This is a genomic window from Archangium violaceum Cb vi76, assembly GCF_000733295.1.
Taxonomy (GTDB): Bacteria; Myxococcota; Myxococcia; order Myxococcales; family Myxococcaceae; genus Archangium; species Archangium violaceum.
This window is the reverse complement of record NZ_JPMI01000201.1, coordinates 1-56,849: the sequence shown is the minus strand read 5'-3', so window position 1 is coordinate 56,849 and position 56,849 is coordinate 1. Positions and strand designations below refer to the sequence as shown.

Sequence of the window (56,849 nt, the reverse complement as noted above, 5' to 3'; positions counted from 1 at the left end):
GAACGCACCCGTCTCAAAAATCAAGAATCCATTTGGACCCCAAACGCCCCACCCCTGGTGGAACGTTCCAAGGCCCGAAAACACCAAAAGGTTTTCACGCCTGATACGACCTGTAAAGGCGAGACATGGAAAATGTCCGCCTTCCAGCAGCTCGCCCGGCCGCCCCTAGGCCTGGGCGGTGGGCGCCCTCTTCCGGTTCTCCGGCTTGTCCAGCCTTCCCCGGGGGCGGCGCACCAGGCGCAGGCCCGTCCAGGTGCTGTCGATGATGCAGATCTTGTTGTCCACCATGCCGATGTCGAGCGCGGCCTGGCGGATGAAGTCCTCGGAGAGGGACGTCTTGATGCCCTCGCCGCTGGGCCAGCACACCCAGATGCCCCCGGTGAGCGCCATGGCGCGCGAGAGGGCCGGCAGGCGCTGGACGAGCTCGTGCGCGTCCTGGGTGAAGAAGAGGATGACGTCCAGGCCCGTCTGGGCGGTGATGAGGAACTCCACGCCCTCGGGCAGCGGGTTGAGCCGCTGGACGAACCCCCGCGGGGGGTTGATGACGGAAACCTTGCTGCCGGATTTGATGCCCAGCATGGCCGGCAGAGATGCCAGCGCATAGGGAGTCATGAGCTGCGCTCCACGGTGAAGGTGCTGAACTCCCCACGCGCCTCGGAATCAGCGCGCTCCACTTCCGTTACCCGGGCCTGCGTCGGACCGCGATGGCACCAGGTGACAAACGACTCGATGGCCTCCGGCGCTCCCTCCACGACGGCCTCCACGGACCCGTCGGAGAGGTTGCGCACCCATCCCGTCAGTCCGAGACGCAAGGCCTCGGTGCGGGCGCTCTCCCTGTAGAACACCCCTTGCACCTTGCCTCGAATCCGGAGGCCTGCTCGCCGCCTGTCCATGGTGGCTGCCCTTCTACCCTCTGGCGTCGGACTGCAAAAGCTGGAGGAACGCCTGCTCGTCCAGGATTCTTACCCCGAGTTCCTGCGCCTTCTTCAGCTTGCTACCGGCGTCCTCGCCCGCCACCACCATGTCAGTCTTGCGCGAGACACTTCCCGACACCTTGCCCCCCCGGCGCTCGATTTCCTCCTTGGCCTGGTCGCGGCTCATCCCGCTCATGCCGCCGGTGAGGACCACCGTCTTGCCGGAGAAGACGCCGCCCTTGACCACCTGGGGCGCGGCGGGCGTGATGCCCGTGGCCAGCAGCGCCTCGATGGCCTCGCGGTTCTGCGGCTCGCGGAAGAAGGAATAGATGACCTGGGCCATGGTGGGACCCACGTCCTTGACGCGGGAGATATCCTCCAGGCTGGCCTCGAAGAGCTGGCGCACGTCGGGGAAGGCCTCGGCGAGCGTCTTGGCGGTGGCCTCGCCCACGTGGCGGATGCCGAGCGCGTAGAGGAAGCGGGCCTGGGTCGTCTGCTTGGAGCGCTCGATGTTGGCGAGCAGGTTGTCCGCGCTCTTCTCCCCCATGCGCTCCAGCTCGAGCAGCCGGCCCCTGGTGAGGTGGTAGAGGTCCGCGAAGCTCTTCACCAGCCCCGTCTCCACCAGCTGCGCGGCCAGCTTCTCGCCCAGGCCGTCCACGTCCATGGCCGTGCGTGAGGCGAAGTGGCGCACCTTCTCCACCAACTGCGCGGGGCAGGTGGCGCCCGTGCAGCGGATGATGGTGCCCTCGTCATCCCGGACGGCCGCCGCGTGGCAGACGGGGCACCCGGTGGGGAAGACGAAGGGCTGGGCGCCCTCGGGCCGCTTGGACTCCACCACCTTCACGATCTCGGGGATGACGTCGCCGGCGCGGCGGATGAAGACGGTGTCGCCCTTGCGCACGTCCTTGCGGCGCAGCTCGTCCTCGTTGTGCAGGGTGGCGCGGCTGACGGTGACGCCGCCCACCTTCACCGGCTTGAGGTGCGCCACCGGCGTGAGCGCGCCCGTGCGGCCCACGTACACCTGGATGTCCTCCACCAGGGTCGCCTCCTCCTCGGGCGGGAACTTGTAGGCCACCGCCCAGCGCGGGCTCTTCGAAATCTGTCCCAGCCGCTGGCGCAGGTCCTCCTCGTCCACCTTCACCACCATGCCGTCCACCTCGAAGGGCAGGGCATGGCGGCCCTCGACGGAGGCGCGGTACTGCTCGCGCACCCCCTCCACGCTCGGCACGTGCACGTACCGGTTCACCGGCAACCCGAGTGACTTGAGGTACTCGAGCTTCTCCGCGTGCGTGCGGAAGGCCGGTACACCCTCGCCAGGCACGCACTCGTACAGATAGACGGAGAGCGGGCGCGCGGCGGTGATGCGCGGATCCAACTGGCGCAGGCTGCCAGCGGCGGCGTTGCGCGGGTTGGCGAAGAGCGGCTCGCCCTCCTGCTCACGTGCGTCGTTGAGCTTCTTGAAGTCTTTCTTGGAAATGAAGACTTCGCCACGCACCTCGAGCGAGCCGGGCACCTTCACCCCGTTCTGGGGCAGCAGCTCCATGGGCAGGTTGCGGATGGTGCGCAGGTTGGCGCTCACGTCCTCGCCCTCGGTGCCGTCACCGCGCGTGGCGCCCCGGACGAAGCGGCCCTGCTCGTAGAGCAGGGTGATGGCCAGGCCATCGAGCTTGGGCTCGCAGACGTAGGCGACCTGCGTCAGTCCCGTCTGGCGGCGGATCCGCTCGTCGAAATCGGAAAGCTCTTCATCGCCGAAGACGTTGGCCAACGAGAGCATCGGAGCGCGGTGGATGACCTTCTCGAACTTCTCGGCGGGCGCTCCGCCCACCCGCTGGGTCGGCGAGTCCACCGTGATGAGGTCCGGGTGCCGGGCCTCCAGCTCCTGCAGCTCGCGCATGAGCCGGTCGTATTCCGCGTCGCTGATTTCCGGCGAGTCGAGCACGTAGTAACGGTGGTTGTGGTGGGCGAGCTCGCGGCGGAGCTGCTCGATTCGGGCGGCGTCGGCGGTCTTCGAGGTGTTCACGGATGAAGGCTCGGCGTCTGGACTGAAAAAATTCGGGGCGTCGGCTGCCTGACTGGGCAGGAAGCGAGGATGCCTTGACAGCTCCGGAGGTGGTCAATAACCTCTTGCAGCGGCTCATGGGGGTTGTTGTCCCACTTCCCAAGCCCCATCTCTTCCCAGCGCAAGGTTCCACCACTCGCGAGGTCCCGGCAAGAAGGGAGCCCGAGTGCCGCTCTGAGGGTGTTTCGCCTACCGCGTACCCCAGGGCGCCAGCCAGCAGCAATCCCCCCACATCACATGGCAAAAGCCCGTTCCCCCAAAGAGAAGCTCCTGGTTCCCGTCGAAGCCGAGGACAAGCCCAAGCGTCGCACGACGCGGGCGAAGACCCCGGAGCGGGACGACTCCGACAAGCCGGCGCGCCGCCGCGCGACGAGCCGTCGGGAAGAGGACACCGACGTCGAGGCCGAGTCCGAGACCCCCGCCGTGGCCGAGACGCCGCGCCCGGTGCTGACGCCGATCCCCTCGCATCCTCTCAGAGATGAGGAGTACCAGGAGGTCCGCGCCCACGCCGCGCACGAGCACGAGGAGCCGGCCGCGCAGCCCGCCGCTCCCGAGCCGGCCGAGACGCCCACCGTCACCGAGGTGACGCGCGACGGCGCTCCCATGCAGGTCATCAAGCTCAATGACCTGAAGCGGATGAAGATCACCGACCTGGCGAAGATGGCCCACGACTTCGGCGTCGAGGGCTACCAGGGCCTGAAGAAGCAGGACCTCATCTTCTCGCTGCTGTCGGGCATCGCGGACAAGAAGTTCGAGGTGCACGCCGAGGGCGTGATGGAACTGCTCAGCGACGGCTTCGGCTTCCTGCGCAGCGCGGACAGCGACTACCAGCCGAGCCCGGATGACATCTACGTGTCACCGTCGCAGGTGCGCCGCTTCAACCTGCGGCCGGGCGACACGGTGACGGGCCCCATCCGCCAGCCGCGCGAGGGCGAGCGTTTCTTCGCGCTGCAGAAGGTGGATCGGGTCAACTTCACGGATCCGCTGTCCGAGGCGGCCCGCGAGCGCATCCTCTTCGACAACCTCACGCCGCTCTATCCGACCCGCAAGCTCAAGCTGGAGCACGAGGGCTCGGAGATGACCACGCGCATCATCGACATGTTCTGCCCCATCGGTCTGGGGCAGCGCTGCCTGATTGTCGCGCCTCCGAAGGCCGGTAAGACGGTGCTGCTGCAGAACATCGCGCACGCCATCTCGAAGAACCACCCGGACGTGTACCTGATCGTTCTGCTCGTGGACGAGCGCCCCGAGGAAGTGACGGACATGGAGCGCAACGTGCGCGGCGAGGTGGTGAGCTCCACCTTCGACGAGCCGGCCACGCGTCACGTGCAGGTGGCGGAGATGGTCATCGACAAGGCCAAGCGCCTGGTCGAGCAGAAGTACGATGTGTGCATCCTCCTGGACTCCATCACCCGTCTGGCGCGCGCCTACAACACGGTGGTGCCGGCCTCGGGCAAGATTCTCTCCGGCGGTGTGGACGCCAACGCGCTGCACAAGCCCAAGCGTTTCTTCGGCGCGGCGCGCAACATCGAGGAGGGCGGCAGCCTCACCATCATCGGCACCGCGCTCATCGACACCGGCAGCCGCATGGACGAGGTCATCTTCGAGGAGTTCAAGGGCACCGGTAACTCGGAAATCGTCCTGGACCGCAAGCTGATGGAGAAGCGCATCTTCCCGACGCTGGACATCAACAAGTCCGGTACGCGCAAGGAAGAGCTGCTGCTGCCGCCCGCGGACCTCATCCGGATTACGGCGCTGCGTCAGGTGCTGCACCCGTTCACGCCGATCGACGCGATGGAGTTCGTGCTCAAGCACATGCGTCCGACCGCGTCGAACACCGAGTTCCTTGGCTCGATGAACCGGTAGTCACCGGGAGGGGAGTCGATCGATGCGCAGCACCCGCTCTGTGTCTCTGTCCGCCCTCGTGCTGGGGGCGGTGCTCGGATTGGCAGCTGGATGCGAGCCGGTCGACCTGGGCTCCGGCGGCAATCCGCCGCCGTTGTCCAGTCGCATCTGCTACCAGGACGCGGATTGCACGGGGAACGCCTGCTGCGGCGAGGGGACGAACCCCACCCACGTGCAGGACGGGCCTGATTGCAGCGGCGTGCGGTGCACGAACAGCTGTCCGCAGGATTACCTCGACTGCGGACGTTGCCTGATCATCTGCCGGAACTCGCGCTGCGAGGCCGCCTGTCAGGGCTGAGTCCGCCGCAACACTTCCAGTCACCAGTGGAACCCGGGTTCCACACTCCTCCCTCGCCCTCCGGGAGAGGGTCGGGGTGAGGGTACATGGGCCCGTTCTTCAACCCGTGAACCAGAGAGGGCGCACGGGTTGGAACCCGAGTCTACCCGATACCCTCACCCTGTCCCTCTCCCGAGGGGAGAGGGGATATCGGGCTACTTCGGCGTCTCCAGGTGCACGGGCACTTCTCCCAGCTTGGGCTGCGCCTTGATACGGGCGTAGTCGAAGCAGGCCACCACGATGGAGGCCACGGGCACCGCGAACAGCGCCCCCACCAGCCCGAACATCTTCTCCCCGGCAATCAGGCTGAAGGCCACGATGACCGGGTGGATGCGCGCCGCCGAGCCCATGATCTTCGGGTTCAGGAAGTATGCCTCCAACGCGTGGATGCCGATGATCCACAGCAGGATGGCCACCCCCTTCTGGAACCCGTCCGCCATCGCGATCAACACGATGGGCACCGAGCTCAGAATCGTTCCAAAGATGGGGATGAGGCTGAAGACCGTGGCGATCGTGGCCAGCAGGAACGTGAACTTCACCCCGAACAGCAGCAGGCCAATGCCCGTCAGGATGCCGTTGACCACGCAGATGGTCACCTGCCCACGCACCACGCCGGACAGCGAGCGATCGATGCGCTCGAGCAGCAGGTTCGCGTCGGCGGCGTACTCCACCGGCACCAGGCTCGTGAAGTAGCGCACGATGGCCTGCGCATCGATGGAGAAGAACGCCGCCACCATCAACATGAAGAACATCATGAACACGCCGGCCACCACCGACGCGATGATGTTGCGCGACACCGTGACGATGTCCCCCAGGTGCTCGCGAGCCAGGGCCGACAGGCTCAGGGCCGTGTCCTGGATCGTCTTCTCCAGGTTCACCGACAGGCCCGTGCTGGGTGCGCCGGTGCGGATGTCCTCGGGCGTGGCGATGACCAGCGGAATCCCATTGGCACGCAGCCAGTCCTCGGCGCGGTCGGCCAGCACGTGCACGCGGTCCGGCGTGAGCGAGTTGAGGAACGCCACGCCATCCCGGCTGATGCGTGCCAGCTCCCGGTAGAGCTGCGGCACCATGGTGATGAAGAAGAGGTACGCCACCAGGAAGAACAGGGCGTAGATGAGCAGGATGGCCACCCAGCGGGGGATGTTCCGCCCACGCACCTGGATGCGGCTGAGGCGCGTCACCAGCGGGTGCACCAGGTACGCGATCAGCGCGGCGCTCGCGAAGGGCAGCAGCACCGAGCGGAACAGGACCAGCACCGCCACCACGGTCAGCCACAACCCCGCGAGGATGTAGAGGCGCTTGCGGCGTTGCTCCGCCGGGAGATTCAACTCGTGAGGCTGCAGCATGAGCGGGCTTATCGCAGAGGGAACGGCGGGTCTCAAGAGATGGGCGTCTGAACCAGCCTCAGGCGAGCTTCCAGGCGGTCGAGGCACTGCAACATCAGCCGCCGGTTGACGCGCCCCTCCGTGGCCTCGCCCAGGCCCAACATGTGGTCCACCATCCACCGGTTCAGGAAGAGCAGCACCAGCCGGTCCGTGGGCGCCAGCCCCCGCTCCAGGTAGCGCTTGTTGCGCATGTAGTCGTCGTACGCCTCCAGCTCCCTGGACAGCTCCCAGCGCGACAGCCGGAGCGCCTCGTCATAGACGGCCCGGACGGGGCGCGGGGGCGGCTCGGTGAAGAGCGGCGCGAACTGGCCCCCTACATCCAGATCGATCTCCTGGACGGGCGGCGGCCATTGCTGGAGGTCCTTGGCGAGCAGCTTCGCCACCTCCTCCAGCATGTGGTCCATGAGGGGGACGGGCTTCGACTCGAAGAGGTAGTCCCAACGCGAGGCCATATGGACTACCTACCCCAGCCCAGCCCTCAGGTGAACCGCTCCACGAAATTGCTCAGGATTCGCCGCCCGGCCGGCGTGGGAGCGAGCCCCGCCAGCAACCGGTTCACCCTCTCCCCGGGCGCATGGCCCCGGCTCGTTGCTTCGACCTCCAACTTGTCAGCGCGGGCCAGAATCAGCGCCCGCATGGCCGCCGGGTGGACCTCCGGGTGGAATTGCACACCCCGGATGAGCGGCCCGAAGGCCAGGGCCTGCACGGCCGTGTTCGTGTTGCCCGCCAGCACCGTCGCCCCCTCCGGAGGGTGCTCGACGATGTCCTCGTGGGTGGCCTGGACGGTGATGCGCTCGGGCAGGCCGTGGAAGAGCGGGTCCTCGCGGCCCGCTTCGCTCAGGGCCACCTCCACGGTGCCGATCTCCCGCCCGTGGGTGTTGCGCACCACACGCGCGCCATGGGCATACGCGAGCAGCTGGTGCCCGAAGCACACCCCGAGCACCGGGACTCCCCGGGCCGCCGCGTTCATCATGAACTCCGCCGAGCGCTCCATCCACGGCTCCGGCTGTGTCACCGACGCTGGCGAGCCCGTCATCATCACCGCGTCGTAGCCCGCGGAGTCGTCCGGCAACCGGGCACCCCGGTGCACGTGGAGGATGTCGAACTGGCAGCCCCCGCGCCCCAGCGACTCGACGAACCAGTGCTCGTAATCACCGACGCTCAGCTTCACGGCGTGGGCCGCGTCACCAGCTTTCAAAAGAAGAACGTTCTTCATCTCGCCTCTCGGTGGGCCGGGTTGCCGCCTCGTACAGGGGTCCCTAGCTTCGGCTGCCGCTTCCTGTTGACGCCCGCACGTGCCACCGGTGCGCGCCCGGGCTCCCGAGGAATCTTCATGACCGACGCTCGCTCGCTCTCTCCCCAGCTTCCGGCCCTCAAACTGCTCATCGATGGCCAGCATGTGGACCCCGTGGAGGGAGGTTCCCTTCCAGTGGTGAACCCCGCAACGGGTGAGAAGATCTGCGACGTGCCCTCCGCCACGGCGGCGGATGTGGACAAGGCGGTGAAAGCCGCTCGCCGGGCCTTCGAGTCAGGCCCCTGGGGGCGGATGAACGCCAGCGAGCGCGGCCGCATCATCCGCCGCTTCTCCGAGCTGCTGTGGCAGAACCGCGAGGCGCTCGCGCTGCTCGAGTCCATGGAGAACGGCAAGACGTTGCGCGAGGCCATCCGCGGCGACGTGGGGCCGGGCGCCGCGACGCTGTCCTACTTCGCCGACTGGGCCAACAAGATCCGCGGCGAGGTGCTGCCGGTGGATGGGCCCTTCCTCACCTACTGTCTGAAGGAGCCGGTGGGCGTGGTGGGCGCCATCGTGCCGTGGAACTACCCCACCTGTCTGGCGTGCTGGAAGCTCGGCCCCGCGCTGGCGGCCGGGTGCACGGTGGTGCTCAAGCCCTCGGAAATCACACCGCTCACGGCCATGCGGCTGGGGCAGCTCGCCCTGGAGGCGGGGATGCCGCCCGGTGTGCTCAACGTGGTGACCGGCTACGGGGACCCCACCGGCGAGGCCATGGCCCGCCACCCGGACATCGACAAGATCTCCTTCACGGGCTCGGGACGCACGGCGCGGCGGCTGCTGCAGGCCTCGGCGGCGAGCAACCTCAAGAAGCTGACGCTGGAGCTGGGCGGCAAGAGCCCGCAGATCATCCTCCCGGACGCGGACTTCGACAAAGCCGTGGAGGCGTGCTTCTGGGGCATCTTCAGCAACAAGGGGGAGATCTGCAACGCGGGCAGCCGCGTGCTGGTGCACGAGCGGGCCTATGACGCCTTCGTGGCGCGGCTGGCCGAGCGCGCGAGCAAGATGAAGGTGGGCAACCCGCTCGATGAGCACACCGAGATGGGCGCGCAGGTGAGCGCGAAGCAGCTGGAGACGATCCTCGGCTACATCGAGAGCGGCAAGCAGCAGGGCGCGAAGGTGCTGGCCGGCGGCTCGCGCGACACCGAGGGGGCGAAGGCCCGGGGCAACTTCGTGAAGCCCACCGTCTTCGGCGACGTGCAGCCGCACATGCGGATTGCCCAGGAGGAGATCTTCGGCCCGGTGCTCAGCTGCCTGCGCTTCAAGGACGAGGCCCAGGCGCTGGAGATCGCCAACGGCACGCAGTACGGGCTGGCGGCCTCCATCTGGACGCGGGACGTGGCCAAGGCGCACGCCATGGCGCGCCGGGTGAAGAGCGGCGTGGTGTGGATCAACTGCTTCAACGAGTTCGACGATGCCGCGCCCTTCGGTGGCTACAAGGAGTCCGGCTGGGGCAGGGACCTGTCGCATCACGCCCTGGAGGGGTACCTCCAGACGAAGGCAGTGTGGACGAAGCTGCCCTCGGAGGTTTGAGGTGAGGAGGAGGAGGCCAATGGCGAACCGTTCCAAGGCGAAGGTCATCACCCTGCCGCAGCCCGCGGGCAGGCGCGCGCGCTCCAAGGACAAGGAGCGCGGCAATGTCAGGCCCCTGCGCGAGCCGTCCGACATGGACGTGCTTCAGAAGTGGCTCGAGGACAACGGCGTCCGCCAGGTGAAGATCGGCGGGGTGGACGTGGACGGCGTCTGGCGCGGCAAGTACGTGTCCGTGGAGAAGTTCCTCTCCGCGTGCAAGGGCGGGCTCGGCTTCTGTGACGTGGTGTTCGGCTGGGACATCACCGACGAGCTGCTCGACAACACGCGCGTGACGGGCTGGCACACGGGCTACCCGGACGGGCAGGCCAGGGTGGACATGTCCACCGGGCGCATCATCCCCTGGGAGCCGGACACCGCCGCCTTCCTCCTGGACTTCGTCAACCCGGATGGCTCGCCCTTCGAGCCCAGTCCGCGCCAGCTCCTGCAGAAGATCAACGCGCGAGCCCGGGAGATGGGCTTCCAGCCGAAGTTCGGCGCCGAGTACGAGTTCTTCATCTTCAAGGAGACGCCGCAGTCGCTGAAGGAGAAGGGCTACGAGCACCTCACGCCGCTGACGCCGGGCATGTTCGGCTACTCGTGGCTGCGCACCTCACAGAGCGCGCCGCTGGTGCACGCCATCATCGACGGGTGCCGCGACTTCGGGCTGGAGCTGGAGGGCTTCCACACCGAGACGGGCCCGGGTGTCTTCGAGGCCGCCATCCGCTACGACGACCTGGAGAAGGCCGCGGACAAGGCGGCGCTCTTCAAGACGGTGGTGAAGGAGATCTGCTCGCGCCACGGGCTCACCGCCTGCTTCATGGCCAAGGTGAACGAGAAGCTGCCGGGGTGCTCGGGCCACATCCACCAGTCGCTGTGGTCGCTGAAGACTCACGAGAACAGCTTCCATGATCCCGATGTCCGCGATGGCATGAGCACGACGATGCGGCACTACATCGGCGGCCTGCTGGAGCTGATGCCGGAGCTCACCGCGCTCTACTGGCCCACGGTGAACACGTACAAGCGCAGCGTGGAGAACACGTGGGCGCCCGTGACGGCCACGTGGGGCAGGGAGAACCGCACCACCGCGGTGCGCGTCATCGGCGACAGCCCCAAGTCCATGCGCATCGAGTACCGCCAGACGGCCGCGGACATGAACGCGTACATCGGTATGGCGGCGAGCCTCGCGGCGGGCCTGTGGGGCATCGAGAACGAGGTGGAGCCCCCCGAGCCGTGCGCGGGCAACGGGTACGCGGCCGAGGCGCCGATGCTGCCCCGCTCGCTCCGCGAGGCCGTGACGCTCCTGAAGGAATCGAAGCGGGCCCGGCAGATCCTCGGCGAGGAGTTCGTGGACCACTACGTGCGCACGCGTGACTGGGAAGCGCGGCGGTACGAGCGCGCCGTCACGAACTGGGAGCTCGAGCGCTACATGGAACTCATTTAGGAGACACCGATGAAACCGTTCGACATGCCGAGCGAGCCGCGCATCACCGAGCTGTCCTGGCCCACGAAGATCGTCCTCGGGGCCGGTGCCCTGCAACGGCTTCCCGCGCAGGTGGCGCGGCTGAACATGAAGCGCCCCCTGGTGGTCACCGACGCGGGCGTGGTGAAGGCCGGGCTGGCCCAGCGCCTGTACGGCGTGCTCAAGGAGGCTGGTGTCAGCTTCGCCACCTTCGAGGCGGTGAAGCCGGACCCCACCGAGCGTGATGCCTCCGCGGGCCTGGAGGCCTACCGGGCCAACAAGTGCGACGGCATCATCGCCATTGGCGGTGGCAGTCCGCTGGACGCGGCGAAGCTGGTGCAGGTGCTCACCACTCACGAGCCGCCCCTGTCTCGCTACGACGACGCGACGGGTGGGGACCAGTACGTGCGCGACAACATGCCGCCGCTGATCGCCATCCCGACCACCGCGGGCACGGGCTCGGAGGTGAGCCGCTCGGGCGTGGCGACGCTCTCGGACACCGGGCGCAAGACGGTCATCTTCAGCCCGTTCCTCATGCCCAGGGCGGCCATCTGCGATCCCGAGCTGACGCTCGGCTTGCCTCCCGGGCCCACCGCCGCCACGGGCATGGATGCCCTCACGCACTGCCTGGAGGCCTACCTGTCCAACGGCTTCCACCCGCTCGCGGACGCGGTGGCCATCGACGGCATCGCCCGCGTGGCCCGCTCGCTGCCCAGGGCGTTCCAGGACGGGCGAGACCTCACGGCCCGCACCGACATGATGGTGGCCGCCATGGAGGGCGCCATGGCCTTCCAGAAGGGGCTCGGGGCCTGCCACTCGCTGGCGCACGCGCTCACGCCCATCTCCGGCGTGCACCACGGTCTGGCCAACGCCATCGTCCTGCCCGTGGTGATGGAGTTCAACCGCCCCGTCAGCACCGCGCGCCTGGCCCGCGTGGCCCTCGCCATGGGGGATACCTCGAACGCACGCGAAGAGGTGCTCGCGGGCAATGCCATCGAGCGGGTTCGCAAGCTGAACGCCACCATCGGCATTCCCCTGCGTCTGCGTGACGCGGGCGTTCAGGAGAAGGACCTGGTCCGCATCTCCGAGAAGGCCTTCGTGGATGCCTCGCACCGCGCCAATCCGCGCCCGTGCTCCCAGCAGGAACTGCTCGCGATGCTCCGCGAGTCGTTCTAGTCAGGCTCGGGGCCCTCTCCGTTTCGCGGAGTGGAGAACGGGCCCGGATACCCTCACCCCGTCCCTCTCCCGAGGGGAGAGGGGATGTTGTTGGCGCGGGTGGGTCAGTATTGGCGTTACTTCACGGCATCCGTGGCCGTCGCCGTGCCGCTGCCTCCACCATTCGGCGGCGGCGTCACCTTCGGCGGCGCCATGTCCTGCCCCGGCTCCTCCACCTCGGCCTCCTCGGTCTGGCTTCCTTCGGCGCTTCCCTCGATGTCCGTGGTGCCCACCACCGCGCCCGTCACCGGCTCGCCTCCCGGCTGCGGCGTGAACTCCAGCGTCTCCACCGACACCGAGCCCGGCAGCCGGAAGTCCATCGCCGTCAGCTGCGGCTTGTCCCTCAGGTCATACAGCTGCTGCGCCACCGAGCCCGCCTGGATGCGCTGGTCCGAGAAGAAGACGTACGCCTTGACCTTTCCCTCCTCCACCGGCACCCGGAAGCTCGAGTTGTAGATGCGCTTGCCGGCGTCGCATTTGATGGACCGGTTCTCCCGCGTCATCGTCAGCTGCCGGATGATGCCCTTCTCGGACACCGTGAAGAGCATGCAGTAGGGGTACTGCCCCGCCGCCGGGATGATCTCCATCGTGGAGCCGCTCACCGCCTTCAGCTCCGCGCGTCTGGCCGCCGCCGGCTTCTGCTCCTGCGTACAACCCACCACCCCCAGCGCCACCACCGCTACGGTCTTCATCCACCGAGTCATGTGCCCCTCCAGAAGACATCCACCATGGTCGTGACCCGAGCCTAACCCGGAAACCACGCGTCCTGCCCTGGGGGGCTACTCGCCGTCTGTCCTTGAACAGTCAGTGAAATCACCGCCGCGCGCCTACGCACCGCGTCATCGCTCAGCGGCGCTGGTAGACGATGATCTGCGGCGTCTCGTCCAGGTACAGCCCCGTGGCCGGCGTCCGCGTCCCGTAGGCCTGCCAGACGTTGAACTCGTGCTCACGGAACTCCTGGTGGTACTGGTACGCCGCCACGTCCGAGTCGAACGGCCCCCCGGGTTGCAGGTCGCTCCGCAGCAGCCCGTTGCGCTGATAGTCGCGGAACGAGAGCCCGTGCACCTCGTGCAGGAAGACGCGCCCGTTGCGCGGCGCGTGCTCGTTGATCCACGGCAGCACCGCCGTCACGTTGCTCGACCAGAACTGGCGCTGCATCCCCAGCGACGCCGCGCCCGGCAGGCCTCCCGCCAGCTCCGAGTAGAAGCTCGTCCCGTACGGGAACACGCGCACCAGCCCGATGAGCGCCGGCAGCATCAGCAGCGTGAACACGGGCGCCGCCACCGCCGCCAGGGACAGCCTCGGCCAGCGCACGCGCAGCCGCTCCACGAGCGCCTCGCAGCCTCGCGTCACCGCCACGCCCGCCAGAATCCCCAGGAAGGGCATGGACGGAAACCAGTGCTTCACCCCTCCGAAGTGCGGCACCTGCGGGTGGCTGATGATGAGGATGGAGGCCACCGCGTTGAGGCCCACCAGGCACTCGGCCAGCGAGGGCTCGCGCACCAGGGACTTCGTGCGCTCGAAGAGGCTCAACACCGCGCGGCCGGCGAACGCCAACCACCCCGTTACCATCGGCACGAAGAGGCTGGTGGGCACGGTGAGCGCCGTCTTCACCACCACGTACTCGAGCGGGAAGGGGGGCTCGCGCAGCAGCTTCCCCAGGTAGAACCAGGTGTAGTGGTTGTGCGTGGCGTGGAAGTTCAGGTACCAGGCCGTCCGGTCCACCGGCGCGTGCCACAGGTAGGGCCAGTGCAGGTAGAAGATGATGGGCCCGAACACCGCCATGGTGGCCATGGGCAGCAGGGCGAGCGCCGAGGGCGGGTGCACCTCGTTCTGCAGGTGCAGCATCCCCAGCGCCCCCACCGCCAGCACCGCGAAGAGCAGCGTGTGCGGGCTGAGCAGGAAGAACTTCCGTTGGAAGCCAGCGGGCCCGAGGCTCACCACCAGCAGCCCGTACAGCACCGCCACCGCCGCGAAGAGCCCCAGCACGCGCCAGAGCCAGACGCGTGCCTCCGGCCGGTCCACGGTGGTGGTCCACGCGCGCCACAGCGCGAAGGGCGCGAGGATGAAGGGCAGGAAGAGCGCGTTGTGCTTGGTGCACAGCGCCAGGCCGAAGAAGACGCCGCACAGCACGCCCCAGTTCCGGTCCTCCAGCGCGCGCCAGAAGGCGTACACCACCAGCAGCCACATGGCCGCGATGGGCATGTCGAAGCAGGCCAGCTCCGCGTTGAAGTACTGGCGCGGGACGAGCAGGAAGGAGAGGGCGGCGAACAGTCCCGCGGTGCGGCCATACACCGCGCTGCCCAGCAGGAAGGTGAGGGCGGGCACCAGCGCCGACATCGCGAAGGCCGGGAGCCGGAAGGCCGCCGCCGGGCGCAGCCACCCGAGCGTCTCGTGGAAGAGCAGGTGCGACAGCCCGAACAGCTCCTTCATCAGCGCGGGGTGCTCGTGGTTGTAGTCCCAGGCGCGCACGATGGCCGCGTCGGTGAGCGCCCGCGCGGGCTCGCGGAAGAGCTGTTGGAACCAGCGCGCATAGCTCTCGCCCGCGTAGAAGTAGACGCTCTCGTCGCGCGTGAAGCCCACCGCCGACTCGGTGGCCCACAGCGCCACGAAGCCCAGCACCCACAGCCCCAGCGCCAGCCAGCGCTCCTCCCGCGTCGCGGCCCGGCCCGCCGTCATGTGCCCTCCCTCGAAACCACCGCCCCGTCCCCGAGCGCGAACACGTCCAGGCACACCTGCCGCCGCTCCGGATTCTCCGCCCGTACCCACACCTTCACCGTGCGGGGCTCGCCCGGCGGCAGCGCGCGCCACGCCTTCTGCAGGCCCTCCAGGCCCGGCGTCTGGGCGATCTCCAACAACGGCTCGCGCGTGGCCGCGTCCTCCACGCCGTAGTACGCGGTGCTCAGCCGCGCGTCGTGGTGCGAGGCGTACTCGGAGATGAGGCCGCCCTCCAGCCGCAGCTCCGTGTCCGCTGGCACTCCATCGAACTCGGCCACCAGCCGCTGCGTTCCGCCCGGCGCGTGCATCCACAGGCAGTGGCGCGGCTCGAAGTGGACTTCATGCCACTCGGGCGCCACATACAGGTGCGGCGGCCCGGGGCAGCGGTGCACGCGCCCGTCGAAGGGGCACCCGGTCCTCGTGCCGTCCTGGGCCTCCAGGTAGACGCGGGCCTTCGCGTACGCCTCCGACGCCACGAAGCGCCGGGGCCGGTAGCGGCCGTTCTCGTACAGCGTCAGCTCCAGGTTGCCCGCGCGGCGCGGGGCTCCCACGGCGGTGCGCCCGGGCAGGAACGCGGCCCGGAAGTCCGCTTCCCCGGCCCGAGGCTGCTCCGGCTGGCCCAGCACCCAGACGCGCGGGTGCGCGCTCAGGTCGTTCTTGTCCGAGCCGAGGTAGCCGTACACCGGCACCTCTGGCGGCACGTAGATGCGGGCCCGCTCGGTCCACCACGGGAAGAGCAACACCGCGTCACCGGGCCGGGCCTCGGTGCGCAGCCAGCCCTCCACCGTGCGGTAGTCCGCTTCGGAGACGAGGTGGCCGGGCTGGCGGAGCTGGAAGACGAGACAGACGAGCGCGACGAGCAGCAACCCCCCCAGCTCCACCAGGGGAAGGGCGCGCCAGAGGGACCTAGGACTTCGCAAGGCGGAGCTTCTGCTCGCTCTTGTCGCGGCAGAAGGTGCAGAAGGTGGGCTCACCCGAGGAGAACGAGGGCGTCCAGGGTGGATACATGGAGCAGCGCGGATCCAGGCAGTGGTGCAGGCCCCACAGGTGGCCAATCTGCTGCAGCGCGTTGCGGGCCACGGGCTTGAAGGACGTCTCGAGGTCCTTGAACCCGTGGGTGCTGATGATGGCCCGGCTCTTGTTGTACTGGGCGAAGCCCGGGGTGGGGGCCTTGCCGCCGGCCAGCTCGCGCTCCTTCAGCTTGCGCGAGGTGATGAAGAGGACCTTGTCGTCCTCATAGGCCCGGATGCCCTTCATCTCGGTGAGCAGCTTCTCGGCATCCAGCGGGTCGGACAGGTCCGCGGGCACTTCCTTCTGGCCGGAGTGCTCACTGCCCACGCCAAACGCCGTGTAGAGCGTCTGGCAGAGCTTCGCGATCTGCTTTTCGTCGAAGGAGTCCAACGTCACGACGCGAATCACGGGGCGTCACCTCGAAAAACGGGTGTCACTCATCGGCCTCGATGTCGTCATCGAGGTCGGCATCCTGGTCCTCGGCCTCCGTCTCGGCAGGCTTCGCCTTGGGCGGACGGCCGCGCTTCTTGGGCGCGGCGGCCTCGGCACCCTCGGGCTTGGGCTTGGGCGGACGGCCGCGCTTCTTGGGAGCGGCGGCCTCGGCGCCCTCGGGCTTGGGCTTGGGCGGACGGCCCCGCTTCTTGGGAGCGGCGGCCTCGGCGCCCTCGGGCTTGGGCTTGGGCGGACGGCCCCGCTTCTTGGGCGCGCCCTCGGCGCCACCCTCGGCGGGCATGGCGGCGGCCTTCTTGCGAGGCTTCTCCTCGGCCTCCTCGTCCTCCTCGCCGGCTTCCTCGGAGGACTCCTCCTCCTCGGCGGGGGCCTCCTCCTCGTCCGGAGGCAGGTCCAGCTCGCCGTCGAGCCCGAGCAGGTCGGCGTCCAGGCCGAGATCCTCGTCGCCCTCACCAGGGCGGGGCGCGAACTCGGCGGCGGTGCGCTTGGGACGCTCGCGGCCGGGCGGGAAGAGCACCAGGTCGATGGCGTCCTCGGCGTTGCAGTCCGAGGTGTTGAGCGCGGCGGCGATTTCCGACACCAACAGGTGGCGAGCGTTGTCGTACAGCTCACGCTCCTTGGTGGGCAGCGGGCGCAGCTCGCTGAGCACCTGCAGGCCCTTGACCACCTCGGCCATGCCGATGAGGCCACCCTGGGCCATGCGGTCCTGGTTGGTGCGCGCGCGCATCTTCCAGTCCAGGTCCGCCTTGTCGCTGTCGGAGCGCAGGAACTCGAAGACCTGTTTGACGTCCTCGGGGCCCGCCACCTTGCGGACGCCGATGGAGATCACCTTGGTCTGGGGCACCATCACCTTCGCCCCATCCTCTTCCCGGTGCATGGTGACGAAGGTGAGCTTCTGCCCAGCCACCTCCTTCACCTCGATGGCCGAGACGCGGCAGACCCCTTGATTCGGGTAGACCACCCGGTCGCCAACCGCGAGCTGGAGTGACGCGGAGCCTTCTGGCATGTCCCCCTCATGAGACGCGAGAGCAGTGAGAGGTCGTAGCATCAACCCTCAACGGATGCCACGACTTAGGAGGGGCGGATGTCCGGTCCCAGGAGATCCGGGCGTCCGGCCGGGCGTGCGCCCCGGGGCCTGGAGGGTGGGGGAGGGTCTTTTTCCGCTACAGGACGCAACAGGTCCGAAGCGTCAGGACCCCTCCGGCGCGGTGGCCCCGGGTATCATGCGCCTCTCAACACTTCCCCCGAGGGACTTCCCGCTGAACGCCGCCGCCCGCCTCGCCGCGCTCGTCCCCGCCCTGGCCTCCGCGCCGCGGGACGAGGACACCCAGCAGAAGGAGACGCCATGAGGATGAATCGGATGCCGTGGGCGGCGCTGGTGCTGGCCGTGGGTTGCACGCAGGAGAAGCCGGCCGAGCCGCTCTCGTCGCTCAAGCCGGCGCCGCTCCCGGCGCTCGTCGCGGAGGAGGACGCGCGCTTCCAGGTGGCTCCGGCCGAGGTGTACGGCGAGCCCGTGCCCGGAAAGGTGCTGCGGGTGGAACTGGCGGGAGAGGCCGTGCAGCTCGGTGGGGAGCGGTTCGTGCCCACCAGGCCCGGGGACCAGGCCCGGCTGCGCGAGCGGGTGAAGGAGCAGGGCGTGCTGCTCGTGCCGGACGCGGACACGTTCCTCGTGCAGACCTCCGAGCTGCTCGCCGTCCTGCGCGAATCCGCGAGTGAGGTGTGGCTGCTCCACCCGGATGCCCCGGCCGCCTACCGGCTGGTGCTGCGCGACGAGCAGGGCTTCCAGGCGTGGCTGGCCGAGGCCGCGCCCGGCAAGCTGCGCATCATCCAGCGGCAGGATGGCTTCGAGCTCACCACCAGCGTGGGGAAGCTGCCGGGGCCCGATGCCAACGGCCCCTCGGTCCCCGTGCGCGGTGGGAAGCAGGACATCGCCACGCTGCGCAAGGGGCTCGGGAGGCTGAAGGGGCGCTTCACCACCTCCGAGGACATCTGCCTCGTGCCCTCGTTCGGCACGGAGCTGGCGCAGGCCGCGCGGGCGCTCGGTGGCGTGTACGCGGCGCCCGGCGAGCCCTACTTCGAGACGCTGTGCTTCATCTACCCGACGCCCCGGGCGCCCGCCGTGGCCGGGGCTCCGGCGGGGCAATAGGGCCCGGACAGCTACTCGATGGCCATGGGGATTCGCACTTCCTCGACGAAGTCCCCCTGGCAACTGGTGAAGCCCTCGCAGGACTCCACTCCGGCCTGACCCTGGGCGGTGACCCGGAGCGTGTAGTTGCCGAGCCGCCGCACATCCAGGACGAAGCGGATGTGGTTGGCGTCCACGCGCAGGCCCTGGATCGTATAGGTGTCTTCCTCTCCTTCCGGCGTACCGTCCAGCCGGAAGGCGACCTGCGCGCCGTCGATGATATCGGTCACCGGGAACCACTCGATGTCCACCGCGGACCCGTTACGGAGCGTGTTGGTCTGCTCGACGCCATTCACCTTGATCCGGAAGCCCCGTGTCGCGTGGAGCTGCTTGAAGGCGGCGCGCAGGCTCGATTTGCCATCCGAGAGGACGTAATCCGTCAGGGGCTCCTCGGCCGGACGCGCGGGGCCCTTGAACCGGGGGAACTCGCAGCCGAAGAACCCACTGGGGGTGTCATAGAGCTCTCCCCGCTTGTCCAGGGTGAAGGACTCTCCGTTGACGGTGAGCGAGGTCTCCGCCGGGATGCGGTAGCACGACGAGCCCGCGGGGCTGTCGTACTCGAGCAGCACGGTCTCCTCACTCGCGCCATCGTACAGGGCATGGAGGGTCAGTCCCGGGATGTCCTTCAAGTCCCGGTCGAGGGTGGCGGGTCTACAGGCGGTGACGGCCAGGGCGAGGAGCGGCACGAGTTTCTTCATGCCCGTGTTTCCTAGCAGAGATCTCCGGTCCGTCTCCGGGGATGAGCAGCCGCACCCTCGGAGATGCGGCTGGCTCGCAGGACAGCGTACGAGGGAGGCCGCGCGGGGTGCACGGCCCCGGAGGGCTCAGTTTCCGGCCACGCAGACGGAGAGGGGATTGCCCTGGAAACCGCCCGTGCACTTGTAGCCCGTGCGGCAGTCATCATCCGAGGTGCACTCGAGGAAGCAGGCGGACACGTCCTCCGCGTAGCCCTTGCTCACACAGCTGCTGCCCGTGGGGCAGGTCTCGTCCTTGCCGGGCACGCAGGACTGCGAGCAGTAGCCTCCCGGGGTGAAGGCCTGGTTGTTGATGCAGAAGCCCTTGTCGCCACAGTCGGCGTCCGTGGTGCAGGCGTCGCCCACCGTCGCACCACAGCCCACGAGTCCCAGTCCCAGCAGCACGGCTCCCAGCACGTTCCAGCGCAGCTTCATGGCGTCACTTCCTCCGCGAGTCCAACTCGGTTGAGAAGGGGCGGGCCTGTCGCTACTACCGCCCTGATGCACCGCGCCATATCTTGCCCGGCGCGGTGGCACAACTGCCTCCCGAGCGAGGAGGCAAGCTCCTGGAGGATTCCGAATGGCAGCAGTGCTCGAGCAGGCCCGTTCCGGTGCGGTCCCCGTCGGGGGGGCCTTCCTGTTCAACGACGTGGGCTCGGTGCGCATCACCACACCCGAGCTGTTCACCGAGGAGCAGCGTCTCTACCTGAAGACGGCCCTCCAGTTCTCCACCGAGCAGGTCCTCCCCCAGGCCGAGAAGATCGAGGCCAAGGACAACGCGCTGCTGCGCGACCTGCTGCGCCGGGCGGGCGAGCTGGGCCTGTTGATGATCGACATCCCCGAGGCCCACGGCGGCCTGGGCCTGGACAAGACCACCTCGCTGCTCATCGCCGAGGCCATGAGCCTGCAGGGCTCCTGGTCCGTGTCCTTTGGCGCGCACACGGGGATCGGCACGCTACCGATCGTCTGGTTCGGCAACGAGGCCCAGAAGCAGAAGTACCTGCCGAAGCTGGCCACCGGCGAGCTCGTGGCGGCCTACGCCCTCACGGAGCAGGGGAGTGGCTCGGATGCGCTCGGGGCCAGGACGAAGGCCGTGCTGTCCCCGGATGGCAAGGAGTGGATCCTCAACGGCTCCAAGCTCTACATCACCAACGCGGCGTTCGCGGACGTGTTCGTGGTGTTCGCCAAGGTGGACGGCGACAAGTTCACCGGCTTCATCGTGGAGCGGGGCTCGCCCGGCTTCACCGTGGGGCCCGAGGAGCACAAGATGGGCATCCGCGGCTCCTCCACGTGCCCGCTCTACTTCGAGGACGCGCGGATTCCCCGCGAGAACCTGCTCGGCGAGGTGGGCAAGGGGCACAAGATCGCCTTCAACATCCTCAACTACGGGCGGCTCAAGCTGGGCGCGGGCGTGCTCGGCGGCATGAAGCTGCAACTGCGCAACGCGCTGCTCTTCGCGCAGGAGCGCAAGCAGTTCCAGACGGCCATCGCGAGCTTCCCGCTCACCCGGGAGAAGCTGGCGCGGATGACCACGCTCATCCACGCGGTGGAGAGCATGACGTACCGCACGTCGGGCCTGGTGGACGCGGTGATGGCGGGGGCGGACAAGACGGCCGCCGACTATTCCGCGCGCCTCATCGCCGCCATCGAGGAGTACGCCATCGAGTCCTCCATCATGAAGGTGTACGGCTCGGAGGCGCTCGGGTACGTGGTGGACGACGCGGTGCAGATCCACGGTGGCGCGGGCTACATCGAGGAGTACCCGGTGGAGCGCGCCTACCGGGATGCACGCATCAACCGCATCTTCGAGGGCACCAATGAGATCAACCGGATGCTCATCGCGGGGATGCTGCTCAAGCGCACGATGAAGGGCACGCTGCCGCTCTTCGAGGTGGCGCAGGCGGTGGACGAGGACCTGACGGCGGAGCGGCTGCCGAAGGCGCGGGTGCAGGACGAGCTGGCCGCGGAGGAGCAGGCGGCGGAGAACCTCAAGCGCCTGGCGATCTACACGCTGAAGGTGGCGGCGGAGACGTTCGGGGCGGAGATCGAGCAGCGCCAGGAGGTGCTGGCCACGGTGGCGGACATCGTGATGGACGCGTACGCGCTGGACTCGGTGGTGACGCGCACGCGTCAGGCGGCGGGGGAGGGGAAGCTGGACGCGGTGCGGGTGGCGATGGCGCGGCAGTTCGCCACCGAGGCCAACGTCCAGTCCTACGCCCGGGCCCGGCGCGCGCTGTGCGCCACCGTGAAGGGTGACGCGCTCGAGGAGCACCTGGCGAAGGTGGCGCGGCTGGAGCTCTTCACGCCGTACGATCCGGTGGAACTGCGCGAGACGATCCTCCAGGCCGTGGAGAAGGCCAGCGGCTATCCGTTGTCCGCGGTGTAGGGCCCGGAGGAGCGTTCCCGCTCACGGCATGCGCATCACCGCGTCCATGCCGAAGCAGACGCGGGCGCGCCAGGGCGCGGGCGGCATGGACTCGAGCGACAGCAGCTTCTCCAGCCGCTCCGCCGAGTCCGGGAGCAGGGTGCCGAAGGTGACGCCGAAGGTGGGCAGCACCTCGGGCCCTCCCGCCGACGTCCACGCCACCTCGCCGTGCAGCATCATCGTGCCCAGCGCCAGGTCCATCTCCAGCAGGAAGGGCATGCCCACCTTCACCGAGGCCGGCAGCGCGGGCGCCTCCACCTCCAGGCCCACCCCTCCCCGCGACAGATCCCTCACGAAGAAGGGCGGCGCGAAGGGCGTCTCCTCCTCCATCGCCGGCAGGTGCAGCGGGACGCGCGGGTAACGCCGCAGCTTCTCGAACTCCTGGAGATCGAAGATGCGCTGCAGCACCGCGTCCAGTCCGCCTCGATCCTGCCCCGGGTCGTACTTCACGGTGATCATGTGGCGCCCGTTGGGCTGCGCCGTCACCCGCACCACCTCGCCCACCACTTCCACCGGCGCGGCCACCCCGGGGTTGTGCATCTCGAAGACGAAGCGCGTTCCCACTGGCAGGCTCTTCTGTGTCTGCAGGGTCACGCCTCCCCGTCCGATGCTGCGCGTGTACTCGCTCAGCAGCGCCTCGGGTTTCTTGTAGGCCACCTTGAGGCGTACCTCGCCGTGGGCTCGGTTCGTCGCGTTCTGGCTCATGGCAGCGGTGCTCCCCTGTAAGGACTCGGCGGGTGGATCATAGGGCAAAAGCAAGGCCGGGCCTCCAGCTTGGAAGTCCGGCCTCGGAAAAGCGACAGCGGGCGGGCGACTAGGTCTTCGGCAGCTCGCCAGCGGTGATGGAGAGGGTCTCCTTGGTGTACACGTGGCTGCCCTCGGACGTCTTGATGGTGCCATCGAGTACCAGCGACACGTTGCCGGAGTGCGCCGAGGTGGCGGTGAGTTCCATGCTCAGGGCCACGTCCGCTTCGATGTAGTCGGAGATCTCGCCCTCGATGCTCAGCTTGCCCTTCATCGTGGTGATGAACGCGAAGCGCTGGAGGGTCGGGTCGATGGCGAAGCGCATCGCGTACGCCATCTTGCCGTTGTACTCGTTCTTCCCGTCCTCGTTGCAGCCATCGTAGTTGACGTCGTAGCTCAAGGTGCCGTTCTGGCCGACGTTGGTCAGGTCCACGCTCCAGCTCACTTCGCCGCTCGTGTGGCACTTATAGGAGACAGATGCGGTGAGGGCGCCGCTGGCAAGTGCCTGCCTCACCAGGGCATCCGCGGACTTGTTGCTGTTGCGACCCACCGGCTGAGACGCCTGGAAGGCGGCCTGGGCTGCACCCTCTTTGCCACCGCCCAGCTTCGCACCACCACAGGCCACCAGGCCCAGGGTCATCGCGGAGAGCACCATCAGACGAGTCAAGCGGTTCATGCGTGCACCTTCATTTTCTGTGAGGTCCCCGCCCCCCGGCCGGGATGCGAGGTGTGAGCGGCCCTGCACAGGCGCTCAGCGGGCGGCAGTAATGCAGAGCCCTCTGGCCGGGGTCAATTCCGCACCCGCCGATCCACTCGTTCCCACCCGCGCCCCCCACCCGCGCCCCCCTCCTCGGGTTTTCCCGCCCGACACGGACCTGTACGCGCCTGTTGCATTTCTTGACCGGGTAGGGGGCCGCGCGTATTTTCCGCCGCCCAAAGTGGATCGGAGTGGGAACGGGTGGCGTCATGTGGATCGGCCGGGCTGACAGGGTGGACTTCTTCGCGTGTTCCGAGGCGTCTATGAGCACCAGATCGACGCGAAGGGGCGCACCAGCCTCCCGGCACGGCTGCGCGAGACGCTCGTGGGCTCGTACGACGAGCGCCTCATCATCACGACGGCGTTGGACCCCTGTCTCCATGCCTACCCGGTGCGCGAGTGGGAGCAGCTCGAGGCGGCGCTCGCCAGGCGCAACCCGATGGAGCCAGGGGTGAAGACGCTCATGCGGCTCTACGTGGCCAGTGCGCAGGAGTGCCCGCTCGACAAGCTCGGGCGCGTGCTGATTCCGCCGTCGCTGCGCGCCCACGCGGGGTTGGACAAGGAGCTGGTGTGGGCGGGGATGGTGAAGGTGATCGAACTGTGGAGCCGCGAGGGCTGGGCCAGGGCCCAGGAGGAGGCGCGCAAGGAAGCCTCCAGCGCGGACGTCATGCGCGTGCTCACCGAGCTGCGCCAGTAGTGGGTTGAATTTTCGACGGGAAGCGGGAAACCCGGGAAGGTGGTGTCATGAACCAGGCAGCCGAAGCACAGGGCATCCGCGCGGTCTCCAGTGGGCGCGTGGAGACCCTCATGCTCGAGGGGGAGCTTCTGGAGAAGGACCTCACCCAGCTCTGCGAGGAGCTCGGGCTGCGCATGCAGCGGGGCCTCCGCAACGTGGTGCTGGACCTCGCCGAGGTGTGCCACCTGGACTACCGCGGCGTGAAGCCCCTGGTGGCCCGTGCCGAGGCCTTCCGCAAGGCCGGCGGGGACATCAAGTTGTCCGGGCTGTCTCCCTACCTGGCCGCCATCCTCCGGGCCGCGGGCGCTCATGATGTCTTCGAGCTCTACCCGCATATGAACGATGCCCGGGCCGCCTTCGCGCTCGCGCGGGCCCCGTTCGTCTAGGCGCCCCTTGGCTGACTTCAGCCACCAGACCGTCCTCCTGAATGAATCGGTGGACGTCCTTCGACCGGGAGCGGGGAAGGTGATCATCGACGGCACACTGGGTGGTGGTGGTCACTCCGAGGCGCTTCTCGCCCGGGGTGCGACCGTGCTGGGCGTGGACCGGGATCCGGTCGCGCTCCAGGCCGCCCGCGTCCGGCTCGCCGCGTACCCGGCCTTCAGCGCCCGGCAGGGCAACTTCGGGGACCTGCTCGAGGTGGCCACGGATCTGCTTCCGGTGGATGGCGTGCTGGTGGACCTGGGCGTGTCCTCGCCCCAGCTCGACGTGGCCGAGCGTGGCTTCTCCTTCCAGAAGGAGGGCCCGCTGGACATGCGCATGGGCGACACGGGCCGCACCGCCGCCGAGCTCATCGCCGAGGAGGACGAGGCGGAGCTGCGCCGCATCCTCGAGGAGTACGGTGAGGAGCCCTTCGCCCGGCCCATCGCCCGGGAGCTGAAGCGCTCGCTGCCCACGCGCACCCTGGAGGCCGCCGAGGCCGTCAAGCGCGCCGTGCCGCGCAAGGCCTGGCCCAACAAGATTCACGTGGCCACCCGCACCTTCCAGGCGCTGCGCATGGCGGTGAACCAGGAGCTGGAGTCCCTGGAGTCCCTGCTCGCCGCACTGCCCCGGCTGCTGAAGGTGGGGGGCCGCGCCGCCGTCATTTCGTTCCACTCGCTCGAGGACCGGAAGGTGAAGGAGACCTTCCGGGACATGGTGGGCAGCTGCAAGTGCCCTCCCGGGTTTCCGGTGTGCGCTTGTGGCGGCCAGGGTGACTTCACCCTGGTGTCGCGCAAGGCCATCGCGCCCTCGGACGAGGAGATTGCCGCCAACCCCCGTGCCCGGAGCGCGCACCTGCGCGTGGTGGAGAAGATTCGATGAGCCGCAGCAAGCCCGTGTCTCGTGGCAGTGGGAGTGGAGTGTCGGTGGGGGAGGTGCTGCTGCACCTGCTGCCCGCGGTGTTCCTCTTCGCCCTCTTCGCCGCCGTGGGCTTCGTCCACGTGGCGAGCCGCGTGCTGGTGGTGGACATGGGTTACCGCCTCTCCAAGGCCGAGGCCGAGGAGCGCGCCCTCATCCGGGAGAACGACCGGTTGAAGCTGGAGCTGGCCACGCTGAAGAACCCGGCGCGGCTGGAGAAGCTGGCGCGCGAGAAGCTCGGCATGTCCATGCCCGCGGGCTCGCTCGTCATCGCCCTTCCGGCGGAGCCGGCGGGCAAGAAGCGCAACGCCCGCGTGGAGGCCCGTGACGCCCGGAGCGTCCGCGTGGCCGATCGCGGTGCACCGCACTGAGGGGGGGCTGGCCGTGAGGGACTTCAAATCGGCGCGGGCTCCCGAGCCCAACCAGAAGTGGCTGCGGCTTCGCGTGAAGCTGCTCGCCTTCTTCTTCGTCACCCTGCTGCTGGCCGCCTTCGGACGCGCCGTGCAGCTCCAGGTGTTCGAGCGCGACAAGCTGCGCGGGCTCGCCCAGGATCAGTACGTCCGCCAGATTGAGATCCCCGCCCGCCGTGGTGACATCTTCGACCGCCGCGGCACGCCCTTCGCCCAGAGCGTGGAGGTGGACTCCATCTGGGTGGACCCCTCCATGCTGCCGGACGTGAAGCAGGCCGCGCGCTCGCTCGCGAAGGTGCTCAAGCTGGACGTGGAGGAGCTGCACGCCCGGCTCGCCCGTGCCCGGCGCTTCGCCTGGGTGAAGCGTCAGGTGACGCCCCGGGAGGTGGAGGCGGTGAAGGCCCTGGGGCTGCCCGGTTTCGGCTTCACCAAGGAGCCCAAGCGCTTCTACCCGCAGAAGGAGCTGGGCGCGCACGTGGTGGGCATGGTGGGCCTGGACGGCCACGGCCTCGAGGGCCTGGAGCTGGCCTTCGAGGACGAGCTGTCCGGGCAGAACTCGCGCCTGTCCGGCTTCCGCGACGCCAAGGGCCGCAAGCTGCTCGTCTCCGGCGCTCCGGACACCATCGAGCGCCAGGGCGCCTCCGTCACCCTCACCATCGACCGCCACCTCCAGTTCGTCGCCGAGCGGGCCCTGAGCCGCGCGGTGGAGGAGGCCAAGGCGGTGGCGGGCATGGTCATCGTGCTGGAGCCGAAGACGGGGGAGATCCTCGCCATCGCCAACCACCCGCGCTTCAACCCCAACGCCCCCGAGAAGGAGGCGCGGGCCAGCATGCGCAACCGCGCCGCGCTCGATGTCTTCGAGCCCGGCTCGACGATGAAGGCCTTCGTCGTGGCCAGTGCGTTGGATGAGAAGGTCATCAAGCCGGAGGACCTCTTCTTCTGCGAGAATGGCGCGTGGAACATTGGCCGGCACACCATCCACGACACCCACCCGCTCGGCTGGCTCACCCCGCAGGTGGTGCTGCGCGAGTCCTCCAACATCTGCTCCGCCAAGATTGCCCAGCAGCTGGGCCGGGAGCGGCTGGTGAAGTCCTACCGCGACTTCGGTTTCGGCGAGCGCACCGGGCTGGCGCTGCCCGGCGAGGGCAAGGGCTCCATTCCCTTCCCCAAGGCGGAAGTGTCGCTGGCCACCCAGTCCTTCGGGCAGGGAATGAGCGCCACCGCCGTGCAGATGGCCGCCGCCTGGGGCGCGCTGGCCAACAACGGCGTGCTGATGCGCCCCTACCTCGTCTCCAAGGTGGTGGACCCGGACGGGGTGGTGCTACTGGAGAACCGGCCCACCGAGGTGCGCCAGGCCGTCTCGGCCGCCACCGCGAAGAAGGTCATCTCCATGCTCGAAAGCGTGGTCACCAAGGAGGGGACCGCCCCCAAGGCCGCCATGGAGGACTACCGGGTGGCCGGCAAGACGGGCACCGCCCAGAAGGCGGATCCGGTGGCCCGGGGGTATTCCGACAAGCGGCTCGCCTCCTTCGTGGGCGTGGTACCGGCCGAGAATCCTCGCGCCGTCATTCTCGTGATTGTGGACGAGCCCAAGACGGACGTGTACGGGGGAAAGGTGGCCGCCCCTGCTTTCAAGGAAATCGCTACCGCCGCCATGGCCCACCTGGCCGTCCCTCCCTCGCGAGAGGTGCCGCTGCCGTCCACCGCCCTGCCGGTGGCGGCCGCCCAGCCCCCTCCCTCGAGTGCGGAGACGGCTCAGCCCATGGTGTCGGAGGCAGTCACCGAGAACGTGGAGCCTGGCTCCGTCCGCGTTCCGGATGTTGTGGGTCAGGCGGGGCGCGAGGCGGTGACGAAGCTGCTCTCCTCGGCCCTGGAGCCTCGATTGTTGGGTAGTGGACGCGTTGTTTCGCAGAGTCCCGCCGCCGGTGCGCTGGTGGAGAAGGGTGCGCGAGTGACGCTGGAGCTGGCGGCGCGGCAATGAGGCCGCGGGACAGCTCAGCCTCGCTGCGGCTGCATGTGAAGGGGAAACGATGAAGCTGACGGATGTCCTTGCAGGGTGTGGTGCCGAGCAGACCTCGGGCGGCCGGACCCCGGTCGACGTGACGGGGGTGTCGCAGGACTCTCGCAAGGTGAAGCCGGGCGACTTGTTCGTCGCCGTGCCGGGCACGAAGGAGGACGGCGCCCAGTTCGTGGGTGAGGCCGTATCTCGCGGGGCCGTGGCGGTGGTGTCGGAGAAGTCCCTGTCCTCGCAGGTGCCCTTCTTCAAGGTGTCCAACGCCCGCAAGGCGCTGGCGCTCATCGCGGCCAATTTCCATGGCCGGCCCGCCGACAAGCTCACCATGCTGGGGGTTACGGGCACCAACGGGAAGACGACCACCACCTATCTGCTCGAGGCGATGGCCACCGCGGCCTACTCCTCCACGGGCGTCATTGGCACGCTGGGCTACAAGGTGGGCGGCCAGTTCCACCCCACGGCCCACACCACGCCAGACCCGCTGGAGTTGCACCGCATCCTCAAGGAGATGGTGGACGCGGGCGTGGAGACGGTGGTGATGGAGGTGTCCAGCCACGCCCTGCTGCAGGAGCGTGTGCACGGCATCACCTTCAAGGCCGCGGCCTTCACCAACCTGACGAGGGATCACCTCGACTACCACAAGGACCTGGAGGAGTACTTCCAGGCCAAGCGCAAGCTCTTCGTGGAGAACCTCTCCCAGACGGGCGTGGCGGTGGTCAACGGGGACGACACCTACGGCACCCGCATCTACAACGAGCTGCGCGGCCAGAAGCGCATGGCGTGGAAGTTCAGCCGCCTGGGCAACGGGGAGATCTCCGCCGCGGACGCGTCCTTCAGCCTGCAGGGCATCAAGGGCGTGCTGAAGACGCCCGCCGGTGACATCCCGGTGAAGAGCCGGCTGCTGGGGCCGCACAACCTGGAGAACATCCTCGCGGCGGCCGGTCTGGCGCTGGGCGCGGGCTTCGCTCGCCGCAAGGACGTGCAGCTGGGCATCGAGCGCATGGGCAGCGTGCCCGGCCGCATGGAGCGGGTGGAGAACCACGGCCCCGCGCAGGCGCCGGCGGTGCTGGTGGACTACGCGCACACGGATGACGCCCTCAAGCGCGCGCTCGAGGCGGCGCGGGCCATGGCCAAGGGCCGCGTCATCGTGGTGTTCGGCTGCGGTGGGGACCGGGACCAGGGCAAGCGTCCGCTCATGGGCACGGCGGCCGCCGAGGCCGCGGACCTGGCCGTGGTGACGAGCGACAACCCGCGCACCGAGGATCCCGAGGACATCATCTCGCAGGTGACGCCGGGCCTGGAGAAGATCGGGATGCGCCGCATCTCCGCGGGCAAGGCCAAGAGCGGGGAGAAGGGCTACCTCGTGGACGCGGACCGCAAGGCCGCCATCGAGACGGCCATCTCCCTGGCGAAGGAGGACGACGTGGTCCTCATCGCCGGCAAGGGGCACGAGACGTACCAGATCATCGGTACCGAGAAGCGCTCCTTCGATGACCGCGAGGTCGCGGCCCGGGCGCTCGCCATCCGTACCTGACGGAGAGCCGCGGACCCTTTCTATGCCCGTACGATTCTCGGACGAGCAGGTGGTACAGGCGGCCGGGGCCACCCGTCGCGGCGCTCAGCCGGCGGCGGAGTTCACGGCCGTCTGCACCGATACCCGGGCCCTGGTGCCCGGGTGCCTCTTCGTGGCGCTGCAGGGCGAGCGCTTCGATGCGCACGACTTCCTCGCGCAGGCCGCCAGTGCAGGGGCGGCCGGCGCCGTGGTGAAGAAGGGCAGGGCGCTCCCCCAGCTCCCGGAGGGCTTCGCTCTCTACGAGGTGGAGGACACCCTGGCGGCGCTCGGCGGGCTGGGGCGTGCGCACCGCGAGCGCTTCCGGATTCCGGTGGGCGCCGTGGGTGGCTCCAACGGGAAGACGACCACCAAGGAGATGGTGGGCGCCATCCTGGCCGTCCGGGGTTCCGCGCTGAAGACGGAGGGCAACCTCAACAACGAGGTGGGGGTGCCCCTGACGCTGTTCCGCCTGGAGCCCTCGCACGTGGCGGCCGTGGTGGAGATGGGGATGAACCGTCCCGGCGAGATGACGCGGCTCACCCGCGTGTCGAAGCCGGACGCGGCCGTCATCACCATCATCCAGCCCGAGCACCTGGAGGGCCTGGGCAGCATCGAGGGCGTGGCCGAGGCGGAGGGCGAGATGTTCCGCGAGCTGCCGCCCGAGGCCGTGGCCGTGGTGAACGTGGATGACCCGCTCATTCCGCCGCAGGCGGCGCGCAGCCGGGCGAAGAAGCTCACCTTCGGCCGGGCCGCCAACGCGGACGTGCGGCTGGCGGGCGTCACGCCGCGCGGCCGCGAGGGCCTGGCCGTCACGGTGCACTACCAGGGCCGGGACTGGCCGGTGAAGCTGTCCTTCATCGGCGAGCACAACGCCCTCAACGCCACGGGCGCCTTCGCGCTGGCGGTGGCCCTGGGCTACTCCCCCGAGGAGTGCGTGAAGGGCCTGGAGGCGGCGAGGCCGTACGCGCGCCGGCTCAACGTGGTGGACGGCCTGCACGGCGTCACCGTGGTGGACGACTGCTACAACGCCAACCCGGCCTCCATGGCCGCGGCGCTGGACACGCTGCGCTCGCTGGTGCAGCCCGGTGGCCGGAAGGTGGCGGTGCTCGGGGACATGTTGGAGCTGGGGCCCGGCGAGCTGGAGGAGCACGCGCAGCTGGGCACGCTGGCGGCGGGCAAGGCGGACCTGGTGGCCTTCTTCGGGCCTCGCTCGCGCAAGGGGTACGAGGCGGCGGGGCTGGGTGACAACGCGGCGCACTTCACCGAGGTGGAGCCGCTGTTGGCCTGGTTGCAGCCCCGGTTGAGGGCCGGCGACGTGGTGCTGGTCAAGGCGAGCCGTGGCATGCGGCTCGAGCGGGTCGTGGCGGGCCTGACGGGTGCCGCCGCGCCTGGAGGTAGCCACTAGGTGCTGCTCCTCATCTACGAGTGGATTCAGGGCACGGACGCGGCCCGGTTGCTGAACTTCCTGCGCTACCCCACCTTCCGCATCGTCGCGGCGGCGGTGGCCTCGCTGCTGCTGGGCATGTTCGTGGGCCCGAGGCTCATCGCCTGGCTGCGCCTCAAGCAGCACGGGCAGAGCAACGTGCGCGAGGACACCCCGGACACGCACCAGAAGAAGAAGGGCACGCCCTCCATGGGTGGCGCGCTCATCCTCATGTGCATCGCGTTCGGCACCTTCGTCTTCGCGGACCTGAAGAGCCGCGCGGTGTGGGCGGCGCTGTTGCTCACCCTGGGCTATGGCTTCATCGGCTTCCTGGACGACTGGCTCAAGCTGTCCAAGCGCAACTCCAAGGGCCTGGCGGGCCGGTACAAGATCGTCCTCCAGACCTTCTTCTACCTGGTGGCCATCTTCGGGCTCATGTGCACGTGGACGGGGCCGGATGGCGCCTTCACGGGGCCGAAGCTGCTCATCGACACGAAGCTCACGCTGCCCTTCGTGCCCACGCACTGGTTCAACCCGGACTTCGGCTGGTTCTACGTGTTCTTCGCGTGGATCGTCGTGGTGGGCACGTCCAACGCCGTCAACCTGACGGACGGTCTGGACGGCCTGGCCATCATGCCCACCATCATCGCGGCCTCCACCTTCGCCATCCTCTGCTACGTGGCGGGCTCGTTGACGCGCATCGCCGACGTGGAGACGGTGGAGGGCGTGACGCGGGTGGTGGGCGTGCCCCTGTGGCGCTACCTCGGTGTCCCCGAGGTGCCCGGTGGTGCCGAGCTGGCCGTCTTCTGCGCCAGCATCGTGGGCGCTGGCATCTCGTTCCTCTGGTTCAACGCCTACCCGGCCTCCGTCTTCATGGGCGACATCGGCTCGCTCGCGCTGGGCGGTGCACTGGGCGGGCTGGCGGTGCTGTCCAAGAACGAGGTGGTCTCCGCCATCATCCACGGGGTCTTCTTCGCGGAGATCCTCAGCGTGATGATCCAGGTGACGTCCTTCAAGCTCACCGGCAAACGCGTCTTCAAGATGGCGCCGGTGCACCACCACTTCGAGCTGAAGGGCATGGCGGAACCGAAGATCATCGTCCGCTTCTGGATCGTCGCCATCCTCTGTGGAGGCGTGGCGATTCTGTCGCTCAAGCTTCGGTAGGCAGTGTGGAGGGGTGGCGCGCATGACGCCCGACCTGAAGGACCGGAAGGCAGTGGTGTATGGGCTCGCCAAGAGCGGGTTGGCGGCCATCCGCCTCCTGCTGGCGAAGGGCGCGCGGGTGACGGCGCTGGACGCTCGCACCGAGGACGCCCTGGGCGACACGGCGCGCGAGCTGAAGGCGCGGGGCGTGACGCTCGTCACCGGCCCCACGCCGCCGGGGCTGCTGGAGTCGCAGCAACTCGTGGTGGTGAGCCCGGGCGTGCCGCTGGCGCTGCCGGACATCCAGAAGGCGCGCGCCGCGGGCGTGCCCGTCTGGGGCGAGGTGGAACTGGCCGGGCGCTACCTTTCGCACCTGCCGTTCATCGGCATCACCGGCACCAACGGGAAGAGCACCACCACGGCGCTCACCGGGGAGCTCTTCTCGCGCGGTGGCCGGCGCACCTTCGTGGGCGGCAACCTCGGGCGCCCGCTGGCAGAGGCGGCCCTGTCCCCCAATGACTGGGACGCGCTGGTGGTGGAGCTCTCCAGCTTCCAGCTCGAGGGCATCGACACCCTGCGGCCCAAGGGCTCCACCCTCCTCAACCTCACGCCGGACCACATCGACCGGTACGCGAGCCACGAGGCCTACGGCGAGGCCAAGGCCCGCATCTTCCGCAACCAGGCGGAGGGTGACTTCGTCGTGGTGAACGCGGACGACGCGCACGTGCTGCGGCTGGCCGAGGCCGCGAAGGTGCCCGTCTACGGCTTCAGCCTCACCGGGCGTCCGGTGGCCGCGGCGCCGAAGCTCGCGGGCATGGCGGTGGCTCGGCCCGGTGGCTTCCGTTTCGAGGGGGCGGGGGAGACGGGCGAGTCCTTCACCCTCACCAACCGCGCGCTGCGCGGGGCCCACAACGCGCAGAACGCCATGGCGGCGGCGCTGCTGGCGCGGCTGGCCGGCGTGGCGCACGAGGCGGTGCAGGCCGGACTGGACAGCTACCCGGGTCTGCCCCACCGGCTGGAGAGCGTGCGCGTGCTGGAGGGCGTGGAGTGGGTGAACGACTCCAAGGCCACCAACGTGGACTCGGTGCTGGTGGCCCTGCGCGCCTTCCAGAAGGACGTGCTCCTCATCGCCGGCGGCAAGGGCAAGGGCGCTCCCTACCAGCCCATGGTCGACGAGGGCCGCGGCAAGGTGAAGGGCGTGCTCACCATCGGCCAGGACGCCGGGACGATCGCCCAGGCGTACGAGGGCAGCTGTCCCGTCTACGCCTGCGAGACGCTCGCGGAAGCTGTACGGCGGGCCAGGGCCCTGGCAGGATCCGGCGACACTGTACTTTTGTCGCCCGCATGCGCCTCCTACGATCAATTCCAGAACTTCGAGCACCGGGGCGACACGTTCAAACGCCTCGTGAGGGAGCTCTGAGCCCATGAAGGCCATTGCCGCTCCGTCCTCCGCCCCGGTGCGGTTCGATCCGCTGCTCCTGTGCGCCGTCCTGTCGCTCGTGTCGCTCGGCCTGGTGATGGTGTACTCGGCGAGCGCCGTCATGGCCCAGGACAAGCTGGGTGACAGCCTCTACTTCCTCAACCGGCAGCTCGTGGCGGCCGGCATGGGTGTGGTGGCGATGGCGGTGGGCATGAAGGTGGGCTGGCGCCGGCTGGCGCGGCTCGCGTACCCGCTGCTGCTGGTGACGCTGGTGCTGCTGGTGCTGGTGCTCATCCCGGGCATTGGCACCACGGCGGGCGGCGCGCGGCGGTGGATCCGCTTCCCGGGTTTCGGCCTGCAGCCGGCCGAGGTGGCCAAGGTGGCCTGGGTCGTCTACCTCTCGTACTCGCTGGCCAAGAAGCGCGAGAAGGTGGCCAGCTTCTCCGTGGGCTTCCTCCCGCACCTGATGTTGTGCGGCCTGCTGGTGGGCCTTTGTATGTTGCAGCCGGACTTCGGCAGCTCGGTGCTGTTGGTGTTCCTGCTCTTCGCGCTGCTGTTCGCCGCGGGCACGAAGTTGAGCTACCTGGTGGGCTCGGTGCTGCTGGCGCTGCCCCTGGCGTACGCGGCCATCGCCAGCAGCCCCTACCGCATGAAGCGCGTGCTGGCCTTCCTGGACCCGTGGGCCCACCGCCACGACATCGGCTACCAGGTGGCCGAGTCCCTCATGTCCATCGGCTCGGGTGGCCTCACCGGCCTGGGACTGGGCGACGGCCGGCAGAAGCTCTTCTTCCTCCCCGAGGCCCATACGGACTTCATCTTCGCCATCATCGGCGAGGAGCTGGGGTTGGTGGGGGTGGTGCTGCTGGTGTCGCTCTACGGCATCGTCATCTGGCGCGGCATCCGCGCGAGCCTCGCGGCCCCGGAGGCGTTCGGCACGTACCTGGGCCTGGGCCTCACCTCCATCATCGCTTTCCAGGCCACGGTCAATATGTGCGTGGCCATGGGGTTGTTGCCCACTAAAGGACTGACGCTTCCGTTCGTGTCCTACGGAGGTACCTCCCTGGTGGTGCTCATGGGGGCGGCCGGTGTATTGCTCTCGCTCAGTGCCAGCGCCGAGGGTGCTGGCAACCGGACCCTGCGCTCCGGCGGTGACATGAGGGAGGTGGCGGCGTGAAGGTGCTCATCGCGGGAGGCGGTACGGGCGGTCATCTCTACCCGGGCATCGCCCTGGCCGAAGAGGTGGTGACGCGCCACCACGCCAACCAGGTGGTGTTCGTGGGCACCGAGCGCGGCCTCGAGGCCCGCGTGGTTCCCCGCGAGGGCTACCCGCTGGAGACCATCCGGGCGCAGGGCCTCAAGGGCAAGGGCCTGCTGGGCCTCATCAAGGGCCTGCTCGCGCTGCCCATGTCCTTCATCGAGTCCATCCGCATCCTCCAGCGCCAGAAGCCGGACGTGGTGGTGGGCGTGGGCGGCTACGCCAGCGGCCCGGTGGTGCTCGCCGCTGCGCTGATGGGCATCCCCACCGCCGTGCAGGAGCAGAACGCGCTGCCGGGGCTCACCAACAAGGTGCTCGGCAAGTTCGTCCGTGTCGTCTTCACCGCCTTCGAGGACGCCGCCCACTTCTTCCCCTCGCGCAAGGTGCAGCTCGTGGGCAACCCCATCCGCCGCAAGCTGATGGAGAACTTCCTGCGCTCGCGCGTGGCGCACGAGAAGTTCTCCCTGCTCGTCTTCGGCGGCAGCCTCGGGGCCCGTGGCATCAACCAGCGGATGATCGACGCGCTGGACCACCTCCAGGACATCAAGGAGCAGCTCCACATCGTCCACCAGACGGGCAAGAACGACCTGGAGACGGTGCGCAAGGGCTACGCGGACAAGGGCTTCGAGGCCCAGGCCCAGGTGGTGGAGTACATCGAGGACATGTCCAGCGCCTACGCCAAGGCGGAGCTCGTCGTCTGCCGGGCGGGTGCCACCACGCTGTCGGAGCTGACGGTGGCCAAGAAGGCCAGCATCCTCATCCCGTTCCCCTTCGCCACGGACAACCACCAGGAGGTGAATGCCCAGGCGCTGGTGAAGGCGGGCGCGGCCCTCATGTTCCGCGAGTCGGAGCTGACGGGGCAGCAGCTGGCCGCGGAGATCCGCCGCCTCAAGGACGACCCGGAGAAGCGCCGCCAGATGGAGAAGAAGGCCGGCCTGCTGGGGCGCCCCGAGGCCGCCAAGGAGCTGGCGGACGTGCTCGTGGACCTGATGGTGAAGACGTACGGGCCCTCCGGCCGGGCCGAGGCCCGCGGCGAGGACCCCAACCCCAAGAAGCCCAAGAAGTCCAACGGCGGCGAGAAGCCGCCCGGCGGCGGCGAGACGCAGGCTGGCGGCAACGAGAAGCAGGTCTGAGGAGACGACACCCGTGACGAACAACCGCCCCGCCAGGCCCGCGAGCCTCTTCAAGACGCGCCACGCCGCGCATGTGCACTTCGTGGGCATCGGCGGCATCGGCATGAGCGGCATCGCCGAGGTGCTGCTCAACCAGGGCTACAAGGTGTCCGGCTCGGACCTCAAGGCCAGCGACATCACCCGCCGCCTGCAGGGCATGGGCGCCACCATCTTCGAGGGCCACCGCGCGGACAACCTCGTCCACGCGGACGTCGTCGTCATCTCCTCGGCGGTGCGCAAGGACAACCCCGAGGTCGTCACCGCGCGCCAGCGGAAGATTCCCGTCATCCCCCGCGCGGAGATGCTCGCCGAGCTGATGCGGCTCAAATACGCCGTCGCCGTCGCCGGCAGCCACGGCAAAACGACAACCACCTCCATGGTCGCCACCGTCATGTCCGCCGCGGGTCTGGATCCCACGGCCGTGGTGGGCGGCAAGGTGAACGTGCTCGACTCCAACGCCAAGCTGGGCAAGAGCGAGCTGATGGTGGTGGAGGCCGACGAGAGCGACGGCAGCTTCCTGCACCTGCACCCGTCCATCACCGTGGTCACCAACATCGACCCGGAGCACATGGACCACTACGGCACGCTGGACAATCTGAAGGACGCCTTCACGGCCTTCTGCAACCGCGTGCCCTTCTACGGCCTCAACGTCCTGTGCCTGGACAACCCCAACGTCCAGTCGCTGCTGCCGCGCCTGGAGAAGCGCTTCGTCACCTACGGCAGCTCGCACATGGCGGACTACCGGCTGGAGGGCATCCGGCTGGAGGGCTTCACCACCCGTTTCGAGGCCTTCCGGCGCGACGAGCCGCTCGGTGAGTTCCGCGTCCGCATGGTGGGCGCGCACAACGCCCTCAACGCCCTGGCCGTCATCGCCGTGGCCGAGGAGATGGACATCCCCCTGGACGTGGTGCGCAGCGCCCTGTCCGAGTTCGGCGGCGTGCAGCGGCGCTTCACCGTGCGCGGCGAGGCGGCCGGCGTCACCGTGGTGGACGACTACGGGCACCACCCCACCGAGGTGCAGGCCACGCTCGCGGGTGCCCGGCGCGCCTTCGGCCGGCGCACCGTCGTGGCCTTCCAGCCCCACCGCTACACGCGCACGCATGATCTGCTGAACGAGTTCGCCACCTCCTTCAACGACGCGGACGTCGTCTTCGTCACCAGTGTCTACGCCGCGGGCGAGGAGCGCATCCCCGGCGCCACCGGCGACGTCCTGGCCGAGGCCGTCCGCGCCCACGGCCACCGCGACGTCACCTTCGTGGAGAAGCGCACCGAGCTGGCCAAGGCGCTGCTGCCCCGGCTGCGCGAGGGCGACATCGTCCTCACCCTGGGCGCCGGCGACATTACCCAGGTGGGCCCCGAGCTCGTGGAGCTCCTCAAGCAACACGGCACGGCGAAGGGCGACTAGGGCATGACGGCGGGTTTCTCCTCATCGTCCCTGCCCGAGCGGCTGGGGCGCCTGTCCGGTGTTGACGTGACGGCGGGTGCGCCGCTCGCGCCCCTCACGAGTGTGCGCGTGGGTGGCCCGGCCGAGGCGCTCGTCCGCCCGCGCTCCCCGGACGCCCTGGTGGCCCTGCTGCGCTTCCTGCGAGAGGAGGGCGTGCCCCTCACCGTGCTCGGCGGAGGCGCCAACACCCTCGTGGGAGATGGGGGCATCCCCGGCGTCACCGTGAAGCTCCCGAGCGACCTGTTCCCCGAGCTGGCCGAGGTGGGCGCGGAGGAGGGGAGGCTCACCCTCGGCGCGGGCGCGGCCATCGTTCGGCTCTGCAACCAGATGAGGGCCAACGGTCTGGTGGGCGCGGAGTTCCTCGCGGGCATTCCCGGCACCCTGGGCGGCGCCGTCACCATGAACGCGGGCACCAAGAATGGCGAGTGCTACCGCGTGGTGGAGGCGGTGGAGGTCGCCACCGCGGACGGGGTGGGGTGGATTCCCAAGTCCCGGATTCCGCACGGTTACCGCCACACGGAGCTGCCCCGGGGCGGCGTGGTGACGCGCATCCGCTTCTTGCTGCCCAAAGGGGACCTCGAGGCCTCCAAGAAGGCCATGGACGAGGACCTCGGCTACCGCAAGCGGAGCCAGCCGCTGAGCCAGCCCAACTTCGGCAGCGTCTTCGCCAATCCGCCGGGCGACTTCGCCGGGCGCCTCATCGAGTCCGTGGGACTCAAGGGCCACATCATCGGCCGCGCGCAGGTGTCCACCCTGCACGCCAATTGGATCGTCAACCTGGGCGGGGCCACCGCCCACGACGTGCTCTCGCTCCTCACCCTGATGCGGACTCGCGTGCGCGAGGAGCGGGGTGTCGAGCTCCAACCCGAAGTCAAGCGTGTAGGGGTCTTCCAGCCATGAGCGGCTTCTCCAAGGACGAGCTGAAGCGGAAGCGGGTGGGTGTGCTGTTCGGGGGCCTCTCCTCCGAGCGCGAGGTGTCCCTGCGCACCGGTGCCGCCGTGTCCAAGGCCCTGCGTGGCCTGGGCTACGACGTGGTGGAGATCGACGTGGGCAAGGACCTGCCCGCGCGCCTCGCCGCCGAGAAGGTGGAGGTCGCCTTCATCGCCCTCCATGGCCGCTACGGCGAGGACGGCTGTGTCCAGGGTCTGTTGGAGTGCATGTTCATCCCCTATACGGGCAGCGGCGTCATGGCCTCGTCCCTGGGCATGGACAAGGTCTTCGCCAAGCAGGTCTTCATCGCCCACGGCATCCCCACCCCTCCCTACCGTGCCTTCCGCTCGGGCGACGAGGCCCGGGCCGCCGTGGACTCGCTCCCCTTCGGCCTCCCCGTCGTCGTCAAGCCCTCCCGCGAGGGCAGCAGCGTGGGCGTCGCCATCTGCAAGACCCGTGACGAGTACCTCGCCGCCGTCGAGGCCGCGTCCAGGCTCGCCGGCTCCATCCTCGTGGAGCAGTACATCAAGGGCCGCGAGGTGCAGGGCGGCGTCCTGGACAACGAGGCCCTCGGCGTCATCGAGGTGGTGGCCGCCCGGGAGTTCTACGACTACCAGGCCAAGTACCAGTCCGGCGGAACCACACAGTACCTCTTCCCCGCCCCCCTCCCGCCGGATCAGTATGAGCGCGTGAACCAGGTCTGCCTTGCCGCCCATCGCGCACTCGAGTGCAGTGGAGGCTCCCGCTCGGACGTCATCCTGACGCCGTCCGGTGAAGTCTTCCTGTTGGAGATCAACACGCTGCCCGGAATGACCGAGTCCAGCCTGCTGCCGAAGATCGCCGCGGGCCGGGGCATCGACTTCCCGGGCCTGTGCGAGCGCCTCCTGCAAGGCGCCACTCTCAAGGCCTGAGAGGCCCCCCTCCCCAGAGTGAAGTGGACGTGCGGGGCCCCTTCAGGGGACCTGGGCGCTACAGCGACGTGGCTGTAGCGAAAAACTGGCGTGGAGATCCAACCCGGCGCAGCATGCGCCGACGCACACCATGGCTTTCGGTAAATCCAAGAATCGTCGCCGCCAGGACGCCGCCCAGACGAAGGCGGCGGTGACGGGAGCCGTGCGCTCGCACGGTCCTGGCGTGCTCAAGGCGATTCTACTGACCGGTCTGACATGCGCCTGGGTGTGGGGCGGAATCGAGCTGCGCCGCTGGGCGCTCAGCTCGCCCACCTTCCTGTTGAAGGAGACCACCTTCAGCGGGCTGGAGCGGGCCGCGCCGGGCGAGCTGCTCAAGCTGTCCGGGCTGACGGTGGGGCAGAACCTGTGGGCGCTGGACGTGGAGACGCTGGAGCGCGCCATGGCCACCCACCCCTGGGTGAGGACGGTGGAGGTGCGGCGCCACTTCCCCTCGAGCGTGTCCGTGGAGGTGTCCGAGCACGTGCCGGCGGCGCTGGCGACGCTGGGGGACCTGTACCTGGTGGCCGAGGACGGCGAGCCCTTCAAGCGGCTGCAGCCCGGGGACAAGCTGGACCTGCCGTTGATTACGGGGATGGACCGGGAGGGCTACCTGGCCGACGAGGCGAAGACGCGCGAGCGCTTCCACCAGGCGCTGGAGGTGGCGCGGGCCTACGCGGCCACCGAGCCCGGCAAGCGCCAGCGGTTGAGCGAGGTGCGGGTGACGGCGGAGGGGCTGGTGCTGGTGCTGGCGGACGGGACGGAGGCGCGGTTGGGGGAGGGGGACACGGACGCCAAACTTCAGAGGCTCTCGCGCGTGCGCGAGGAGCTGCGTGCCCGCGGGCTGTCCGCGGAGGTCATCCACCTGGAGAACCGGGCTCGGCCCGGCTGGGTGGCGGTGAAGCTTTCGAGCCCCGCGTCCGAGAGGAGCGGGGCCTCGCAGTAGGAACGCGCCCCTTTCACGAGAGTGGGGGGCCTGGGAGGGTTGTCATGGCGAAGCAGAAGTCCGGGGAGATCATCGTCGGCCTCGACATCGGCACGACGAAGATCTGCGCCATCGTCGGGGAGCTGACCGACAGCGGGATCGACATCATCGGCATCGGGACGCACCCGTCGAAGGGTCTCCGCAAGGGCGTGGTGGTCAACATCGAGGCGACCGTGTCCTCGATCCGCCGCGCGGTGGAGGAGGCCGAGCTGATGGCCGGCGCGGAGATCTCCCACGTGTACACCGGCATCGCCGGTGGCCACATCAAGGGCTTCAACTCGCAGGGGATTGTCGCGGTGAAGGACAAGGAGGTCCGCGAGCCGGACATCGCGCGCGTCATCGACGCGGCGAAGGCGGTGGCCATTCCCCTGGATCGGGAGGTCATCCACGTCCTGCCGCAGGAGTTCATCATCGACGACCAGGGCGGCATCAAGGAGCCGCTGGGCATGGCGGGGGTGCGCCTGGAGGCGAAGGTGCACATCGTCACGGGGGCGGTGTCGAGCGCGCAGAACATCGTGAAGTGCGCCAACCGCACGGGCCTGAACGTGGCGGACATCGTGCTGCAGCCGCTGGCGTCGGCCGAGGCGGTGCTGGGCGAGGACGAGAAGGAGCTGGGCGTGTGCCTCGTCGACATCGGCGGAGGCACGACGGACATCGCGATCTTCTCGGGCGGGTCGATCGTGCACACGGCGGTGATTGCCCTGGGCGGCAACAACCTGACGAGCGACATCGCGATTGGCCTGCGCACCCCGGCGCACGAGGCCGAGCGCATCAAGCAGAAGTTCGGATGCGCGCTGGCGTCGATGGTGAACAAGGACGAGACCATCGAGGTGCCGAGCGTGGGTGGGCGGCAGCCGCGGGTGCTGGGGCGGCAGATTCTGTGTGAGATTTTGGAGCCGCGGGTGGAGGAGATCTTCCAGCTGGTGCACCGGGAGATCCAGAAGTGCGGCTACGAGGACCTGCTGGCCTCGGGAGTGGTGATCACGGGTGGCTCGACGCTGCTGGCGGGGATGCCGGAGCTGGCCGAGGAAGTGATTGGCCTGCCGGTGCGCCGGGGCATGCCGCGCGGGATTGGCGGGCTGGTGGACGTGGTGAAGAGCCCGATGTACGCGACGGGCGTGGGCCTGGTGGTGTACGGGGCGAAGCACCTGGACCGGCGGATGTTCCGGATCCGCGAGGAGAACGTCTACAAGAAGGTCAAGGGCCGCATGCGCGAGTGGCTCGAGGAGATCTTCTAGGCAGTTCCGTCAGTCTGGCAGTACCCCACCGGGGCCGCTCTCCTCCCAGCGGCCCCGGTTTTTTTCGTGGAGCGCATCATCGAGCGGAGAATCGCAGCGGGATGCTCTTCGCGGTTCTGTGGCAACACCGCCATGAGTTCTTCGTGAGGCCTTGCAGGCCGACTTGGCAACCCTGGTCCTGGAGTTCGGCTGGCGCGCGTGAAGTTCTCGCTGCGAGTGGCCATCGGCATGCTCCACCGGATGGGGCGCATCCGCCAGAGTGCAGCCCCATCGCTTTGCCTCGCGCTCCAGGCGGGACCACTGCGGCGTTGAGGCAGTCACGCTCCAGTCACGCTCAGGCTGAGATGCTGCCTTGGGGCTGTTCAGGGAATGCTCTGAGCCTGAATTCTTCAGAGTGCCGTGTGCTCTGTGCCCGTAACGGCTTGGAGCATGGGGAGTCGTCGATGCGAATGAGAATGCTGCTGTGCGTCGTGATCTTGGCAATCTTCAACAGTGGGTGTGTCATCCACATGGGCGCGCTGTTCAACGATATCTCCGAAACTGTCAAGGACGCTATGCGAGACACCGGCCCCGCTCCAGTCGCTTGGTATGGTATCGACTTCAGAGATACCGAACTCTATGGGCTCTTTGGTCGATACGAGTCCTTTAATTCCCTGGCCTCCTTCGACCAGCAGTTTCCTCGCGTGGCGCTCACTGTGATTGATGTTCCGCCCAATCACTTCGAGAACTTCATGGATCCCACCAAATCCTGTTGGAGGCTGCGCGCGAAGATCTGGCAGTCCATGGAGGAATACAAATTTGTCGAACCCTTCCACTGGTGCAGTCCTCGTGATCTGCTGCCAGCCAGTGTTCCGGTGGACTCCGTAGAGAAATGGTTCTCCATCAAACTGCTCAGCTTCCATACGGGGAACATTCGTCAAGAGGGCCCCATGCCACCGGAATCAGCCCTCCCGACCGATCTCAAGCATCAGGAGTTTTGGCGCTCTTCGTCCTTCTCGACCAATTCGATGAACGGAAAGATGCTGGTCAGCCTGCTGTATCATATGGGTTTTGATTGGACCAACCTTGAGGACCGGCGCGTCTGGATCGTAGAGTTCTCACAGACCCGCTGGGACAGCCCCTCGAACAGGTGAACCGATGAACCTATCATGGAGTGTCGTGCTACCCAGGCTCCTCGTGCTGATGCTGATAGCAAGTGGCGCGTTCGCACAACAGGTCCCTGGCACGCAGTATAAGACCGAGGGGAATAACAGCCCTATGTTTCCCAACAACAACGGTCCGATCAACGTCAATTACACCGTGCAAGGTCGCAAGGATGCTCGCACGGAACTGGCGACGCGAGGCATCCCCTGGGGCACAGAAGCCTTCTGTCAGGCGCTCATCCACGGTGACGAGACGGCGGTAACGCTCTTTCTGAAGGGCAGGATTGACCTCTACGGGGAATGTCAAAAGACGTATGCGATCGCGAAGTTCATTTCGGATACGAAGGAACTGGGGAACTTCGAACGGATCTTCAATCTGCTTCTCAAGCATGGCCTCAATGTTGACCACAAGCTCAAGCAGCGCTTGTCGTCCGGCATGACGACGCTGGCGGAGCATGCCGTAGCCGCAGAGCACTTAAGGGCATTTCAGCTGCTCTGGAAGGCGAGCAAGAAGAAGGAAGCGGCTCGAATCCGGGCCGCCATCGAGAAGAAGATCGCCGAGCGTCAGAAGGAGCAGCACGGTGATGGGGCTTCAAAGGCCCAAGCAGGGGACACGGGTCGTGCGGCGCTGATCAAGATGCTGCTTGAGCTGGATCGAAGCAACCAGTTCATGCTCACAGGATACAAGGCGCACGCTGGCCCAGTTGGGTGGGTGCTTGAGTTGGAAACCAACAGCATCGTCGACCAGATCAGCTATGAGATCAACAACGAGCGGAAGACCGTCTGGAATACAACATGGTTGCCCATCGCGATCGAGGGCTTCACGAAGCCGCATACGCCTGTTCATGTCGAGGCCCGCGATGTGCATGGCCGTGCTCTCCAGGTGACGCTCCTCATTGACCGTGAGGATCTCCAATGAGCGTGCAGCACGGGCGAGCTCACGTCGCGATGCGGGTCCTGCTGGTCATGGTGCTTGCCTCGACGGACCTGGGATGCCTCGCCATCCAGACGGTCAGGCGGGGGGGCATTGTATTCGCCATTCCCCGCCTGAAGAGCCGGCTCGATAAAGAGCCCAGGCCCGTGGATCCTGCGGACCCCGAGGAACTCTTTGCCAGGGAGTCGTTCAGTGCTGGCAGCTACATCTTCGTCATGCTGAACCGCGCCGCGGTTTCCACGCTCGAGGTGACTCCGGATGGTCTCTTCCTGAAAGGAGCGGAGCGAGAGAGAGCGTCGGGTCGCGCGGTGCAAATTCTTGAGGATTTCCACAAAGATACACGCGCCTCGTTAGACCCCACGAACGAATCCTTGCAAGTCAAATACTACTGGTATACGCACCATGACTTGGTGACCCCAAGGTGGGAGGGTGATGCGCCGCTGAAGATCGCGCGGGATCAATTCTATGAGGATCTCAAAAACGCGCTCGCACGCCATGGTGGTCAGCCTGTCGTACGTGTCAGGATGCCACTCGTGGCTGCGCAAAGCAGGAAGGAACCGGGTGCTCCAGAGTTGGTGGCCTGCGTCGTCGTTCACGATGACTCGTTCCATGAACCCAGGAATTACTTTGCCTATCTGGCGGGGGTAGAACCCACCCAGGTGAAGCTGGAAGTAAAGGATCGATCGAGTGTGCGCGAGCTTGACGCCAAGCTCCAGGCTTATCTTTGCCGGGCTGAGTTCAGGTCGCTGGATCCTCGCCCGGGCTCGTTCGTGGGCTCAAAGACGCTGTACCAGTCCGTCGTCACCTCTTACCTTGGCAGGAGATCAGACACCGGTGGCAGGCTGGATGGGTTGGAGTTCATCAGCCGGTACCTTGCGGCGACCATCATCAATGCGTTTCAGCGAGGCGTCGAGCCTCCCCACCAGCCGGTAGGCCTGTTTGTCGAAACGAAGATCCGGCAGATGCATGAGAACGAGGGCGACCGCCGCTTCGTGATGCATCGCTTCGTCGAGGGCGAGCGAGGAAAGGTGCTTGCCAAGGCGCTAGTAGACGCGGTTGAGCTTATCGAGCGAGCTTCTCGCACGCGTCCGCCCGACGAAGATGCGTTGGCGCACAAACTTCGGCTGGCCCGGGAGTTCTCCGATGATTCCCGGCTGCGCGAGCCGGTGCGCCGTGTGCTCAAGATGTTTCTAGAGTCCGCGTTCTTGTTGATGCCCGAGTACACAAAAAATATCCTTCACTCCTCTACTGCCGTGAAGGTGAGCGTCAGGACTGGAGCGACCCGATAACATGGCGGGTGGGACTTGTCCGATGGAGCGCCGCCCGTGAGCAGGAAGTCATCTCGGGAGACCAGCGTGCCGCCGCATGCGTATTCCGTCTCGGTGGTTTCGTTTGTGGTCGCCATTGACGGCTTTGAGGCCAGAGAGCAACAGCCCGGTTCTCGAGGCAGCGCCATCATCGTGGGGCCACATCACCTGCTGACGTGCTGGCACGTGGTCCAGCGCCGCGAAGGGGCTCCCTGGGGACAGCCGGACGCGCTCGCTGGGGAGCCATGGGCTCGGCTCGGTCTGGTCCATCTTCCCGAGGCTGCCCCCTTGGAGTGTGTGGGGCATGACCCCTCCCTGGACCTCGCGCTGCTGTATTCTCCCACGGAACTGCGGGCGCCAGTAGCCCGCTGGCTCGACGCCGCTTCCCTGCATGGCTGGCTGAGGAATCCTTCCCCCTGGGTTGCGTTGGGGTGCTCCGAGCGCACCCGCCAACCCTCCAGCCATCATGGCACGGGCTGGCTGGGCGAGAATCGCGACTACCTCCAGCTGCAAGGGGGGATCCCCGCAGGCTTCAGCGGCGGCGCGCTCATGCCCGAGCACCAGGAACTCTGTGCCGGCGTGATTCAACTAGGGGGCAAGAAATCACCTCTTTCGGTGGCGCTTTCGGCCGAGACGATCGAGCGGTTTCTCTGGCAGTTCAAAGGCCGAGATGCGATCGAACTCATCCGTGTGCCTGGCCCCGCGCTTGCTCGCCAGCCGCCGGGCCCTGGTCTTCGGGCGAACTCCAGAGGCAAGATCCTCGCGGTCACCGGCATGATTGTCTCGGTGCTGGGGGGACTTGCCACGGCGTGGGGAATCCAACGCTCGCGTGCGAGCCAAAAGCCAGCTCCACCCGTGTCCCTCCCAGTGGAGCAGACGACCAACGTCTACAGCACTACGGGCGCGGGCAGTCCCATCATCAAAAACGATGGGACGTTGAATTTGACGATCAATACGGATGACGCATCGCACTCGAAGTAATCAGGCCCCAGGTTCCAGTGCACCTGGGGCCTCTTGTTTGTGCGCCCGGCATGGGCATCGACTCGGAGGTGGAAGTCCTCCCGGAAGCAGGTCACCGCGAACGAAGGGAACCGCAGCGCGCCGGACCGCGAGGCCGACGTGAAGGAAGCGGGGAACGAAGCCGCGGGGCGACGAACAGGAACCGGCTGCGAGGCGGCACCGAGCGGGGCGAGCGGGCAAGCAACCGCGAAGCTCCGGTGGCCAAGACGAGGTGACGTAAAGCCGGCGCTCGTGCGGCGAAGGTCGATGTTCTTACCCGGGGAGAGCTCGCCTCGTGCCTGAAAGGGCGACGCCAGAGGCGGAGCGAGCAGTCAGCACAGGCCGTAGTAGCGGCGAGCGGACCGGCAGGGATGGCGTGGAAGTCTCACCGGAGCCGGAGAACCGACGAGCCGCGAAGGGCCAAACGGTTGGGAGGCAGTCACGAGCGTGAGTCTCCGAGGCGCCAGGCGCCAGAAGTCCCCGCGAGGGGAGCTCCCACTGGGGGATAGGGGTGAAGCCCCGAACGACCAGCGGAGCGGCGAAGCACCGAGGGCGGCAAGCGAAAACGGACGTCGGGAGAGATAACCTCAACCAACCGAACCGCCGGATGCGGACCCGCCTGTCCGGTGGTGTGGCAGGGGGAGTAGAGAGTCACCCTCTCTACCCCCCTATGCCGATTCCGCGCTTGGTTCGGGGACTGTCAGGCCTTACGCGGCAGCTTGGGGAAGAAGCTGGGGATCAACGAGGCCGTGAACTTCGCCATGGACAGGATGGCTCCTTGCTCTCTCGGGCAGGTGATGACGCGCAGGAGTCGCAGGGCGTCATCGACATGCCCTCCATCGAGCTGGCCGTGCTGGCTGACGAAAGACACCGCGTGTGCGATCCCCGGGATCTTGCTCCTGGCGATCAGATTCAATGCAGCCTTGCTCGCGCGCTGCTCGCTCAGGAACTCGAGGATGAAGGCGGTGCCCAGGATGGCGTAGGGCGAGCCCTCCTCCGCATGGAAGCGGTTGGTGGCAATGTACGCCCGCACCGCTCCGCAGGGCTGGGTGCGCTCCACCTCGGTCCGTGAGCAGCCCAACGTACGAAGATCCGACAGCATCCATTCGTCATGTTTCGTCTCTTCCTCCGCCTTGGTGAGCAGGAGGTCGGCGATCACCGCGTGCCTCCGACCCCGTCGTTTCATCCTGCGGCACGACTTCAAGAGGTTCGGCTGGGTTTCCTGGACGTAGAAGTAGGTCTGGATGCCCCAAGCGATGTAGTGCTCCAGGAAGATGGTTCCCTCGAAGAGGCTGCGGGGCACTTGGCGTCTGTCCAGTGTGTGCACCAGCGTGCGAGACATTGCCAACAGCTGTTGCGTCCAGTCCGTCATGGGTTGCGTGTGCATGTACTGCTCCTGGGCGGGGCCATTGCTGGCCCCGGTGGGTGGGTGGTGAGGGGGAAGCGCGGGGTTGTGTAGAGAGATGCCGGCTCAGGGGGCACGGTGAGCGCTCTGGGCCAGGGCGTCGAACTGCTCGAGGGTGCTCCGCGGGATCTCGTTCAGCCAGGCGCAGAGGGGATAGGCCCAGCGTGAGAACTCCGGGATGTACAAGGGGGAGCCCATGAGCCTGGCGCCCATCTTCTGGGTGAACAGCTTGAGCACGCCAGGCAGGGGCAGCTCGCTGAACCTCGACTGCCGCGCGAGCTCCCAGTGTGCTGCGTTGTAGAAGGCGGCTGCCGGGTTGGCGGGGGGCGAGGAGGGGGCCAGGGCGTGGACTCGTACGGGGCTGTCCAGCTGCTGCGCCGATGCAACCCGTGCGATGAGTCTGGCGTCACGCGGCACATCCGTTTCCCCATTCGCGGCGGCCACCCAGGCGTTGACGCCCGTGTTTCTCGAAGCCCAGTAGATGCTGGCCAGCAGCCAGACGATCACCTCACTCTTCCGGTACTTTTTCAGGACCGCCACCCGCCCGCTCTCCGCGGGGCGCATTCCCGCGCTCTTCAGCGAGGCCAGGTCGAGCAGCTGCTCCAGCGGGAGGCCGAAGTGCCCACCCCTGGTACGTGCGACCCTCTCGCTGGGCAAAAGGAGCCGAGCCGCGGCGGCGGGCTCCGAGTTCACGTAGACGACGACATGCGTCGCGGAGGGCAGCTCGTCGTACTCATCCTGATCGGGCCTGGTGCTCAGGTGCTCTTCATCCCGAAAGACGGTGTTGCGCACGGCGAGTGCGTCCTTGAAAATGCGCTGTCCAGAGGTGCTCGAGAGGGCGACGGTGATGACCCGGGGAGGTTGGCCGCGCATGGAAGAACCCTTCGTCAGCCCATATCGGCGAGCCGGTTCCGGAGCGTGCGTCCTGCGCGCTCCATCGTTCTTGCGAGTTCCCAAGAGCCCCTCCGAAGAGGGGATCAAAAAAACACTGACCGGTGGAAAGCTGCGATTTCCTGCATGGATTCGCGCAGCGGGCTGGTCGCGGAGCGGGCGCATCGATAGCGCCTGGCTCTTGCTATTTCCCAATGGGCTCACCTGCCCGAGCGCGTGAAAGGTACTGGCCCGTGGGAGGTTTCGATATCCGGAACTGGCGCATGCCGCTCGCGGACGCTGATACCGCGTCATATGAGGCCGGAGAGATCGCGGCCTTTGCCGCTGAGCGGCCTGTGACCGCCATGCGGGTCATTGAGCGCGGCGGCGAGCTCTTCTATGGGGGCGAGGTCGAGGTGTTCGTCGCGGCGCTGCCCCGCTCGCTCGGCAAGCACACCTTCCTGCGGTTCGAGGTCAAGTGCAGGAAGCGGGAGGATTCGCCCATCAAGAACGGTCACCATGCCGTGCTCTCAGCGCATCCGTATTCGCTCGGCTGGTGTCACTTCGAACCGTTCAAGCCCCCGCGTCTCGAGAGCCGGTCGAATCTGAATATGTCGCACGCGGAGGAGAGCGAACTCGCGGGCGCCCTGGCCTATCTGGCGAGGCTGGATTGTGACTATTGGGAGACAAGCCACTTCCGGACGGCGGGTTTCACCGACGTTGGCCAGCGTCAGTCCTGGGATGGACAGCGTGATAACAGGCGCGGTCTGTTGCACCTCCTGGGGGTGTGTGAGGACGCTAACGCCTATAAGGACCTGCTGATGAGGCACCCCAGTGTGCAGAAACTGCTCACTGAAACGGAGAAGAGGATCATCCGGATCGGTTCCGCCGACTGTTCTGCTCATGGGAAGCGCGTGACCGTCCACGAGCAGGTCGTCGGTGAGGCCTGGGAGTTGATGACCCTGGCGGTCAGGCAGGCGCTGGCTGGACCCCATAAGGACGGCGAGCGCTGGGTTGAAGGAAAGCTGCCGGTCCACAGCAAGGTCGATCGCATCTACCGGGACCTTCTCAACGCGCGTAATCGCTCGGTCGTCAAGCAGCGCCAGCGCGAAGACGGGCCGAGAGAGGACTGGTAGCACGCCCGGTCCGAGTGACCCCTGTTGAGCGCTCCGCTGGATGCGCGCCAGGTTTCCGTGCACGGAGTTGCACCGGCAGTGATATCCTGGGACCTTGAGCGGAGCTCGTGGAAGCTAACCACTTTGGGGGAGCAGACGTGGAGATCCGACTCCTCGGAGAGACCTGGGCCGTGTCGGTTCAGGGAGAGCGGGTCAGCCTGGAGCAGAAGACCGCCGCACTCCTGGCCTACTTGGCGCTCGAAGGGGCCACGGCGCGTTCGCGCCTCGTGGGCATGTTGTGGCCCACCACAGAAGAGGCGGCCGCACGCGGCAACCTGCGGCAGGTTCTGCTGCGCCTCCGGCGGCTCCTGGGTGAGGAGTGTATCGAGGGGAGGGCCTTCCTGAGATTGCGCGATGGAATCACCCTGGACGTGCTCCACCTGCGTGCGGCACTCGAGGCCCGAGACGATGCGCGGGCGGTTTCCTATGACGGGGAGCTGCTGAAGGAGCTGAATTACCCGAAATGTGATGACTTGAATGAGTGGCTGGATGGGTGGCGCCTGGACCTGCGGCACAGGTGGTTGGAGGCGATGGGGCGGGAGGTGCAGCGGCTGGAGCGAGAAGGCCGGCTCACCACCGCACTCGAGGGGGCGCGGCAACTCCTGGCACGAGAGCGCACATCGGAGACGGCCTATCAGCACCTGATGCGCCTGCACTACCTCCTGGGGAACCGTACCGCGGCGCTGGAGGCCTATCGCCAATGCCAGGTGATGCTGATGAGCGAGTTCCAGACAGGGCCCTCTCCGGCGACGCGGGAGTTGGCCCGCATCATCGAGCGCTCGGAATCCACGCCTCAGCGGCCTGCTCCCGTGGGACGCCCCGTGCGCCCGCTGCTGGTGACTCACTCCCATGTACTCGCGGGCCGCGAGCGGGCCTGGGCCGCCATGGAGACAGCGTGGGCGGAGCGCAAGCCCATGTTCGTGGATGGCGTGGCGGGCATCGGCAAGTCCCGGCTGGTGACGGAGTTCGCGCGATCGCGAGGCAACACACTCCTGCTCAACGCCCGGCCAGGAGATCGCGAAGGGGGCTCCTTTCGCACCCACATGAGGAACCTGCGCCACGTGCTGGAGCAGAAGCCGGAGGTGCAGCCGCGCGGATGGGTGCGCAAGGAGCTGTCGCGGCTGGTTCCCAAGCTGGAAACCAGGCCCCTTCCCCCTCCTTCCAGCCCGCAGGAGCGGTCCCGGCTCTTCTCGGCACTCGCCGAGTTCCTTCGGGACGCGCTGCGAGACGTCAAGGTCCTCATCTACGACGATGCGCATTACATGGACCGGGACAGCGCCGAGCTTGGGCTCCAGCTCCATTCCGAGTTCAACGAGGAGATGGTGGCCGGCCGCTTTCCCCTCATCATCAATGTCTATCGCACCACCGAGATCCGGGAGGCATGGGAGCGGCAGCTGGTGCAGAACGCGCGCAGCGCCGGGTTGATGAAGTGGGTGACCGTGGAGCGGCTGGACACCGAGGCCGTCCGGGTCATGCTGCGGGCAATGGGCGATTCCAGGCTGGAGCAGGTCGCGGAGGAGATGGCGGCCTACACCGGCGGCAATCCCTTCTTCATCGTGGAGACCTCGCGTCACCTGCTGGAGTCCGGGACCTTCAACGGGCGCTTCCCCAGCTCGCTTCCACCTCCCGAGCGCGTCAGGGCGATCATCGAGCAGCGCCTGAACCTGCTGCCCGAGGAGGCCCTCCGGCTCGCGCGGGTCTTCGCCGTGGCTCGGACGGACTTCAGCGTCCAGCTCGCGGCCTTTGTGCTGGAGGTGCCTGTCAGTCACCTCGCGAGGCCCTTACAACTCCTCTTGGATGCCCACCTCTTCCAGGACCGCTGGTTCGTCCATGATGTGGTGGGCGAGGTGCTCCTGGCCACGTTGCCCGAGGCCATCCGCAAGGTGCTGTCCGAGCGGGTCGACGAGTACCGCCGCCTCCCCCGCTGAGTTCATCACGCGCCAGTCACGCTGGGTTTGCCATCGTCGGCCACGACTTGAAAGAGGAGCCGGCCGATGTCTTCGAAAAATACCTGGTATGGACCCGTGCTGCGCGCGCGGTATTCACCCTACGCTTTCGTGGCCGTCATTCTCCTCGTGGGCCTGTACGTGCTGCTCTTCAGCGGCGTTGCCTGGCAGACGCGCGTCTCCGGGCAGCAGCCTGCGATCCGGCTGACCCTTCACCGTGACGTGAGCAAGCTCATCCTCGTGTCCGAGGACGAGGGCCAGGCGCTCCACTTCGCGGTGGCGGAAAACCTCACCGGCGTGAGGAACTTCTGGCTCGCGGCGCCCGTGACTGGCGACAAGGCGCCTGCCTCCCAGCTCTGGCAGAAGTGCCAGGAGGTGTCTGGCTCGAAGACCGCTACCCAGGAGCCGGTGAAATCCCTGAGCTGCGAGCTCGAGCAGGAGGACATCGATCGGTCTGGCCAGGCCAGACCCTCAAGGCTCCAGAAGTTCCTGCCCAAGTCCACCTTTCGCAAGGTGGTTCTCCGGCTGCCTCCCCCGAGCACTTCCTCCATGTACCAGGAGTTCTGGTTGATCCCCTACGTCCAGAGCGCCGTGACCCAGACCAAGACGGTCTCCACCCCGGTGCCCGAGATTCTCTGGACGGAGGCGAGGTGGCAGATGGGTGAAACCGCGAGTGGAGGCGTGGCCGCGAAGCGCTGCTCCAATCCGGACGGAGGGCTCGAGGCCCCATGCTTGTTCGTCCAGGGCCTGCTGGACCGGCCGGAGCTGGTGCTGATCCGAGATCCCCAGCAGATCGCGATCGCGGTCGCCCAACGGATGTCGCTCCGGATCGTTCCCTTCCTGGTGGGCGTCATGGTGTGCGCCAACTTCATTCTTGCCGTGGTGTTCATCGGGCTCCTCTTCTGGTGGTTCTCCGGCCTGTTCCGCTCGGGCAAGGGTCCCAGGCTGCAGACCGTGTTCGATGAAAGCGTCCCGCCCGAAGCGCACGCGGCCGGGCAGAGCCCACCATCCCTGGAAAAGAAGCCAGGCAGTGTTGGGAAGATCCCGCTGCTGTTTCCGCTCCAGAGCGTGGAGCGGAGCTTTCGGGGCCTGCTCGAGTGGCTGGAGGTGACGGGCCCCGCGCTCGGCTTCCTGTTGACGGTCTGCGCGCTGTTGCTCGCGTTCGATCCCCGGATCTTCGTCGAGCGCGACATGAACCGCTTCTCCTCGGCCATCTCCATGGCCATGAGTGCGACCTTCGCGGGGCTCGGAATCCGGATCTTCGCCTTCTCGTGCGACCGGCTCCTGGAGCATGTGCTCCGTCGTGGAGGAGATTCCTTCAGGGTCGATCTCACGGACACCGTGTATCAGGTCCCTGACAAGCGGCGGAACGTGACCAGCCTCTCCCCGAGTCCGGAGCAGGTCATCGAGCCGGCGCCGGCCCAGGTGCGAGGAGATGTGGCATGAGCCGGCGGATCTCGTCTCGGGACGATCTGTTCCTCTCCGCGCTCGACATGTACACGCTGCTGTCGCTGGCGTTCATCGGCTTCGCTTTCTTTGTGACGCCCTCCAGCGGCGCGGAGTTGGCGGACCTGCCCATCGCGCAGGGTGGCACCCCCACCGCCTCGAAGCGGTTGATGGCCCGTTGGGCGCACGGCTCGGCGCCAAGGGATGCTGCGGTCTACCCCGCGGCTGAGTGCCAGTGGCAGTTGGTGGAGGTCGCCGATGACGGAAGCGAGCGGGTCCGCTCGTATACGGCGGGGTGTCTCCCGCTGGCGTTTGGCGGAGCCGTGCAGGTGCCCCAGGGGGTGCGCCGCTTGCACGCCGAGCTGCGTCAGTCCAGGCCGGAGGTGGTGCTCTTGTGCAGGCGGGAAGACGGCCTGTTTGCCTGCGCGAGCCTGCAGTGGGTCATGCATGAGGCCGGCTTCCGCCCGCTGGCGGGGGTGGCTTCGCAGCAGCAAGGAGCGGCGCGATGAGCACCAGCGATGTATCTCAATGGGAACCTGAGCAGTGGCTCCGTGCGGCGCGCGGTGATGGGGCCTCCGCCCCGCTGCGCGCCGATTTCCTCCTCTTCTGGAGCGCCGTCTCAGCCCAGACACTCGCGGCGATGTTGCTGTGGGCCCACACCGGGTGGGGCCAGCGCCAGCACCACCAGCAGCCTCCCGTCGATGCCACCGCCGTGAATGTCCTCTCCCTCTCGGTGCTTCACCGGGTCCAAGCCCTCCTGAACGAGGGAGGGCTGCGTTCCCTTCAGGAGATCGCCATTCATGCGCACATCGGCGCGACACGGGAACTCCTGGGTGACTTTCCCTACTATGACGGTGAGATCGCCGCCGAGAAGTCCTGCGATGTCTGCGTCTGGCAGTACCTGGGAGAGTGCTCGACCCGCCTGCCAGGCGATGAGGCGCTGCGGTGGTTTCAGCTGTACAAGCCTTCGTTCTCCTGCGGAAAGCACCTCGACGCGCTGAACCAGATCCTCGCTCGCCTCCCGGTTCCGCATCCCCAGCTCGAGGAGTCACAGTGGGATCTCTCCTCCGTCGATGTGCGCTCGAATCTCTTGAAGATCTCGAGGCTGGTGCTCCCGTTGCAGGTGCGCCTGCTATTGCCCGTGGTGTTGCTGCCGAGCCTGGTGAGCGCTGTCTCACCGGATGCGCCTGAACCCGGGATGGCCTTGACGCTCAAGCCGCTCCAGCAGTCCCAGGACCGCGTGGCCATCGAGGTTGTGGAGCTTTCCTATGCCGTCGAGGAACCCGCCCAGCTGCAGCGGCCTCCGGACCGTCAGCCTCCCGAAGCGCCACCCACACCGCCGCCAGGACGTCCACTGTCACCTCCCCCGCCGGGCCTGGGCGAGGCTCCCATCGCAGGACGCTCGACTCCCGGGCTCACGCCCTCGGGAACCACAGGCCGGGGCCCGCCACCGGTCCCCGAAGGAGGTCCCAACGGAACTGGCAGCTCCAGGGCTGGCACGGGAAGAGGCGCTGCCCCCATCGTAGATCGACCGTCTCCAGGCGGCGATGGGCGCGCAACCGGTCCTACCGCCGGAAGGTCTCAGCGCCAGGCAACGGCGAGCAGGATGCTTGAGGTGGCGCACGACCTCTCGGTCCTCTTGCAGCGCAGGGGAAGGCCCTGCACCTCTGGAGGCCGTGTGTTCGCCGTGAGGGAGGGGGGCGGGCTCTTCATCGACGGCAGGAGACCTCAGCTCGCCGACATCGACGCCATGGAGCGCGCGCTGAAGGAGTGCAAGGAGTGAGCATGCCTGGATGCCGAAAGGTTACCTACCTCCTGCTGCTCGGGGCTTTGAGCTCGGTGGGATGTGCCTTCCCCAGGGGGGCGGAGAAAAACGTGGTGGTCCCGTCTCCACGCTCCGGGCCCGCGGAGCCGGGGCTGCCCGCGGCTCCTCCGTCCCACGCGCAGGTGGCCTGCGCCGCGCTGGTTCGTGGCGGAGGCGAGGAGTTCGATTCGGAGCGGCCGACGACACAGGATCGCTTCCCCAAGCTCTTCGAGCTCGTGGCGGAGGTGAACCGCTGCTGGGAGGCTCGGCTCGTCTCCGACGCGGACCTTGGCCGGGTGCTGCAACTTGCTCGGCGGCGGCTCGTCGAGTGGTACGAGCTGGATGCGCGAGCCTCTTCGGCGATCCTGTTGGGCGACTCGACGCTGGATGACGCCCCACCCCGTCGAGGGCGTCAGTCGTGGGCCTCCATCTACCAGTTCGTCATCGCGCGGCTCGCGGAGCTTGAGGGCCCCTTGGTGAACCAGGACGTTGGGCTCACGGAGCAGCTGCTGAGGGTGGATGCACAGGCCGTGCGGGTGCTTGATACGCTTCAGAGAGCCAATGGCCAGACCCCGGGCAGCTCCCAGGCGCAGGAGGTGGAGGCTGCTGTGACCGCGTTCCGGGACCAGCTCCTGGCGGAGGCAACCGCCTGGAGCGAGCACCCTCGTGCCCACCACGGTCCCGTCCAGACGGCGCAGACCATGCCGGAGGTCCTTCCGTCCAAAAGCTGGGGGCCGAATGACCGCATTGGCCGGGTTGCGACGCTGGTGTACTGGATCACCACCCAGTGGGGCATGCACTCCCTGGAGCTGCATCGGGGCACGCTCGGCGTTGGGTTCCAGGGCTACCTCGAGGCCTTCCGCCGCAGGGAAGCGCACGCTCCGCTCAACGAACGGCTCACAGTGGCCTGGCCGATGTATGTGCATACCGCGTCGATCACGGAACGCGGGACGCTCAAGCGCGTGGACGAAGTGCTTCAAGACATCGTGTACGACAATCTGAATCTAATGGGGTACTTCGCCATGCGCGACGCGCAGAACACTTGGCTCATGCTCCTGCCCTCGACGCCCGGCAACCCAAACAGCCAGAGCCTGACCGCCGAATTGGCCCAGGATCGCTTGAATCAAGCCGCGCATGCGCTCGTGTACGCCTGGGAGACGACCACGAGCCGCGAGGTCCGCCTCCGGAACGTCGCTGCATTGATCAACCAGGCCGATCTGGTCTTCGTCCAGCCTGTCCAGACAGAGGGGGCCGCCACGCAGGAGGGAGATCCACGCATCCCCTGGGGTGCGCGCCTAGCAGAGCTCGGCCTGTGCCTGTTGAACCAGGCACTCTTTGAGGGCCCCCATGCGCCCTGCCCGCCGGAGTACGCCGCCGTGGAGGCGAGGCTGGCGCCTGGCGAGCAGACGTGGTGCCCCCAGGAGACCGAGGTCGCGGCGCCCTTCTTCGACACCGCCCCGCCAGAGGCGCTTGAGGCCTACCGGCGGGTGCTTGGCACATTGGTGGTGGCGGGGACCCGGCTCACGGCGCGGTCGCAGTGCGGGGTTCTCGCACTGCTGCGCAAGCAGCCGCTCGCGAGCCTGCATGCGGATGCGACGCTGCTCCAGGCGGCCGTTGAGCTCGTCGAGGCGCGCCAAGTGCCATTGGGCCCCCGGCGCATGGGAGAGTTTCTGGCGGCTGCCGTCTCCCGTCTCCGGATGGATGTTTCAGCGCCCTGCATCCGCCTCGGCCTCAGCTCGGGCTGCTCGCTGCCCGAGATCCTCCAAGCCATCAAGCAGCCTCCATTCCCGGACCCTCATGGGTGGGCGAAGCTGTGGCACGCGCGTTTCTGCACCAGCGCCAAGGCTGGTGCGAGGGTGCTCACCATCGCCCAGACACGGCTGAAGGGAGGCTCGGGGGATTTCACGGACTTCGTCACTCCCCTGACCGTCCATCAGCTCAACGACTACCGCTCGGACTTCCTCACCGCCGCCGCGGCTTGTCGCGAAGCATCCGTACCAGTCGAGGAGCAAACGCCTGATATGCGGCTGCCGAAAGGTGCCGTGAAGTCGGCGAAGCCTCTCGCAAGCCGGCGCGGCACAGGGACGCCCGTGGCGAGAGAACCTCGCGGGGCATCGAGGAGCGCGGCGGCGGGAATGCCCTGAAGCTTTCTCTTCAGGCGCAGCTCGGTCCATTTTCTGGGTCTTCGGTACGTCGAGAGGGCTGGTGCCTCTCCGAGCAGGAGTTCATCCAAGTCCTGACTTCTCGGTGGCCCTCCGCAATCATCAAATCCGTCGACATTCCAGGAGGGCCGCGCTCCGTCGATTTCCGTATACGGATGTCGGAATCCTCGATTGACGGGCACCTCAACCTGGAGGGGTCGACCGTCGTTTTTCATGGCGCCCCCGGTGACTGTGCCGAGTTCGCCCTCGAATATCGGGCCATCTTCCCCCAGGGCCAGCCCTTCCTGCTATTCGACGAGGGCTATAACCGAAGTATCGAGTTGAGGCCGGAGACGACAGGAGAGGACATCGTCAGCGCACTCCAGGACACGACCGCCACATGATGTCACCTCTTTGCGAGGAGATGCTCTCCGGCCTCCTTGTCGGCAGGATAGACACCGTAGGGGCGAATCCGGGGATGGTGCTGCGTCATGCGGCGGAGTGCCCTGTGC

Annotated in this window: 52 protein-coding genes; 35 read left to right on the top strand and 17 right to left on the bottom strand. The window is 67.7% G+C overall.

Features of this window, described 5'->3' with window-relative positions:
* Nucleotides 1–165: 165 nt before the first annotated feature.
* Genes Q664_RS26785 through ligA form a run of 3 tightly spaced genes read right to left on the bottom strand, consistent with a single transcriptional unit; the run spans nt 166 to nt 2,934 of the window.
* A complete protein-coding gene (locus Q664_RS26785; RefSeq protein ID WP_043401778.1) occupies nt 166–612 on the bottom strand; it encodes a DUF3052 family protein in 447 nt (148 codons plus the stop codon).
* A complete protein-coding gene (locus Q664_RS26780; RefSeq protein ID WP_043401774.1) occupies nt 609–893 on the bottom strand; it encodes an acylphosphatase in 285 nt (94 codons plus the stop codon). Before Q664_RS26780 ends, Q664_RS26785 begins: the two co-directional genes overlap by 4 nt.
* Nucleotides 894–906: 13 nt before the next feature.
* The gene (ligA, locus tag Q664_RS26775; protein WP_043401773.1) at nt 907–2,934 is read right to left on the bottom strand and encodes an NAD-dependent DNA ligase LigA; all 2,028 of its coding nucleotides are present in this window, start codon (nt 2,932–2,934) and stop codon (nt 907–909) included.
* Nucleotides 2,935–3,210: 276 nt separating this feature from the next.
* Here ligA and rho point away from each other — a divergent pair, with 276 nt between their 5' ends.
* Nucleotides 3,211–4,839, top strand: coding sequence for a transcription termination factor Rho (gene rho, locus Q664_RS26770; RefSeq protein ID WP_075207518.1), 1,629 nt, complete (start codon nt 3,211–3,213; stop codon nt 4,837–4,839).
* A gap of 40 nt (nt 4,840–4,879) precedes the next feature.
* Nucleotides 4,880–5,176 carry a hypothetical protein gene (locus tag Q664_RS55190; protein ID WP_326938744.1) on the top strand — a complete coding sequence of 99 codons (297 nt, stop codon included), beginning with the start codon at nt 4,880–4,882 and terminating at the stop codon, nt 5,174–5,176.
* A gap of 194 nt (nt 5,177–5,370) precedes the next feature.
* On the opposite strand, the gene Q664_RS26765 is transcribed toward Q664_RS55190, so the two are convergent.
* Genes Q664_RS26765 through Q664_RS26755 form a run of 3 tightly spaced genes read right to left on the bottom strand, consistent with a single transcriptional unit; the run spans nt 5,371 to nt 7,816 of the window.
* Nucleotides 5,371–6,561: an AI-2E family transporter gene (locus Q664_RS26765; RefSeq protein ID WP_043401770.1), complete on the bottom strand. Its 1,191-nt coding sequence runs from the start codon at nt 6,559–6,561 to the stop codon at nt 5,371–5,373.
* 32 nt (nt 6,562–6,593) lie between these two features.
* Nucleotides 6,594–7,052: a hypothetical protein gene (locus Q664_RS26760; protein WP_043401767.1), complete on the bottom strand. Its 459-nt coding sequence runs from the start codon at nt 7,050–7,052 to the stop codon at nt 6,594–6,596.
* Between the two features lie 26 nt (nt 7,053–7,078).
* On the bottom strand, nt 7,079–7,816 hold the full coding sequence (locus Q664_RS26755) for a glutamine amidotransferase (RefSeq protein WP_043401766.1): 738 nt from the start codon (nt 7,814–7,816) through the stop codon (nt 7,079–7,081).
* A 117-nt stretch (nt 7,817–7,933) separates the two neighbouring features.
* Between Q664_RS26755 and Q664_RS26750 the strand changes: the two genes are divergently transcribed.
* The 3 genes from Q664_RS26750 to Q664_RS26740 are packed head-to-tail and all read left to right on the top strand — an operon-like array spanning nt 7,934 to nt 12,098.
* Nucleotides 7,934–9,424, top strand: coding sequence for an aldehyde dehydrogenase family protein (locus Q664_RS26750; protein WP_043401763.1), 1,491 nt, complete (start codon nt 7,934–7,936; stop codon nt 9,422–9,424).
* 19 nt (nt 9,425–9,443) lie between these two features.
* A complete protein-coding gene (locus Q664_RS26745) occupies nt 9,444–10,904 on the top strand; it encodes a glutamine synthetase family protein (RefSeq protein WP_200883773.1) in 1,461 nt (486 codons plus the stop codon).
* A 9-nt stretch (nt 10,905–10,913) separates the two neighbouring features.
* Nucleotides 10,914–12,098, top strand: a complete 1,185-nt coding sequence (locus Q664_RS26740; RefSeq protein WP_043401760.1) for an iron-containing alcohol dehydrogenase — start codon at nt 10,914–10,916, stop codon at nt 12,096–12,098.
* Nucleotides 12,099–12,214: 116 nt separating this feature from the next.
* Here Q664_RS26740 and Q664_RS26735 read toward each other — a convergent pair whose 3' ends face one another.
* The 5 genes from Q664_RS26735 to Q664_RS26715 all read right to left on the bottom strand — a co-directional run bounded on the left by Q664_RS26735 (nt 12,215) and on the right by Q664_RS26715 (nt 17,322).
* Nucleotides 12,215–12,841: a hypothetical protein gene (locus tag Q664_RS26735; RefSeq protein WP_043401757.1), complete on the bottom strand. Its 627-nt coding sequence runs from the start codon at nt 12,839–12,841 to the stop codon at nt 12,215–12,217.
* 142 nt (nt 12,842–12,983) lie between these two features.
* A complete protein-coding gene (locus Q664_RS26730; protein ID WP_043401755.1) occupies nt 12,984–14,816 on the bottom strand; it encodes an ArnT family glycosyltransferase in 1,833 nt (610 codons plus the stop codon).
* Nucleotides 14,813–15,775 (bottom strand): hypothetical protein, encoded by a 963-nt coding sequence (locus tag Q664_RS26725; protein ID WP_043401751.1) that lies wholly within the window; start codon nt 15,773–15,775, stop codon nt 14,813–14,815. Before Q664_RS26725 ends, Q664_RS26730 begins: the two co-directional genes overlap by 4 nt.
* The gene (locus Q664_RS26720; RefSeq protein ID WP_043401748.1) at nt 15,762–16,274 is read right to left on the bottom strand and encodes a hypothetical protein; all 513 of its coding nucleotides are present in this window, start codon (nt 16,272–16,274) and stop codon (nt 15,762–15,764) included. Before Q664_RS26720 ends, Q664_RS26725 begins: the two co-directional genes overlap by 14 nt.
* A 25-nt stretch (nt 16,275–16,299) precedes the next feature.
* Nucleotides 16,300–17,322, bottom strand: a complete 1,023-nt coding sequence (locus Q664_RS26715; RefSeq protein WP_043401746.1) for a CarD family transcriptional regulator — start codon at nt 17,320–17,322, stop codon at nt 16,300–16,302.
* Nucleotides 17,323–17,539: 217 nt separating this feature from the next.
* Between Q664_RS26715 and Q664_RS62270 the strand changes: the two genes are divergently transcribed.
* Nucleotides 17,540–17,665: a hypothetical protein gene (locus Q664_RS62270; RefSeq protein ID WP_268811413.1), complete on the top strand. Its 126-nt coding sequence runs from the start codon at nt 17,540–17,542 to the stop codon at nt 17,663–17,665.
* The gene (locus Q664_RS26705; protein WP_043401740.1) at nt 17,662–18,462 is read left to right on the top strand and encodes a hypothetical protein; all 801 of its coding nucleotides are present in this window, start codon (nt 17,662–17,664) and stop codon (nt 18,460–18,462) included. The genes Q664_RS62270 and Q664_RS26705 overlap by 4 nt, the downstream gene beginning before the upstream one ends.
* An 11-nt stretch (nt 18,463–18,473) precedes the next feature.
* Here the strand turns inward: Q664_RS26705 and Q664_RS26700 are convergent, their stop codons facing one another.
* The gene (locus Q664_RS26700) at nt 18,474–19,199 is read right to left on the bottom strand and encodes a hypothetical protein (RefSeq protein ID WP_043401737.1); all 726 of its coding nucleotides are present in this window, start codon (nt 19,197–19,199) and stop codon (nt 18,474–18,476) included.
* A gap of 126 nt (nt 19,200–19,325) precedes the next feature.
* Complete coding sequence (locus Q664_RS26695; protein ID WP_043401735.1) at nt 19,326–19,670, bottom strand: hypothetical protein; 345 nt, start codon at nt 19,668–19,670, stop codon at nt 19,326–19,328.
* 145 nt (nt 19,671–19,815) lie between these two features.
* On the opposite strand from Q664_RS26695, the gene Q664_RS26690 reads away from it, so the two are divergent.
* Entirely contained in the window at nt 19,816–21,621 is a 1,806-nt protein-coding gene (locus Q664_RS26690) for an acyl-CoA dehydrogenase family protein (RefSeq protein WP_052518704.1), read from the top strand.
* A 21-nt stretch (nt 21,622–21,642) separates the two neighbouring features.
* On the opposite strand, the gene Q664_RS26685 is transcribed toward Q664_RS26690, so the two are convergent.
* Nucleotides 21,643–22,365, bottom strand: a complete 723-nt coding sequence (locus Q664_RS26685) for a PilZ domain-containing protein (RefSeq protein WP_043401730.1) — start codon at nt 22,363–22,365, stop codon at nt 21,643–21,645.
* Nucleotides 22,366–22,474: 109 nt separating this feature from the next.
* Nucleotides 22,475–23,080, bottom strand: coding sequence for a hypothetical protein (locus Q664_RS26680; RefSeq protein WP_152622361.1), 606 nt, complete (start codon nt 23,078–23,080; stop codon nt 22,475–22,477).
* Nucleotides 23,081–23,408: 328 nt separating this feature from the next.
* Here Q664_RS26680 and mraZ point away from each other — a divergent pair, with 328 nt between their 5' ends.
* From mraZ to Q664_RS26580, 20 genes are all read left to right on the top strand, one after another.
* Nucleotides 23,409–23,858, top strand: a complete 450-nt coding sequence (gene mraZ, locus Q664_RS26675) for a division/cell wall cluster transcriptional repressor MraZ (protein ID WP_043401725.1) — start codon at nt 23,409–23,411, stop codon at nt 23,856–23,858.
* Between the two features lie 47 nt (nt 23,859–23,905).
* Entirely contained in the window at nt 23,906–24,283 is a 378-nt protein-coding gene (locus Q664_RS26670) for an STAS domain-containing protein (RefSeq protein WP_043401724.1), read from the top strand.
* A 7-nt stretch (nt 24,284–24,290) separates the two neighbouring features.
* A complete protein-coding gene (rsmH, locus tag Q664_RS26665; RefSeq protein ID WP_043401722.1) occupies nt 24,291–25,199 on the top strand; it encodes a 16S rRNA (cytosine(1402)-N(4))-methyltransferase RsmH in 909 nt (302 codons plus the stop codon).
* Nucleotides 25,196–25,606 carry a cell division protein FtsL gene (gene ftsL / locus Q664_RS26660; protein WP_043401719.1) on the top strand — a complete coding sequence of 137 codons (411 nt, stop codon included), beginning with the start codon at nt 25,196–25,198 and terminating at the stop codon, nt 25,604–25,606. The genes rsmH and ftsL overlap by 4 nt, the downstream gene beginning before the upstream one ends.
* A 13-nt stretch (nt 25,607–25,619) precedes the next feature.
* Nucleotides 25,620–27,626, top strand: coding sequence for a penicillin-binding protein (locus tag Q664_RS26655; RefSeq protein WP_043401868.1), 2,007 nt, complete (start codon nt 25,620–25,622; stop codon nt 27,624–27,626).
* Between the two features lie 49 nt (nt 27,627–27,675).
* Complete coding sequence (locus Q664_RS26650; RefSeq protein WP_043401716.1) at nt 27,676–29,193, top strand: UDP-N-acetylmuramoyl-L-alanyl-D-glutamate--2,6-diaminopimelate ligase; 1,518 nt, start codon at nt 27,676–27,678, stop codon at nt 29,191–29,193.
* A gap of 22 nt (nt 29,194–29,215) precedes the next feature.
* Nucleotides 29,216–30,616, top strand: a complete 1,401-nt coding sequence (locus Q664_RS26645; RefSeq protein WP_043401714.1) for a UDP-N-acetylmuramoyl-tripeptide--D-alanyl-D-alanine ligase — start codon at nt 29,216–29,218, stop codon at nt 30,614–30,616.
* Nucleotides 30,617–31,798 (top strand): phospho-N-acetylmuramoyl-pentapeptide-transferase, encoded by a 1,182-nt coding sequence (gene mraY, locus Q664_RS26640; RefSeq protein ID WP_043401711.1) that lies wholly within the window; start codon nt 30,617–30,619, stop codon nt 31,796–31,798. It abuts the gene before it with no gap.
* 22 nt (nt 31,799–31,820) lie between these two features.
* Nucleotides 31,821–33,197, top strand: a complete 1,377-nt coding sequence (murD, locus tag Q664_RS26635; protein WP_043401708.1) for a UDP-N-acetylmuramoyl-L-alanine--D-glutamate ligase — start codon at nt 31,821–31,823, stop codon at nt 33,195–33,197.
* Between the two features lie 4 nt (nt 33,198–33,201).
* On the top strand, nt 33,202–34,371 hold the full coding sequence (gene ftsW, locus Q664_RS26630) for a putative lipid II flippase FtsW (RefSeq protein WP_043401705.1): 1,170 nt from the start codon (nt 33,202–33,204) through the stop codon (nt 34,369–34,371).
* The gene (gene murG / locus Q664_RS26625) at nt 34,368–35,585 is read left to right on the top strand and encodes an undecaprenyldiphospho-muramoylpentapeptide beta-N-acetylglucosaminyltransferase (protein ID WP_043401702.1); all 1,218 of its coding nucleotides are present in this window, start codon (nt 34,368–34,370) and stop codon (nt 35,583–35,585) included. The genes ftsW and murG overlap by 4 nt, the downstream gene beginning before the upstream one ends.
* A gap of 13 nt (nt 35,586–35,598) precedes the next feature.
* Complete coding sequence (murC, locus tag Q664_RS26620; protein ID WP_043401699.1) at nt 35,599–37,029, top strand: UDP-N-acetylmuramate--L-alanine ligase; 1,431 nt, start codon at nt 35,599–35,601, stop codon at nt 37,027–37,029.
* Between the two features lie 3 nt (nt 37,030–37,032).
* On the top strand, nt 37,033–37,968 hold the full coding sequence (gene murB, locus Q664_RS26615) for a UDP-N-acetylmuramate dehydrogenase (RefSeq protein ID WP_043401696.1): 936 nt from the start codon (nt 37,033–37,035) through the stop codon (nt 37,966–37,968).
* A complete protein-coding gene (locus tag Q664_RS26610) occupies nt 37,965–38,909 on the top strand; it encodes a D-alanine--D-alanine ligase (RefSeq protein ID WP_043401693.1) in 945 nt (314 codons plus the stop codon). Before murB ends, Q664_RS26610 begins: the two co-directional genes overlap by 4 nt.
* A 130-nt stretch (nt 38,910–39,039) precedes the next feature.
* Nucleotides 39,040–39,891, top strand: a complete 852-nt coding sequence (locus Q664_RS26605; protein WP_043401690.1) for a cell division protein FtsQ/DivIB — start codon at nt 39,040–39,042, stop codon at nt 39,889–39,891.
* Nucleotides 39,892–39,935: 44 nt separating this feature from the next.
* On the top strand, nt 39,936–41,168 hold the full coding sequence (gene ftsA, locus Q664_RS26600) for a cell division protein FtsA (RefSeq protein ID WP_043401686.1): 1,233 nt from the start codon (nt 39,936–39,938) through the stop codon (nt 41,166–41,168).
* 449 nt (nt 41,169–41,617) lie between these two features.
* Nucleotides 41,618–42,301, top strand: a complete 684-nt coding sequence (locus tag Q664_RS26595; protein WP_152622360.1) for a hypothetical protein — start codon at nt 41,618–41,620, stop codon at nt 42,299–42,301.
* A gap of 43 nt (nt 42,302–42,344) precedes the next feature.
* Complete coding sequence (locus Q664_RS26590) at nt 42,345–43,229, top strand: hypothetical protein (RefSeq protein ID WP_160174509.1); 885 nt, start codon at nt 42,345–42,347, stop codon at nt 43,227–43,229.
* Nucleotides 43,226–44,533: a hypothetical protein gene (locus Q664_RS26585; RefSeq protein ID WP_043401679.1), complete on the top strand. Its 1,308-nt coding sequence runs from the start codon at nt 43,226–43,228 to the stop codon at nt 44,531–44,533. Before Q664_RS26590 ends, Q664_RS26585 begins: the two co-directional genes overlap by 4 nt.
* A 36-nt stretch (nt 44,534–44,569) precedes the next feature.
* A complete protein-coding gene (locus Q664_RS26580; RefSeq protein ID WP_160174508.1) occupies nt 44,570–45,532 on the top strand; it encodes a S1 family peptidase in 963 nt (320 codons plus the stop codon).
* A gap of 718 nt (nt 45,533–46,250) precedes the next feature.
* On the opposite strand, the gene Q664_RS26575 is transcribed toward Q664_RS26580, so the two are convergent.
* Nucleotides 46,251–46,922, bottom strand: coding sequence for an iron-containing redox enzyme family protein (locus Q664_RS26575; protein ID WP_160174507.1), 672 nt, complete (start codon nt 46,920–46,922; stop codon nt 46,251–46,253).
* 99 nt (nt 46,923–47,021) lie between these two features.
* On the bottom strand, nt 47,022–47,828 hold the full coding sequence (locus tag Q664_RS26570) for a GNAT family N-acyltransferase (RefSeq protein WP_052518702.1): 807 nt from the start codon (nt 47,826–47,828) through the stop codon (nt 47,022–47,024).
* Between the two features lie 281 nt (nt 47,829–48,109).
* Between Q664_RS26570 and Q664_RS26565 the strand changes: the two genes are divergently transcribed.
* The 7 genes from Q664_RS26565 to Q664_RS26535 all read left to right on the top strand — a co-directional run bounded on the left by Q664_RS26565 (nt 48,110) and on the right by Q664_RS26535 (nt 56,741).
* Complete coding sequence (locus tag Q664_RS26565; protein ID WP_043401669.1) at nt 48,110–48,961, top strand: hypothetical protein; 852 nt, start codon at nt 48,110–48,112, stop codon at nt 48,959–48,961.
* A 137-nt stretch (nt 48,962–49,098) separates the two neighbouring features.
* Entirely contained in the window at nt 49,099–50,928 is a 1,830-nt protein-coding gene (locus Q664_RS26560; RefSeq protein ID WP_052518701.1) for a BTAD domain-containing putative transcriptional regulator, read from the top strand.
* A gap of 66 nt (nt 50,929–50,994) precedes the next feature.
* Nucleotides 50,995–52,392, top strand: coding sequence for a hypothetical protein (locus tag Q664_RS26555; RefSeq protein ID WP_152622358.1), 1,398 nt, complete (start codon nt 50,995–50,997; stop codon nt 52,390–52,392).
* Complete coding sequence (locus Q664_RS26550) at nt 52,389–52,901, top strand: hypothetical protein (protein WP_043401664.1); 513 nt, start codon at nt 52,389–52,391, stop codon at nt 52,899–52,901. The genes Q664_RS26555 and Q664_RS26550 overlap by 4 nt, the downstream gene beginning before the upstream one ends.
* Nucleotides 52,902–53,032: 131 nt before the next feature.
* On the top strand, nt 53,033–54,175 hold the full coding sequence (locus Q664_RS26545) for a hypothetical protein (protein ID WP_160174506.1): 1,143 nt from the start codon (nt 53,033–53,035) through the stop codon (nt 54,173–54,175).
* A 257-nt stretch (nt 54,176–54,432) separates the two neighbouring features.
* A complete protein-coding gene (locus Q664_RS26540) occupies nt 54,433–56,340 on the top strand; it encodes a hypothetical protein (RefSeq protein WP_152622356.1) in 1,908 nt (635 codons plus the stop codon).
* A 173-nt stretch (nt 56,341–56,513) separates the two neighbouring features.
* Nucleotides 56,514–56,741 (top strand): hypothetical protein, encoded by a 228-nt coding sequence (locus Q664_RS26535; protein ID WP_043401654.1) that lies wholly within the window; start codon nt 56,514–56,516, stop codon nt 56,739–56,741.
* Nucleotides 56,742–56,849 lie beyond the last annotated feature (108 nt).

What these genes read in the sequence shown, in the direction of transcription:
- Q664_RS26785 (WP_043401778.1), bottom strand. Translation starts at nt 612, where the DNA reads ATGACTCCCTATGCGCTGGCATCTCTGCCGGCCATGCTGGGCATCAAA.
- Q664_RS26780 (WP_043401774.1), bottom strand. Translation starts at nt 893, where the DNA reads ATGGACAGGCGGCGAGCAGGCCTCCGGATTCGAGGCAAGGTGCAAGGG.
- rho (WP_075207518.1), top strand. Translation starts at nt 3,211, where the DNA reads ATGGCAAAAGCCCGTTCCCCCAAAGAGAAGCTCCTGGTTCCCGTCGAA.
- Q664_RS26765 (WP_043401770.1), bottom strand. Translation starts at nt 6,561, where the DNA reads ATGCTGCAGCCTCACGAGTTGAATCTCCCGGCGGAGCAACGCCGCAAG.
- Q664_RS26760 (WP_043401767.1), bottom strand. Translation starts at nt 7,052, where the DNA reads ATGGCCTCGCGTTGGGACTACCTCTTCGAGTCGAAGCCCGTCCCCCTC.
- Q664_RS26755 (WP_043401766.1), bottom strand. Translation starts at nt 7,816, where the DNA reads ATGAAGAACGTTCTTCTTTTGAAAGCTGGTGACGCGGCCCACGCCGTG.
- Q664_RS26750 (WP_043401763.1), top strand. Translation starts at nt 7,934, where the DNA reads ATGACCGACGCTCGCTCGCTCTCTCCCCAGCTTCCGGCCCTCAAACTG.
- Q664_RS26745 (WP_200883773.1), top strand. Translation starts at nt 9,444, where the DNA reads ATGGCGAACCGTTCCAAGGCGAAGGTCATCACCCTGCCGCAGCCCGCG.
- Q664_RS26740 (WP_043401760.1), top strand. Translation starts at nt 10,914, where the DNA reads ATGAAACCGTTCGACATGCCGAGCGAGCCGCGCATCACCGAGCTGTCC.
- Q664_RS26735 (WP_043401757.1), bottom strand. Translation starts at nt 12,841, where the DNA reads ATGACTCGGTGGATGAAGACCGTAGCGGTGGTGGCGCTGGGGGTGGTG.
- Q664_RS26730 (WP_043401755.1), bottom strand. Translation starts at nt 14,816, where the DNA reads ATGACGGCGGGCCGGGCCGCGACGCGGGAGGAGCGCTGGCTGGCGCTG.
- Q664_RS26715 (WP_043401746.1), bottom strand. Translation starts at nt 17,322, where the DNA reads ATGCCAGAAGGCTCCGCGTCACTCCAGCTCGCGGTTGGCGACCGGGTG.
- Q664_RS62270 (WP_268811413.1), top strand. Translation starts at nt 17,540, where the DNA reads ATGCGCCTCTCAACACTTCCCCCGAGGGACTTCCCGCTGAACGCCGCC.
- Q664_RS26705 (WP_043401740.1), top strand. Translation starts at nt 17,662, where the DNA reads ATGAGGATGAATCGGATGCCGTGGGCGGCGCTGGTGCTGGCCGTGGGT.
- Q664_RS26700 (WP_043401737.1), bottom strand. Translation starts at nt 19,199, where the DNA reads ATGAAGAAACTCGTGCCGCTCCTCGCCCTGGCCGTCACCGCCTGTAGA.
- Q664_RS26695 (WP_043401735.1), bottom strand. Translation starts at nt 19,670, where the DNA reads ATGAAGCTGCGCTGGAACGTGCTGGGAGCCGTGCTGCTGGGACTGGGA.
- Q664_RS26690 (WP_052518704.1), top strand. Translation starts at nt 19,816, where the DNA reads ATGGCAGCAGTGCTCGAGCAGGCCCGTTCCGGTGCGGTCCCCGTCGGG.
- Q664_RS26685 (WP_043401730.1), bottom strand. Translation starts at nt 22,365, where the DNA reads ATGAGCCAGAACGCGACGAACCGAGCCCACGGCGAGGTACGCCTCAAG.
- Q664_RS26680 (WP_152622361.1), bottom strand. Translation starts at nt 23,080, where the DNA reads ATGAACCGCTTGACTCGTCTGATGGTGCTCTCCGCGATGACCCTGGGC.
- Q664_RS26670 (WP_043401724.1), top strand. Translation starts at nt 23,906, where the DNA reads ATGAACCAGGCAGCCGAAGCACAGGGCATCCGCGCGGTCTCCAGTGGG.
- ftsL (WP_043401719.1), top strand. Translation starts at nt 25,196, where the DNA reads ATGAGCCGCAGCAAGCCCGTGTCTCGTGGCAGTGGGAGTGGAGTGTCG.
- Q664_RS26650 (WP_043401716.1), top strand. Translation starts at nt 27,676, where the DNA reads ATGAAGCTGACGGATGTCCTTGCAGGGTGTGGTGCCGAGCAGACCTCG.
- Q664_RS26645 (WP_043401714.1), top strand. Translation starts at nt 29,216, where the DNA reads ATGCCCGTACGATTCTCGGACGAGCAGGTGGTACAGGCGGCCGGGGCC.
- murD (WP_043401708.1), top strand. Translation starts at nt 31,821, where the DNA reads ATGACGCCCGACCTGAAGGACCGGAAGGCAGTGGTGTATGGGCTCGCC.
- ftsW (WP_043401705.1), top strand. Translation starts at nt 33,202, where the DNA reads ATGAAGGCCATTGCCGCTCCGTCCTCCGCCCCGGTGCGGTTCGATCCG.
- murB (WP_043401696.1), top strand. Translation starts at nt 37,033, where the DNA reads ATGACGGCGGGTTTCTCCTCATCGTCCCTGCCCGAGCGGCTGGGGCGC.
- Q664_RS26610 (WP_043401693.1), top strand. Translation starts at nt 37,965, where the DNA reads ATGAGCGGCTTCTCCAAGGACGAGCTGAAGCGGAAGCGGGTGGGTGTG.
- Q664_RS26605 (WP_043401690.1), top strand. Translation starts at nt 39,040, where the DNA reads ATGGCTTTCGGTAAATCCAAGAATCGTCGCCGCCAGGACGCCGCCCAG.
- ftsA (WP_043401686.1), top strand. Translation starts at nt 39,936, where the DNA reads ATGGCGAAGCAGAAGTCCGGGGAGATCATCGTCGGCCTCGACATCGGC.
- Q664_RS26595 (WP_152622360.1), top strand. Translation starts at nt 41,618, where the DNA reads ATGAGAATGCTGCTGTGCGTCGTGATCTTGGCAATCTTCAACAGTGGG.
- Q664_RS26585 (WP_043401679.1), top strand. Translation starts at nt 43,226, where the DNA reads ATGAGCGTGCAGCACGGGCGAGCTCACGTCGCGATGCGGGTCCTGCTG.
- Q664_RS26575 (WP_160174507.1), bottom strand. Translation starts at nt 46,922, where the DNA reads ATGACGGACTGGACGCAACAGCTGTTGGCAATGTCTCGCACGCTGGTG.
- Q664_RS26570 (WP_052518702.1), bottom strand. Translation starts at nt 47,828, where the DNA reads ATGCGCGGCCAACCTCCCCGGGTCATCACCGTCGCCCTCTCGAGCACC.
- Q664_RS26565 (WP_043401669.1), top strand. Translation starts at nt 48,110, where the DNA reads ATGCCGCTCGCGGACGCTGATACCGCGTCATATGAGGCCGGAGAGATC.
- Q664_RS26555 (WP_152622358.1), top strand. Translation starts at nt 50,995, where the DNA reads ATGTCTTCGAAAAATACCTGGTATGGACCCGTGCTGCGCGCGCGGTAT.
- Q664_RS26550 (WP_043401664.1), top strand. Translation starts at nt 52,389, where the DNA reads ATGAGCCGGCGGATCTCGTCTCGGGACGATCTGTTCCTCTCCGCGCTC.
- Q664_RS26545 (WP_160174506.1), top strand. Translation starts at nt 53,033, where the DNA reads ATGTTGCTGTGGGCCCACACCGGGTGGGGCCAGCGCCAGCACCACCAG.
- Q664_RS26535 (WP_043401654.1), top strand. Translation starts at nt 56,514, where the DNA reads ATGTCGGAATCCTCGATTGACGGGCACCTCAACCTGGAGGGGTCGACC.